This is a genomic window from Duganella hordei, assembly GCF_040369125.1.
Classification (GTDB): Bacteria; Pseudomonadota; Gammaproteobacteria; order Burkholderiales; family Burkholderiaceae_D; genus Rugamonas; species Rugamonas hordei.
In genome coordinates this window covers 112,760-170,005 of sequence record NZ_BPWI01000012.1, presented here as the reverse complement: position 1 = coordinate 170,005, position 57,246 = coordinate 112,760, and the positions used below count along the sequence as shown (strand labels likewise).

Annotated in this window: 51 protein-coding genes (2 of these 51 only partly in view); 19 read left to right on the top strand and 32 right to left on the bottom strand. The window is 64.8% G+C overall.

Annotated elements, in window-relative coordinates; all coding sequences use genetic code 11:
• Both ABWW33_RS24195 and ABWW33_RS24190 read right to left on the bottom strand, forming a co-directional pair.
• Positions 1-108: the 5' portion of a winged helix-turn-helix domain-containing protein gene (locus tag ABWW33_RS24195; protein WP_176654406.1), read on the bottom strand. The gene continues 561 nt to the left of window position 1, outside the view; only the first 108 of its 669 coding nucleotides appear in the window; the start codon lies at positions 106-108; its stop codon lies beyond the left edge, outside the window.
• A 24-nt stretch (positions 109-132) separates the two neighbouring features.
• On the bottom strand, positions 133-867 hold the full coding sequence (locus tag ABWW33_RS24190) for a cytochrome b/b6 domain-containing protein (protein ID WP_353404065.1): 735 nt from the start codon (positions 865-867) through the stop codon (positions 133-135).
• Positions 868-1,042: 175 nt separating this feature from the next.
• Here ABWW33_RS24190 and ABWW33_RS24185 point away from each other — a divergent pair, with 175 nt between their 5' ends.
• Positions 1,043-3,577, top strand: coding sequence for a cation-translocating P-type ATPase (locus tag ABWW33_RS24185; RefSeq protein WP_444551012.1), 2,535 nt, complete (start codon positions 1,043-1,045; stop codon positions 3,575-3,577).
• A gap of 45 nt (positions 3,578-3,622) precedes the next feature.
• Here the strand turns inward: ABWW33_RS24185 and ABWW33_RS24180 are convergent, their stop codons facing one another.
• The 4 genes from ABWW33_RS24180 to ABWW33_RS24165 form a co-directional block, all read right to left on the bottom strand.
• The gene (locus ABWW33_RS24180) at positions 3,623-4,369 is read right to left on the bottom strand and encodes a substrate-binding periplasmic protein (protein WP_176654403.1); all 747 of its coding nucleotides are present in this window, start codon (positions 4,367-4,369) and stop codon (positions 3,623-3,625) included.
• Positions 4,370-4,508: 139 nt separating this feature from the next.
• The gene (locus tag ABWW33_RS24175) at positions 4,509-7,484 is read right to left on the bottom strand and encodes a TonB-dependent receptor (protein ID WP_353404063.1); all 2,976 of its coding nucleotides are present in this window, start codon (positions 7,482-7,484) and stop codon (positions 4,509-4,511) included.
• A gap of 205 nt (positions 7,485-7,689) precedes the next feature.
• Positions 7,690-9,141, bottom strand: coding sequence for a glycoside hydrolase family protein (locus tag ABWW33_RS24170; RefSeq protein WP_353404061.1), 1,452 nt, complete (start codon positions 9,139-9,141; stop codon positions 7,690-7,692).
• A gap of 21 nt (positions 9,142-9,162) precedes the next feature.
• Positions 9,163-10,782 (bottom strand): glycoside hydrolase family 43 protein, encoded by a 1,620-nt coding sequence (locus ABWW33_RS24165; protein ID WP_353404060.1) that lies wholly within the window; start codon positions 10,780-10,782, stop codon positions 9,163-9,165.
• Positions 10,783-10,896: 114 nt separating this feature from the next.
• On the opposite strand from ABWW33_RS24165, the gene kduI reads away from it, so the two are divergent.
• From kduI to ABWW33_RS24120, 9 genes are read left to right on the top strand one after another with little or no spacing between them, the layout of a single operon-like run.
• Positions 10,897-11,745 (top strand): 5-dehydro-4-deoxy-D-glucuronate isomerase, encoded by an 849-nt coding sequence (gene kduI / locus ABWW33_RS24160; protein ID WP_353404059.1) that lies wholly within the window; start codon positions 10,897-10,899, stop codon positions 11,743-11,745.
• A gap of 8 nt (positions 11,746-11,753) precedes the next feature.
• On the top strand, positions 11,754-12,509 hold the full coding sequence (gene kduD / locus ABWW33_RS24155; protein ID WP_353404058.1) for a 2-dehydro-3-deoxy-D-gluconate 5-dehydrogenase KduD: 756 nt from the start codon (positions 11,754-11,756) through the stop codon (positions 12,507-12,509).
• Entirely contained in the window at positions 12,506-13,582 is a 1,077-nt protein-coding gene (locus tag ABWW33_RS24150; RefSeq protein ID WP_353404057.1) for an aldose epimerase family protein, read from the top strand. The genes kduD and ABWW33_RS24150 overlap by 4 nt, the downstream gene beginning before the upstream one ends.
• A 2-nt stretch (positions 13,583-13,584) precedes the next feature.
• Entirely contained in the window at positions 13,585-14,799 is a 1,215-nt protein-coding gene (locus ABWW33_RS24145) for an AGE family epimerase/isomerase (RefSeq protein ID WP_353404056.1), read from the top strand.
• Entirely contained in the window at positions 14,796-15,734 is a 939-nt protein-coding gene (locus ABWW33_RS24140) for a carbohydrate kinase family protein (RefSeq protein ID WP_353404055.1), read from the top strand. The genes ABWW33_RS24145 and ABWW33_RS24140 overlap by 4 nt, the downstream gene beginning before the upstream one ends.
• A gap of 14 nt (positions 15,735-15,748) precedes the next feature.
• Complete coding sequence (locus ABWW33_RS24135) at positions 15,749-17,686, top strand: glycoside hydrolase family 97 protein (protein WP_353404054.1); 1,938 nt, start codon at positions 15,749-15,751, stop codon at positions 17,684-17,686.
• On the top strand, positions 17,683-18,945 hold the full coding sequence (locus ABWW33_RS24130) for an oligosaccharide MFS transporter (RefSeq protein WP_353404053.1): 1,263 nt from the start codon (positions 17,683-17,685) through the stop codon (positions 18,943-18,945). The genes ABWW33_RS24135 and ABWW33_RS24130 overlap by 4 nt, the downstream gene beginning before the upstream one ends.
• Positions 18,929-20,116, top strand: coding sequence for a glycoside hydrolase family 88 protein (locus ABWW33_RS24125; protein WP_176654395.1), 1,188 nt, complete (start codon positions 18,929-18,931; stop codon positions 20,114-20,116). The genes ABWW33_RS24130 and ABWW33_RS24125 overlap by 17 nt, the downstream gene beginning before the upstream one ends.
• Positions 20,117-20,128: 12 nt before the next feature.
• Positions 20,129-20,956, top strand: a complete 828-nt coding sequence (locus ABWW33_RS24120; RefSeq protein ID WP_176654394.1) for a hypothetical protein — start codon at positions 20,129-20,131, stop codon at positions 20,954-20,956.
• Here the strand turns inward: ABWW33_RS24120 and ABWW33_RS24115 are convergent.
• The 12 genes from ABWW33_RS24115 to ABWW33_RS24060 form a co-directional block, all read right to left on the bottom strand.
• Positions 20,946-22,025, bottom strand: a complete 1,080-nt coding sequence (locus tag ABWW33_RS24115) for a LacI family DNA-binding transcriptional regulator (RefSeq protein ID WP_176654393.1) — start codon at positions 22,023-22,025, stop codon at positions 20,946-20,948. The genes ABWW33_RS24120 and ABWW33_RS24115 overlap by 11 nt on opposite strands.
• A gap of 330 nt (positions 22,026-22,355) precedes the next feature.
• Positions 22,356-23,264, bottom strand: a complete 909-nt coding sequence (locus ABWW33_RS24110; RefSeq protein WP_353404052.1) for a hypothetical protein — start codon at positions 23,262-23,264, stop codon at positions 22,356-22,358.
• A 63-nt stretch (positions 23,265-23,327) separates the two neighbouring features.
• The gene (locus ABWW33_RS24105; RefSeq protein WP_353404051.1) at positions 23,328-24,836 is read right to left on the bottom strand and encodes an MFS transporter; all 1,509 of its coding nucleotides are present in this window, start codon (positions 24,834-24,836) and stop codon (positions 23,328-23,330) included.
• Position 24,837: 1 nt separating this feature from the next.
• On the bottom strand, positions 24,838-26,013 hold the full coding sequence (locus tag ABWW33_RS24100) for an HlyD family secretion protein (protein ID WP_353404050.1): 1,176 nt from the start codon (positions 26,011-26,013) through the stop codon (positions 24,838-24,840).
• An 18-nt stretch (positions 26,014-26,031) separates the two neighbouring features.
• A complete protein-coding gene (locus ABWW33_RS24095; RefSeq protein WP_353404049.1) occupies positions 26,032-27,477 on the bottom strand; it encodes an efflux transporter outer membrane subunit in 1,446 nt (481 codons plus the stop codon).
• A 17-nt stretch (positions 27,478-27,494) separates the two neighbouring features.
• The gene (locus tag ABWW33_RS24090; RefSeq protein ID WP_353404048.1) at positions 27,495-28,298 is read right to left on the bottom strand and encodes an Ig-like domain-containing protein; all 804 of its coding nucleotides are present in this window, start codon (positions 28,296-28,298) and stop codon (positions 27,495-27,497) included.
• Between the two features lie 3 nt (positions 28,299-28,301).
• On the bottom strand, positions 28,302-29,465 hold the full coding sequence (locus ABWW33_RS24085) for a hypothetical protein (RefSeq protein WP_353404047.1): 1,164 nt from the start codon (positions 29,463-29,465) through the stop codon (positions 28,302-28,304).
• Between the two features lie 121 nt (positions 29,466-29,586).
• The gene (locus ABWW33_RS24080; RefSeq protein WP_353404096.1) at positions 29,587-29,955 is read right to left on the bottom strand and encodes a cupin domain-containing protein; all 369 of its coding nucleotides are present in this window, start codon (positions 29,953-29,955) and stop codon (positions 29,587-29,589) included.
• A gap of 142 nt (positions 29,956-30,097) precedes the next feature.
• Entirely contained in the window at positions 30,098-30,760 is a 663-nt protein-coding gene (locus tag ABWW33_RS24075; RefSeq protein WP_353404046.1) for a LuxR C-terminal-related transcriptional regulator, read from the bottom strand.
• Positions 30,761-30,774: 14 nt separating this feature from the next.
• Complete coding sequence (locus ABWW33_RS24070; RefSeq protein WP_353404045.1) at positions 30,775-32,091, bottom strand: alpha-hydroxy acid oxidase; 1,317 nt, start codon at positions 32,089-32,091, stop codon at positions 30,775-30,777.
• Between the two features lie 46 nt (positions 32,092-32,137).
• Positions 32,138-32,641 carry an Ohr family peroxiredoxin gene (locus ABWW33_RS24065; RefSeq protein WP_353404044.1) on the bottom strand — a complete coding sequence of 168 codons (504 nt, stop codon included), beginning with the start codon at positions 32,639-32,641 and terminating at the stop codon, positions 32,138-32,140.
• Between the two features lie 73 nt (positions 32,642-32,714).
• Positions 32,715-33,473: an SDR family oxidoreductase gene (locus ABWW33_RS24060; RefSeq protein WP_176654383.1), complete on the bottom strand. Its 759-nt coding sequence runs from the start codon at positions 33,471-33,473 to the stop codon at positions 32,715-32,717.
• A 301-nt stretch (positions 33,474-33,774) separates the two neighbouring features.
• Between ABWW33_RS24060 and ABWW33_RS24055 the strand changes: the two genes are divergently transcribed.
• Positions 33,775-34,791: a LysR family transcriptional regulator gene (locus ABWW33_RS24055; protein ID WP_176654382.1), complete on the top strand. Its 1,017-nt coding sequence runs from the start codon at positions 33,775-33,777 to the stop codon at positions 34,789-34,791.
• Here the strand turns inward: ABWW33_RS24055 and ABWW33_RS24050 are convergent.
• Positions 34,785-35,789 carry a GlxA family transcriptional regulator gene (locus ABWW33_RS24050; protein ID WP_353404043.1) on the bottom strand — a complete coding sequence of 335 codons (1,005 nt, stop codon included), beginning with the start codon at positions 35,787-35,789 and terminating at the stop codon, positions 34,785-34,787. The two genes, ABWW33_RS24055 and ABWW33_RS24050, sit on opposite strands and share 7 nt — an antisense overlap.
• A 340-nt stretch (positions 35,790-36,129) precedes the next feature.
• Between ABWW33_RS24050 and mutS the strand changes: the two genes are divergently transcribed.
• Positions 36,130-38,808, top strand: a complete 2,679-nt coding sequence (gene mutS, locus ABWW33_RS24045) for a DNA mismatch repair protein MutS (protein WP_353404042.1) — start codon at positions 36,130-36,132, stop codon at positions 38,806-38,808.
• Positions 38,808-39,761, top strand: coding sequence for a hypothetical protein (locus tag ABWW33_RS24040; RefSeq protein ID WP_444551014.1), 954 nt, complete (start codon positions 38,808-38,810; stop codon positions 39,759-39,761). The genes mutS and ABWW33_RS24040 overlap by 1 nt, the downstream gene beginning before the upstream one ends.
• A gap of 11 nt (positions 39,762-39,772) precedes the next feature.
• Here ABWW33_RS24040 and ABWW33_RS24035 read toward each other — a convergent pair whose 3' ends face one another.
• On the bottom strand, positions 39,773-40,315 hold the full coding sequence (locus ABWW33_RS24035; protein ID WP_176654336.1) for an FKBP-type peptidyl-prolyl cis-trans isomerase: 543 nt from the start codon (positions 40,313-40,315) through the stop codon (positions 39,773-39,775).
• A 102-nt stretch (positions 40,316-40,417) separates the two neighbouring features.
• Here ABWW33_RS24035 and ABWW33_RS24030 point away from each other — a divergent pair, with 102 nt between their 5' ends.
• From ABWW33_RS24030 to ABWW33_RS24020, 3 genes are all read left to right on the top strand, one after another.
• Entirely contained in the window at positions 40,418-41,539 is a 1,122-nt protein-coding gene (locus ABWW33_RS24030) for a JmjC domain-containing protein (RefSeq protein WP_176654335.1), read from the top strand.
• Between the two features lie 27 nt (positions 41,540-41,566).
• Positions 41,567-42,043 carry a DUF7931 domain-containing protein gene (locus ABWW33_RS24025; protein ID WP_353404040.1) on the top strand — a complete coding sequence of 159 codons (477 nt, stop codon included), beginning with the start codon at positions 41,567-41,569 and terminating at the stop codon, positions 42,041-42,043.
• A gap of 294 nt (positions 42,044-42,337) precedes the next feature.
• Positions 42,338-42,577, top strand: a complete 240-nt coding sequence (locus ABWW33_RS24020) for a hypothetical protein (protein WP_176654333.1) — start codon at positions 42,338-42,340, stop codon at positions 42,575-42,577.
• 119 nt (positions 42,578-42,696) lie between these two features.
• Here ABWW33_RS24020 and bamC read toward each other — a convergent pair whose 3' ends face one another.
• From bamC to ABWW33_RS23970, 10 genes are all read right to left on the bottom strand, one after another.
• A complete protein-coding gene (gene bamC / locus ABWW33_RS24015; protein WP_353404039.1) occupies positions 42,697-43,812 on the bottom strand; it encodes an NlpB/DapX family lipoprotein in 1,116 nt (371 codons plus the stop codon).
• Between the two features lie 128 nt (positions 43,813-43,940).
• On the bottom strand, positions 43,941-44,816 hold the full coding sequence (gene dapA, locus ABWW33_RS24010) for a 4-hydroxy-tetrahydrodipicolinate synthase (RefSeq protein ID WP_353404038.1): 876 nt from the start codon (positions 44,814-44,816) through the stop codon (positions 43,941-43,943).
• An 84-nt stretch (positions 44,817-44,900) separates the two neighbouring features.
• Positions 44,901-45,449, bottom strand: a complete 549-nt coding sequence (locus ABWW33_RS24005; protein WP_353404037.1) for a class I SAM-dependent methyltransferase — start codon at positions 45,447-45,449, stop codon at positions 44,901-44,903.
• Positions 45,450-45,457: 8 nt separating this feature from the next.
• Positions 45,458-46,660, bottom strand: coding sequence for a tryptophan--tRNA ligase (locus tag ABWW33_RS24000; protein ID WP_176654329.1), 1,203 nt, complete (start codon positions 46,658-46,660; stop codon positions 45,458-45,460).
• A 7-nt stretch (positions 46,661-46,667) separates the two neighbouring features.
• The gene (locus tag ABWW33_RS23995) at positions 46,668-47,345 is read right to left on the bottom strand and encodes a site-2 protease family protein (RefSeq protein ID WP_353404095.1); all 678 of its coding nucleotides are present in this window, start codon (positions 47,343-47,345) and stop codon (positions 46,668-46,670) included.
• Positions 47,346-47,452: 107 nt separating this feature from the next.
• Complete coding sequence (locus tag ABWW33_RS23990) at positions 47,453-48,076, bottom strand: L-threonylcarbamoyladenylate synthase (RefSeq protein ID WP_176654327.1); 624 nt, start codon at positions 48,074-48,076, stop codon at positions 47,453-47,455.
• A 46-nt stretch (positions 48,077-48,122) separates the two neighbouring features.
• On the bottom strand, positions 48,123-49,007 hold the full coding sequence (gene htpX, locus ABWW33_RS23985; RefSeq protein WP_353404036.1) for a protease HtpX: 885 nt from the start codon (positions 49,005-49,007) through the stop codon (positions 48,123-48,125).
• Positions 49,008-49,123: 116 nt separating this feature from the next.
• Entirely contained in the window at positions 49,124-49,957 is an 834-nt protein-coding gene (locus ABWW33_RS23980; RefSeq protein ID WP_176654325.1) for a 3',5'-nucleoside bisphosphate phosphatase, read from the bottom strand.
• Positions 49,958-49,986: 29 nt separating this feature from the next.
• On the bottom strand, positions 49,987-51,027 hold the full coding sequence (locus ABWW33_RS23975) for a threonine ammonia-lyase (protein ID WP_353404035.1): 1,041 nt from the start codon (positions 51,025-51,027) through the stop codon (positions 49,987-49,989).
• Between the two features lie 255 nt (positions 51,028-51,282).
• The gene (locus tag ABWW33_RS23970) at positions 51,283-52,167 is read right to left on the bottom strand and encodes an alpha/beta fold hydrolase (RefSeq protein ID WP_353404034.1); all 885 of its coding nucleotides are present in this window, start codon (positions 52,165-52,167) and stop codon (positions 51,283-51,285) included.
• 145 nt (positions 52,168-52,312) lie between these two features.
• Between ABWW33_RS23970 and ABWW33_RS23965 the strand changes: the two genes are divergently transcribed.
• On the top strand, positions 52,313-52,837 hold the full coding sequence (locus ABWW33_RS23965; protein ID WP_353404033.1) for a gamma carbonic anhydrase family protein: 525 nt from the start codon (positions 52,313-52,315) through the stop codon (positions 52,835-52,837).
• A 3-nt stretch (positions 52,838-52,840) separates the two neighbouring features.
• Entirely contained in the window at positions 52,841-53,806 is a 966-nt protein-coding gene (gene hslO, locus ABWW33_RS23960; protein ID WP_176654321.1) for an Hsp33 family molecular chaperone HslO, read from the top strand.
• A gap of 7 nt (positions 53,807-53,813) precedes the next feature.
• Here hslO and ABWW33_RS23955 read toward each other — a convergent pair whose 3' ends face one another.
• Positions 53,814-54,707 (bottom strand): cupin-like domain-containing protein, encoded by an 894-nt coding sequence (locus ABWW33_RS23955; protein ID WP_353404032.1) that lies wholly within the window; start codon positions 54,705-54,707, stop codon positions 53,814-53,816.
• 1 nt (position 54,708) lies between these two features.
• Positions 54,709-55,023, bottom strand: a complete 315-nt coding sequence (locus tag ABWW33_RS23950) for a hypothetical protein (RefSeq protein ID WP_176654318.1) — start codon at positions 55,021-55,023, stop codon at positions 54,709-54,711.
• Positions 55,024-55,142: 119 nt separating this feature from the next.
• Here ABWW33_RS23950 and ABWW33_RS23945 point away from each other — a divergent pair, with 119 nt between their 5' ends.
• Positions 55,143-57,246, top strand: the 5' portion of a protein-coding gene (locus ABWW33_RS23945) for a TonB-dependent receptor (RefSeq protein ID WP_353404031.1). Its footprint extends 299 nt past the window's final position; 2,104 of the gene's 2,403 nt are visible here — the first part of the coding sequence; it begins with the start codon at positions 55,143-55,145; its stop codon lies off the right edge, out of view.

Sequence of the window (57,246 nt, the reverse complement as noted above, 5' to 3'; positions counted from 1 at the left end):
GGCAGCCGCACCGTCCAGCACCCAGTCAACCTGGAAACCGAGCTGGCGCAAGCCCGCCTGCAGGCCGTCACCGAGCAATCTATCGTCTTCCGCGAGTAGTATATGCATCTCAGGATTATCCCACGAAACACCTCAGTCATCCTCGGCTCCGGCATGGCTGCGCTCGCGCGAAGCCGCCACCTTGCCGTCGCCGGGGATATCCGCGCCGCTGCCTTGCCACCACCAGAATCCCAACACCAGCAGTAGCAGCAGGAATGCGATGCCGCCGCGCAGTCCCGGCCCTTGCGCCGGCCCGGCTTGCACGCCGCGCTTGCGTCCGGTGAACATCGCCTTCACCAGATTCTCGCGATGCAGCCGGCTCGCTACCAGGACGCCGGCAACGTGCAGGGCGATCACTGCCAGCATCAGGTTCGCGATCAGCTCGTGCACCTCCTCCATCCATGCGCCGGCCTTTTCGGCATACAGCAGCCAACCGGAGGCGGTCAGCGCCAGGGCGATCGCCAGCATCAGCAGGATGGCGACGGCGCCGGCGGGGTTGTGTCCGGTAAAATGCTGCGGCCGTCCGCTTGGCAGGGAGCGGAGATAGGCCAGGGTCGCCCGCGGTCCCCGCACAAAGCTGGAAAACCGCGCATGATACGTGCCGAAAAATCCCCACCCCAGGCGGAAGCAGACCAATGCCGCCATCGTGTAGCCCAAGGTCACGTGGACCAGGCGCCATGCGTCCATTTCCGCCGTCAGATAAGCCCCGGCAAAGCAGAACACCATCAGCCAGTGCACCAGGCGGACGGGCAAGTCCCACACCTGGATCGTGCCTTGGACTTGGCTGTGGTTTTCGCCCTCCCCGGGCGCGGCTTGAATATCTTTCATCGAATGCTCCTCTGCGTTGGTCAAACAGTGTCGAGGCCAGGCTTGAGGCGGAAACCTCGCCGGCGCAATGACATGGTCGCCGCGCGACATTAAGGAATTCTGAGCGCCATCGGATGGCACCGGCAATTTCCCGCATGCGATGTGCTACGCTTGCACAGAAAATAGGATGGATTCCATGTCGGCACGACTGCAAAATGAAGGCCTGAGCGCTTCGGAGGCCGCGGAGAGGCTGCGTAAAAACGGCCCGAACGAGTTGCCCACCTCACGCCCGCTGAGCGCTGGGCGCCTGCTGCTGGACGTGGTCTCGGAGCCGATGTTTCTGCTGCTGGTGGCCTGCGGCGTCATCTACCTGGCGCTGGGCGACCGCAACGAAGCGCTGATGCTGCTGGGTTTTGTGTGCATCGTCATCTGCATCACATTCTTCCAGCAACGGCGCACCGAGCGTTCGCTGAACGCCTTGCGCGACCTGTCCTGTCCTCGCGCCTTGGTCATGCGGGACGGCAGGCAGGAGCGCATCGCCGGCAGGGAACTGGTGGTGGGAGACCTGGTGCTGCTGGCGGAGGGCGACCGCGTTCCCGCCGATATCGACCTGCTCAACGCGTCGAATCTGACGGTGGACGAGTCGATGCTCACGGGCGAGTCGGTGCCGGTGACCAGGCACGGCGCGTCCGGCGCAGGCGGCGATGTGGAAAGCCGCGTCTATTCCGGCACCCTGATCACGCAAGGAACGGCAAGCGGATTGGTGATCGCCACCGGAGCGCACAGCGCGCTGGGGCGCATAGGCGCATCGCTTGCCGCGCTGGGCGGAGAGCTGACGCCGATTCAGCTGGAAACGCGCGCCGTGGTCAAGGCCGTCGCCATCGGCGGCTTGTGCCTCGCGGCCGGCCTGGCGTTCGCCCATTGGTGGCTGCGCGGGGATTGGCTGCAGGGGCTGCTGGCGGGGTTGACACTGGCCATGGCGATCCTGCCCGAGGAATTGCCGGTGATCCTGACGCTGTTCCTGGGGCTGGGCGCATGGCGGCTCGGACGCGAACAGATCCTGGCGCGCAGCATACCCGCCATTGAATTGCTGGGGGCGACGACGGTGCTGTGCGTCGACAAGACCGGCACGCTCACCGCCAATCGCATGGAGGTGGTGCGGCTTTGGTCGGAACAATCCAGCTACGATTGCCGCACCCCGGTCGCCGCTGTGCTGCAGGAGGCGCTGCATGGCCTGCTCGAATATGCCGTCCTCGCCAGCCACCGGCAAGCGTTCGACCCGATGGAGGCCGCCATCGGCCAGGCCGGCACGCGCCTGCTGGCCAACACGGAACACCTGCATTCCGACTGGGCTCTGATTGACGACTATCCGCTGTCGCGGCAGATGCTGGCCATGTCGCGGGTGTGGCAATCGCCGGACCGCACCGAATACCTGATCGCGGCCAAGGGTGCGCCGGAAGCCATCATCGACCTGTGCCACCTCGATCCCGCGCGGGCGGCGGACATCTCGGCGCAAGTGGCGGCGATGGCGGACCACGGCTTGCGCGTGATCGGCGTCGCCAGCGCCACCTTCCCGGCGGCCGGCCTGCCGGACAATCAGCATGTGTTTGACTTTGTGTTCCTCGGCCTGGTCGCATTGCAAGACCCGGTGCGGCCGGAAGTTCCTCGGGCGGTGGCGCAATGTCACGCCGCGGGGATGCGCGTGGTGATGATCACCGGCGACCATCCGGCCACGGCCTTGGCCATCGCGCAGCAGGCGGGTATCACCGGCGCAGCGGGCGGGGTGCTCTCCGGCGCCGAGCTGGCGCAGATGGACGACACGGCGCTGCAAGCGCGGCTCAAGGATACCGACGTCTTTTGCCGCATCGCCCCGGAACAGAAGCTGCGCCTGGTGCAGGCCTTTCGCCGCCGGGGCGACATCGTCGCCATGACCGGCGACGGCGTCAACGATGCGCCGGCGCTCAAGGCGGCCAGCATCGGCGTGGCCATGGGCGCGCGCGGCACCGACGTCGCCCGCGAGGCGGCGGCGCTGGTCCTGCTCAGGGACGACTTCTCGTCGCTGCTGTTGGCGGTCCAGCACGGCCGCCGCTTGTTCGCCAATCTGCGCAAGGCCATCGTCTTCATCGTCGCGGTGCACGTGCCCATCGTCGGGCTGTCTATCCTGCCGGTGGCGCTGGGCTGGCCAATGCTGCTGATGCCGGTGCACATACTGTTTCTGCAACTGGTGATAGACCCGGCCTGCTCCATCGTGTTCGAGGCGGAGCCGATGGAAGCGGACGCCATGGTGAGCAAGCCCCGCAGGCCGGACATGCATTTGTTCGACCGCGAGATCCTGGTGCGCGGCTTGCTGCAGGGGGGCGGCCTGCTGCTGATGCTGGTGGGCCTTTACCTGCTGGCCCGGGACGTCAGCAAGTCCGACGACATCGCGCGCACCACCACCTTCCTCGCCCTCATCCTGTCCAACCTGGGACTGATCCACGTCAATCGCAGCTGGTCCCTGCCGTCATGGCGGCGGCATGCGTCGAACCGGGCGTTCGCCTGGATCAGCCTTGCAGCCGTGTCGCTGTTGCTGTTGGTGCTCTATCTGGACACCATACGCGAACTGTTTGCGTTTTCACTGCCCGGCCTGCCGCTGCTGCTCGCCAGCGCCATGCTTGCCGCGTTGAGCGTCGCCTGGTTCGAGTCGGTCAAATGGGCACAGTCGCGCGTCGGGAGCCGGCCAGGAACATAGCGGCGCCAAGCCGGGTGGAGCGCGCGATGTTTTTCGCCTTGCGGTCTATTTCTGTGGCAATTCAACATCGAAGCTGGTGTACTTGCCCATGATTTTCTTGATCTCGCCGCTGGCAGTGAGTTTCCTCACCGATCCCTTCAGCGCCCTGATCGTTTCCGGCTTCGCGCTTTTCTTGGAAAGGAACAAGATGAAATCGTTGCTGCCCAGGACCAGGGGAACGCCAAGTTCCTCCGGTTTGACGCCGGCCATATAGGCGCCGTAAAACAAGCCCACGCTGGAGCCGACGCCCGCGTCCAGGCGCCGCATGGCCAGCATTTTCGCCATCGTCACGTAATCGTTGACCGGGTACTTCTGGATCGACCTGTCGCTGTCGAATTGTTCCACATAATTGCTGGTACGCACCACGCCGACGGTCTTGCCGCGCAACTCGGCCAGGTTGTTGTAACGCGTTCCGCTGGGGCCGACCAAAATGACGGGCATGGTGGCAACGCTGGCCACCGGTACGGCGACCCGCGCCATATGCTCATTGCTGAACCGCAAGATACAGTCGGCGCCGCCGGTTTCGATTTCGAGGGCGGTGCGGGCGTAGGGAACCAGCGCGTTTGTGTAAGAGAACCCAGCCTCCTCCGCAATGCGATTTCCGATTTCATACATCATGCCGGTGGGCTTGCCGTCGCTGCCGACAAATCCCCATGGTGGCCCCTGGATCGTTTGAATCCGGAGCGGTTCGCTCATGGCGGACCAGGAAAGCAACAACCCTGCCGTCATCGCACACACTTGGAATAGTTTCATTTCCTCACATAACTTAAGCTGTCCCAAAATTCATTAGACGCCAAAGGGTCGAAAATGTCTATCGCCGGGGGCGAGCCGCCCGCCAAACGCGCATGGCGAGCCGAAGCTCGCCATGCGGTACCGCTGTCAACCGATTACATTACTTGCCGAACTTGTAGCGCAGCGCCAGGCTGAAGGTGCGGCCGTTGGCATAGTGCTGGCGCTCGATCCCGGTCTGGTAGGCGCCAGGCTCGCCGACGAAGCGGTTGAGCGCCTTGTCGAGGATGTTGGAGGCGTTGAACGACAAGGTGAAGTTTTCGTCGATGTTGTAGTTGACCGAGCCATCCAGGATGCCGGTGGCGGAAATGCCGCGCGCATCGATAGGATTGGCCGACGCGCCGAACAGGATGGAATCCGAACGCCAGGTGTAGACCAGGCGTGCCGACCACTTGGTGTCCTCGTACATGCCGGAGACGCTGTAGCTGTTCTTGGACTGGAACGGCTGGATCGAATCGACGATGCGCGGCGCGGCGGCGGTGCCGAAGTTGACCGGGTTCGACGTCTTAACATAAGTGTACGAACCTGCCACGCCGAAGTTCTTCAGCGGCGCGGCAAAGCTGTCGAAGAAGTACTGGCCCGCCAGTTCCATCCCGCGCGCATTGCCCTTCTCCGAGTTCACCGACTTGGTGATCTGGTACTGGCCGTTGCTGCAGCTGTTGTTCTGGCTGCCGCTGTAGGCAGGCACGCCGGCCACGGTCTGGCATTCGACGATGCCGTTGAAGAAGCCATCGATCTCCTTGTCGAAGACCGCCGCCGACACGTAGTTGGTCTTGCTGAAGTAGCGTTCCAGCGACAGGTCGAAGCTGTTGGCGGTTTGCGGACGCAGTGCCGGGTTGCCGGCGTTGCCGGTGCCGGTCACGGTGTTGACCGACAGGGTCGGGTTCAACTGGTCCAGCGGCGCGCGCGTCAGACCCTTGGCGTAGCCGAAGCGGGCCAGGAAGTCCTGCGTGATAAAGCCGGTCAGGTTCAACGACGGCAAGGTGTTGGTGTAGCTCGTCTTGGTGGAAGTCGGCGTGAACACGCCGGCCGTCAGGCTGTTCATGGCCACCGCCTTGCTGTCGGTGCGCACCACGCGCACACCGACGTTACCGGTGATACGGTCGTCCAGCGCCGAGAATTCGCCCATCACGTAGCCTGCCAGCGTGTTCTCGCGCAGGAAGCGGCGCGCGCCGATGTTTTCGACGTAGGCGTTATCCTGCGGGATGCCCGCCTTCGGGAACAGGTTGGCGACCTGGTTGCCCAGCAGCGCTCCCGGCGTGTACACCACGTAGCCGCCCGAGTAGCCGGCGTCGCCGTCCATGAAGTTGGTCGGCGACTGCTGCGTCACGCCCAGCGTATCGGCCGAAATGCCGTTGCTGCGGGCCGCGTTCAGCGGCAGGCCGTCCACCGTCAGCGGCTTGCCGGAGAAGTTGTAGCTGTTGAACCGGCTTTCCTGGTTCGCGTAGCGGGTGCCGAATTTCACGGTGCGCAGCAAGCCCTCGCCCACCGTGTATTTGCCGCTGATGGCGCTGGCGCTGCCCTTGTCGTCCGTGATCTGGTTGGTGCCGTTGGCGTAGTCGCGGAACACGAAGTTCGAGGCATCGCCCAGGTTCGGGCCCGTGAAGTTCAGCTGGTGCGGCGTGCCGTCGGCCAGGCGCGTGGTGTTCCAGTACAGGCCGGCCTTCGAGTCCATGTTGACCGAGCGGTTGTCCTGGGTCTTCTTCGACTTGATGTAGTTGAATTCGGCCTTGATCGCCAGCTCGGGGGTCGGGTTCCAGTCGGCGCCGCCGGCGGCGATCCAGGTGGTGTAAGGCGTATGCTCGTCGCCGCCGACGGTGTTGACGGTGGAGTTGAGGAAGGTGCCGCCCAGCAGGCGCTGGTTGGCCAGCACATCGTTGCTGCCGCCGTTGATGTTACGGTTGGCCAGGCCTTCGGTGAAGGCGAACGGCGTGGTGGTCAGGTTCTGCACGTTGGCGCCGTCGACCGAGTTCAGGCCGCGGTAGTTCTGGTGGTACAGGTAGTAGGTGTAATTGAACTCGGTGAAGAAGCGCAGCGTGTTGTCATGGCGGTAGTCGGCGGCCAGGTTCAGGCCGCGGCGCACGCGCATGATGGTTTCCTGGAACGCGTTGTTGGTGATGGCGGGCGCCGTCATGATGTTGCCGATCTGCTCGGCCGACAGACCCGTCAGGTTCGGCGTGTTGGCGCCGACGGTGGCCGAAGTCGGCAGCGTCGGCACGCCGGCCAGATAGCTGACGTCGGAACGGCCGACATAGCTCGACAGCGGCTGATTCGGGCTGTTGGCGGTGTTGGCAGCGGCCAGCGTCTTGTACTCGGCGCTGTCGGCGCGCACCGCGCGCTTGAAGTTGGCGCCGCCGTTGGCCGGGTTGTTGTCGGAGCGGCCGGTGCTGCTCTGGTAGACGGCGGCGGCCATCACGCCCAGCTTGCCGCCACCTTCCAGCGTCCATTTGTTGGCGACCAGACCGAACAGCTCCGGATCCTTTTCCTTGGCCAGGTCGTTGTAGCGGCCGGACACGCCCAGCGACACGGTCGGTCCCTTGAAGTCGCTCGGATTGCGGGTGCGGATATTCACCAGGCCGCCGATGCCGCCTTCGATATGCTCGGCCGTCGGATTCTTGTACACGTCGACGCCGGCAATCATGGCCGGGATCGCGCCTTCGATATTGTATTCGCGGCCGCCGGCGGTAAAGTAGGCGCGGCCATTGACCTGCGACGCCGTCTGGCCGGACAGGCCGCGGATGGTCAGGCCGGAACCGACGCCGACCGGCGAGGCGCCCTCGCCGCCATAACGGTAGCCCTGCACGCCGGGGATCCGGGTCAGGGTCTCGGCAACGTTGGGATCGGGCAGCTTGCCGATGTCTTCGGCGGTGATGGAATCGACGATTTCAATCGAGTCCTTCTTGATCGCCAGCGCGTTGCGGGCGCTGGCACGTATGCCGGTCACCACCACGGTCACGTCCTGCGCATCCGCTCCCTGCGCCCGGGCTTGGGCCAGCGCGCACGGCGCCACGAACAAGCCCTGCGCCACGGTCAACGCCAGCGCGGAAACCGGCAGCGTGTGTTTGATCTTCATCTTCATTTTATGTCTCCGTTGTTGTGCGATCCGCGCTTTGTGCGCGTGATGGAGCAGTGCCGCCCCTTTTCTTGTTGCGTATCGGATAATTCGCCTAAGCAAGTTATCGATAACAGGATTGATGGTATCACATCCTTTTCAGATGTCCACGGTTTTCTCTGTTATCGATATCTCGTCGGTAAATTGTAGCTTGGAAGCCACAACATAAAAACTACTTGAAACTGACGCCTTCGACAAACTGGCCGATATCGAGCACGTTGATTTCGGGCGCCGTCAGCTTGCGCCCGCCCACGGTGACATTGTCGATGACGATGTTCCTGACCTTGTGCTGCGCATCGTAGCCGTACATGACCGAGGCGCTGGGCGCGCCCTCTCCCGTGAAGCTGATATTCTTCAGCAGGATGTTCTCGATGCCGCGACCGGGACTGGTGTTGTACTTGGGCGTGTAGGCGATGTGCAGGTTGAACAGCTTGCCCTCCTCGATGCGGTCGACGCGGATATCCTCGAACGTCACGTCCCGCACCAGGTTGTCGTCGCCGGCCATGATGCCGATCGCGCCCTCGTATTCCGGATCGTCCTCGTCGTGGTCGAGGATGTCGATGTTGCTGAAGCGGATGCGCTCCAGCGCTTCCGGCTCCGGATGGGCCGGCGTCGGCGTGTTGCCATGTATGCCGATCATGACCGCGTGCGCCACGTCGGCCCACAAGGTGCTGTCCTTGACCACGATGTCGCGCGTATTGCCCCAGATATCCCAGCGGTGGTTGTACAGCGTCACGCTGTCGTCGGAGGTGCGGATAAAGCTGTCGGCCACGGTCACCCGCTCGCAGGCGAAGTGACCCAGGCCGTCCGACCACTTGCCTCCGCCGATGGTGCGGATGCTGCGCTCCTCGATATCCTGCGAGGTGATGCAGCGCATGGTGCCGTGCGGCTGGTTGAAGAAGATCGGTCCGTCGATCAGCACATGGCGTGAATTCTTGATGGTCAGCATATCGACACTGTCGAACAGGCCGTCGCTGAAGATCTTGACGTTTTCCACGCCGTTGACGATCAGCGGCCGTTTCAGCAGCGCCGAGCCGTCGATGTAGACGGTGGAATTGGAGCGCACATTGAACTCGCCGTCATGCACGCCGGGGCCGAAGTACACCACCGGCTGCGTGAAGTCCGGCGGCGTGCCGTTGCCGATCGGCGCGTTGGCCGCGCGCGGCGGCGCGGCCGGCATGTCCTTGCGGATCGCATGCGTGAACAGGTGCAGATTGTGCAGGTGGTCGTCGTCGAACTCAATGCTCAGGTTCTCCGGGCGCGTCAGCGTGAAGTACGCGGTGCGGCCGCGCACCACAGGCTTGATGCCCTTGCCGGATGGCCGTATCTTCACTTCGCTGAAGCGGCCGTTGTTCTTCTGCACCGCCACCTCGACCGGGCCGTCGAAATTAAAATAGACCATCGAGGCATCGCTGGGATTGTCCAGGTCGACCTTGACCTTGTACTCGTACAGATCCTGCCAGACGCCGCCCGGCGTGCGCACCCGCACCGTATAGTCGTCGTTGTGATGCGAGTAGCGTACCGCTTCCACGAACGGAAACACCTGCAACTGCGAGGCTGCGGCGGCCGCCGGACCGGCACCCAGGAACAGCGCGGCAACGGCGCTGGCGATTCGAATATTCATGCATTGTCTCCTTATTGTGTTTTATTGGCCGACACGGAAGTAGTCGACATCGATAAACGACTGGCGGTCTTGCACGCCCTCGGCGGCAAGGCTCATCAAACCGATCTGCGCGCCCACCCAGCGGCCTGCAACCGCCTGGAAGGGCTTGCCCGCCGGCGTGTAGGCCACGCCATCCAGGCTGTATGAAAACTGCACCAGCGCGCCCTCCTCCACCCGCGCGCGCAGGTAGACCGGGCCCTTGACCGTCACCGGCAACGGCTCGACCTGCTCCACGCAGGCCAGCGCCGGCGCCTCGCAGCGCGACAGCGCCAGTTGCGTGACGCCGCCGCTCTGGCGCAGGCCAAGCCAGGCATACTGCACACCCAGCACCACCAGGCCGGCGCGTTGCAGCTGCGCGCCGTGCGGCTCCAGCTTCGTCTCCACGGTGAAGGCGGGCGCCGGGAATTTCTGCGTCAGCACCGACGGCGCCATGCGCAAGCTGCCGGCGGCCGGCTGCGCGTACAGCCGCAGGTGGCCGCGCCGCGCATCGAGCGCGTACCAGCCCTTCGCCTGATTGGCGTTCCATTGCCATTGCAGGCCGAGACGCGGCGACGCGAACTCGTCGCCGGTCGGCGGCACCAGCACGCCGCGGTCCTTGCCGGCTGGCTTGTCGTAATTCTCCACCGGCTCGCCGACGCCGGACTGGCCGGCCTCGGCGCCGATCACCGGCCAGCCGTCGCGCCAGCGCATCGGCTGCAGGTGCACCACGCGGCCGTAGGCGCCCTTGTCCTGGAAGTGCAGGAACCAGTCCTTGCCGTCCACGCCATCCACCCAGGCGCCCTGGTGCGGCCCGTTGATGGGCGAGGTGCCGCGCGCCATCACGATCCTGTCCTCATACGGCCCCTCGATGCGGCGCGAACGGAACACCGACTGCCAGCCCTGCTCGACGCCGCCGGCCGGCGCGAACACGTAGTAATAGCCGTTGGCCTTGTACAGCTTGGGCCCTTCGATGGTGTGGTAGCCAGGCAGCAGGTCGCCGTTGATGATGTCCTTGCCGCGCGCGTCGAGCAGCGCCGCGGCATCGGGGCTCATGCTGCGCAGCGTCAGGATGTTGTTGATGCCGGAGCGGCTCTTGGCCCAGCCATGGACCAGCCATGCCTTGCCGTCGTCGTCCCACAGCGGCGCCGGGTCGATGATGCCTTTACCCGCCAGCAGCAGGTGCAGCTCGCTCCACGGTCCGGCGAACCGGTCCGCCGTCATCACGTACACGCCGAAGTCGGGGTCGGGATAGAAAATCCAGAATTTCCCCGCATGGTGGCGCAGCGCCGGCGCCCACACGCCCTTGCCCGGCTGCGGCACGGCGAACACGGATGCCGGCGGCAAGGCCGGCAGCGCATGGCCGACCAGTTCCCAGTTGACCAGGTCCGACGACTGCAGCAGCGGCAGTCCCGGCGCGTTGTTGAAGCTCGACGACACCATGTAATACATATCGCCGACGCGGATGGCGTCCGGATCCGCATAGTCGGCGTGCAGCACCGGGTTCTGATAGCGGCCGTCGCCCAGGTCGGCCACCCAGGGCGCGCGCGTGGCGGCCCCCCCCGTCTGCGCGCCGGCAAGCATGGGCAACAGGGCCAGAATCAAACTACACGTCGTCGATCTCAATGCTGTCTCCTTGATAGTTTTTCTTGTTATCGATAACAGCTTACTGTAATATTTGATGAAAAGATAGTCCGGCATCGACATCGGCGCCGGACAGACACCATCAGGAGACCATCCATGTACGATAAAATCTTTCACGCCACCCACCCCGATATGATGTCCGGCGTCAGCAACGACCAATTGCGCGATCGTTATCTGATCAGCCAGCTGTTTTCCGCCGACCAGGTCAAACTCAATTACTGCCACCATGAGCGCTTCGTGGTCGGCGGCGCAGCGCCTGTGACGCAGGCTATCATGTTGCCGCGCCATACGGAACCTGCCTCGGCGGCCGGCCAGCCCTTCCTCGCGCGGCGGGAACTGGGCATCATCAACGTCGCCGACGGCGACGGCGTCGTCACCGTCGATGGCGAGCGCTTCGAGCTGGCGCCGCTGGACGGCATGTACATCCCCATGGGCTGCGCCGACGTCACGTTCGAATCGGTGGACGGCGGCCGCCCGGCGCGCTTCTACCTGGTCTCGACGCCGGCGCACGCGCGCTTCGAGCTGAAGAAAATCACCCATGCGCAGGCGGTGCCGCTGCAACGCGGCAGCGCCGAAACCTCGAACGCGCGCACCATCTACCAATACGTGATCCCGGGTGTCTGCCAGTCCGCCCAGCTGCTGCTGGGACTGACGGTGCTGCAAACGGGCAGCGTCTGGAATACCATGCCGCCGCACCTGCACGAACGCCGCTCCGAGGTGTATTTCTACTTCAAGCTGAGCGAGACCGAGCGGGTGTTCCATTTCATGGGCGAGCCGGATTCGGCGCGCCACATCATCGTCGCCAATGAAGAAGCGGTCATGTCGCCGCCGTGGTCCATCCACATGGGATCGGGCACCGCCAACTACACCTTCATCTGGGCCATGGGCGGCGAAAACCTCGACTACACCGACATGAACGTGCTCGATATCTGCCAGCTGAAATAGGAGCCGCCATGTCCGATCTATTTAATCTGAACGGCAAGACCGCGCTGGTCACCGGCGCCAATACGGGGCTGGGGCAGGCGATCGCCGTGGCCCTGGCCGAAGCCGGCGCGGACATCGTCGCCGCCGGCCGCAGCGCGGCGGACGACACCGGCCATCAGGTGCGGGCGCTGGGCCGGCGCTTCCTGTTCGTGCAGGCCGACTTCGGCTCGACCGAACCGCTGCAAAGGGTGGCCGACGCCTCCATCGCCTTCAACGGCGGCGTCGACATCCTGGTCAACAACGCCGGCACCATCCGCCGCGCCGACAGCCTCGACGTCACGGAGGAAGACTGGGACGCCGTCGTCAACACCAACCTGCGCTCGGTGTTCTTCCTGTCGCAGGCGCTGGCCCGGCACATGGCCGGACGCTGCGGCGGCAAGATCATCAACGTCGCCTCGCTGCTGTCGTTCCAGGGCGGCATACGGGTGCCGGCCTACACCGCCAGCAAAAGCGCGCTGGCCGGCATGACGCGCGCGCTGGCCAATGAATGGGCGGCGCTGGGCATCAACGTCAACGCCATCGCGCCCGGCTACTTCGAGACCAGCAACACCACGGCGCTGCGCGAGGACGCCGACCGTTCGGCGGCGATCCTGGCCCGCATTCCGGCCGGCCGCTGGGGCCGTCCCGACGACCTGGCCGGCGTCGCCGTGTTCCTCGCCAGCCGCGCCAGCGACTATGTCCACGGCGCGGTCATGCCGGTGGACGGCGGATGGCTGGCCCGATGAAGCATCCGACGATGCATGCCGTCCCCGGCGCCGACACTGCCGCACCGGGCAACGGCGGCCGCGGCTGGCGTTTGAACTGGGACCACGGCAGCGCCGAAGTGCAGCCACTGGGCGGCATGCTGGGGCCGGTGAGCCTGCGCCTGGACGACGAGCGCGAACTGGACCTGATGCACGTGGCGCCATGGGCCGGCACCACCGGCGCCGCCGGCCTGCCCGGCGTGCTGCGCCGCCTGCGCGGCGAATGGCCGTGCGTGCCCTTCGGCCGCGCCGACATCCCGGCCATCCTGCCGCCCGGCTGGCACACGCGCGCCAGCGACGACGCCTGGATGCACGGCTACGCCGCCAACCAGCGCTGGACCTGCATCGAAGCCAGCGCGCTGCGCGTACACCTGGCGATCGAGTACCCGGCCGACAGCGCCATCGCCCGCATCGAACGCGTGATCGCCGCCGATCCGGACGCGCCCGCGCTCGACATCTCCCTCAGCATCTGGGCGCGCCGCGCGGCGCGCGTGCCGGTCGGCCTGCATCCGACCTTCCGCATTCCGCCGGCCCCGGGCCGGGTGCAGGTGGCGCTGGGCCCCCATGCCGGCATCCACAGCTATCCGGCCTGCCCGCCCGGCGCCGTCTCGCGGCTGCTGCCGGACACCCGATCGGCCACGCTGTCGGCCCTGGCCGGCGTCGACGGACCGCTCGACCTGACAATGCTGCCCCTGGCCATGCCCACCGAGGAACTGGTTCAGGTGCGCGACCTGAGCGGAACCGGCGGCCAGCCGCCGTTCGCCCTGCACTACCTCGACTACGACGCCAGCGTCGGCATGTGGTGGGACACGGAACAGCTGCCGGACCTGATGCTATGGATTAGCAACGGCGGCCGCATCAACTATCCGTGGATGAGCCGCCACCTGGCGATCGGCGCCGAACCGCTCAACAGCCTGTTCGACCTGGGCCGCGTGGCGCAGGCGCCGGCCGGCCATCCGCTGGCCGACCGCCTCGGCCTGGCGCTGCATCCCGACCAACCGTGGCACACGCGCTACCGCATCGCGGCGTGGCCGAACGCCCGCCAAGGAGATTGACCATGCTTCCAGATTTTCGCTCGCGCGAGATGCTGCTGTCGCACATCGCCCACACCATGCGCTTCTACCATCCGCGCTGCATCGATCCCAGCGGCGGCTTCTTCCACTTCTTCCGCGACGACGGCACGGTCTACGACAGCCACACGCGCCACCTGGTCAGCAGCACGCGCTTCATCTTCAACTACGCCAAGGCCTGGCGCCAGTTCGGCGACCCGGCCTACCTGGAGGCGCTGCATCACGGCCTGGCCTTCCTGCGCCAGGCGCACCGCAATCCGCGCACCGGAGGCTATGCCTGGCAGCTGTCCTGGAAGGACGGCAGGAAGCAGGTCATCGACGCCGACAACCACTGCTACGGCCTGGCCTTCGTGCTGCTGGCCTATGCGCAGGCGCTGGCGGCCGGCGTCGGCGAGGCGCGCGCCTACATGACGGAAACCTTCGAGCTAATGGAACGCCGCTTCTGGCAGCCGGAGCACGGCCTGTATGCCGACCAGGCCAGCGCCGACTGGAGCGTGCTGGATCCCTATCGCGGCCAGAACGCCAACATGCACGCCTGCGAGGCGCTGATCGCGGCCTTCGAGGCCAGCGGCGAAACCCACTACCTGCAACGCGCCGCCCTGCTGGCCCACAACATCACCGGGCGCCAGGCGGCGCTGGCCGGCGGCATGATCTGGGAACACTATCATCCCGACTGGTCGGTGGACTGGGACTACAACCGCCACGACAAGAGCAACATCTTCCGTCCGTGGGGCTACCAGCCGGGCCACCTGACCGAATGGGCCAAGCTGTTGCTGCAGCTGGAGCGCCATCCGGTGGCGCTCGACGGCGAGACGGCATGGCTGGCGCCGCGCGCCGCCGATCTGTTCAACCTCGCCGTCGCCAAGGCCTGGGATGCGGAACACGGCGGCATCCACTACGGCTTCGGGCCCGACGACGAGATCTGCGACGCCGACAAATACTTCTGGGTGCAGGCCGAAAGCCTGGCGGCGGCCGCCGTGCTGGCGCAGCGCACCGGCGACGAAGGCTACTGGGTCTGGTACGACCAGCTGTGGGCCTATAGCTGGCGCCATTTCGTCGACCACCGGCATGGCGCCTGGTATCGCATACTGGGCCCCGCCAACGAAAAACTCGGCGACGAGAAAAGCCCGGCCGGCAAGGTCGACTACCACACCATGGGCGCGTGCTACGAAGTGCTGCACGTGCTGGGGAGCGAGGCATGAGCGGCCTGCCCGTCTTCGTGTCGGCCGGCGAGGCGCTGACCGACATGCTGCGCGACGGCGCCGACAACTGGACCAGCCAGGTCGGCGGCTCGACCTGGAACGTGGCCCGCGTGATGGCCCGCCTTGGCGTGCCGAGCGCCTTTGCCGGCGCGGTCAGCGACGACGTGTTTGGCGACGCGCTGCTGCGGGCCACCGCTGAAGCGGGACTCGATTCGCGTTTCCTGCAACGGCTGGGCCATTCGCCGCTGCTGGCCATCGTGTACGAGCGCAATCCGCCGCGGTACTTCTTTGTCGGTGACGACAGCGCCGACCTGTACTTTGATCCGGACCGGCTGCCCGCAGGCTGGCACGGCGCGGCGTCGTGGGTGCATTTCGGCGGCATCAGCCTGGCGCGGCCGCCGCTGCGCGACACGCTGCTGGCGCTGGCCGTGCGGCTCAAAGAACAGGGCGTGGCGATCAGCTACGACCCGAACTACCGGGCGCTGATGGACGAACGCTACGATCCGGTGCTGCGGCAGATGACGGCGCTGGCCGACGTGATCAAGGTGTCGGACGAGGACTTGTGCGGCCTGTTCCGCTGCCAGGATCCGGAACCGGCGCTGGCCGCGCTGCGCGCCCTCAATCCGGGGGCGCTTTACCTTTACACATTGGGCGCCGCCGGCGCCCGCCTGCTGCACGGCGGGCATACCTGGAGCGCGCCTGCGCCGGAAGTGCGGGTGGCGGACACCGTCGGCGCCGGCGACGCCAGCATCGCCGCCCTGCTCTACAGTTTGATGCGGCAGCCGGAGGTCGGCATGGCGCAGCACCTGCGCTATGCGGTTGCCGGCGGCGCGGCGGCCTGCCTGGCGCCGGGCGCCGCACCGCCTACGCTGGAACAGCTGCAGCTGCTGCTGCCGGCCGTGTCGGTCTACAATCACCAGGCAGTACAATCATAATAATCGAGACAACAATGAAAATCCTTGCCAGTTTGCTGGGACTGCTGCTGACGGCGCTGATGCCGCCGGCAGCGCATGCCCAGTCAACGCAGCAGCACCACCTTGCCAGCGTCTCCTCGCCCGACAACAACCTGCAGTACATCTTCTATCAAAAGGTGCTGGCCGGCGGCGAGCGGCGGCTGTACTACCGTGTCAACTACAAGCACAAGCCGGTGATCCTGGATTCGCTGCTCGAGCTGCGGCTGGACAACCACCTGTCCGAAAGCGCGATGGCGCTGAAGGTGGACCGTCGCGCCAGATGGTTCGACAACCTGGCCATCACCGGCAGCAGCGTCACGACCCACGACAGCAGCTGGACGCCGGGCTACGGCGAGCAAGCCGCGATCCCGGACCGCTACAACCTGCTGACCATCGCCATGGTCAAGGACGACAACCCGGACTACAAGCTGCAGCTGGAAGTGCGCGCCTGCGACGAAGGGGTGGCCTTCCGCTTCAGCTTCCCCGAGCACCCGAAAGGCAGCTACTACCGCATCACGGCCGACAACACCGAGTTCGCGCTGCCGGTGGGCGCCAAGGCCTGGTACCACGGCTGGGCGCAGGCGCCTTACAAGCAGATGGAGCTGGTCGACTGGCCCGACGAATCCGAGCGTCCGCTGACGCTGGAACTGCTGGGCGGCATCCATGTCAGCCTGCTGGAAGCACAGATGGTCGACTACTCGCGCACCAAGTTCAAGTTGAGCAAGGAGCGGCCGAATACGCTGGTCACGTCGATGCACGACGCGGCCGACCTGATCTCACCGTTTTCCACGCCTTGGCGTGGCATCATGGTCGCCGGATCGGCCGCCGCGCTGGCCGAGCATAGTTATTTCATCCTCAACCTGAATCCGCCCTCGCGCATCGCGCAACCCGACTGGATCAAGCCCGGCAAGATCATGCGCGTGATGACACAGACCACCGCCAGCGCCAGGGCCAACATCGACTTCGCCGCGCGCCGCGGCCTGCAGTACATCCTGTTCGACTGGAAGTGGTACGGCCCCGCCTTCAGCTTCGATTCGGACGCCGGCAAGGTGGCGATACCGGACTTCGACCTGCCGGCCATCATCGCCTACGGCAAGAGCAAGGGCATCGGCGTCTGGCTGTACGTGAACCAGCAAGCCTTGCTGACGCAATCGGACACGCTGTTCAAGACCTACCGCGACTGGGGCGTCAAGGGCGTCAAGTTCGGTTTCGTGCAGGTCGGCTCGCACCGCTGGTCCACCTGGATCAACCAGGCGATACGCCAGGCGGCCGACGCCCACATCATGGTCAACGTCCACGACGACTGGCGTCCGACCGGCGAGCAGCGCACCTGGCCGAACCTGATGACCGCCGAGGGCGTGCGCGGCAACGAGGAAATGCCCAGCGCCACCGACAACACGATACTGCCCTTCACCCGCTACCTGGCCGGTGCCGCCGACTACACGATCTGCTACTTCGACCCGCGCATCAAGACCACCCACGCGCACCAGCTGGCGCTGGCGGCGATCTATTACAGCCCGCTGCAGACGCTGTACTGGTACGACAAGCCGGAGATGGAGCACAACGAGCCGGAACTGGAATTCTGGGACCGCATTCCGACCACCTGGGACCAGACCAGGATCGTGCAAGGCATGCCCGGCCAGTTCATCACCACCGCGCGCCGCAAGGGCGAGGACTGGTTCATCGGCAGCATCACCAACAACGACGCCCGCGCGCTGTCGGTCAAGCTGGACTTCCTCACGCCGGGCAAGCAGTACCAGGCCAGCATTTACTCGGACGACGCCGGCGCGCCCGCAACGGCCAAAGGGACCCACGTGACGATCGAGCGCCGCTTGGTCGACGCCTCCAGCGTCATCGAAGCGCGCCTGTCGCCGTCCGGCGGCCAGGCGATCTGGATCACGCCCGTCGCGGCCACCGCGGGGAGCCGGCCATGACCGACAAGCAAAACCATTTCCGCTTCCTCGCCAGCTTCGTCTTCATCTACTTCTTCGCGCAGGCGATGAGCGTGTCGCTGCTGACGCTGTGGCTGCGCAGCACGCTGCAGCTGAGCGGCGCCGAGGCCGGCGTGGTGTTCTCCGCTAACTTCATCGCCGCCATGTGCTCGCAGCCGGTGTATGGCTTCATCTCCGACAAGGTCGGCACGCGCAAGCACATCCTGTGGGCGGTCGGCGCGCTGTGCAGCCTGTGCGGCCTGTTCTTCGTCTACGTCTACGCGCCGCTGCTGAAGGCCAACCTGCTGCTGGGCGCGGCCGTCGGCGGCGTCTATCTCGGCGTCACCTTCATCGCCGGCAGCTATGCGATCGAATCGTACGTCGACCGCATCGGCCGGCGCCACGGTTTCGAGTACAGCCGCGTGAGACTGTGCGGCTCGCTGGGCTTCGCCAGCGCCGCCATGCTGACCGGCCGTCTGTACAACATCAATCCCGGCATCAACTTCTTCATCGCCTCCGGTGCCGGCCTGCTGCTGATCGCCATGCTGGCGCTGTGGAAGACCGGCGGCGGCGCCGACGACGAGGCCACGTCCGCCGCCGGCAAAGTCAAGCTGGCCGACGCGCTGGGATTGCTGGGCGATCCGAAGTTCTGGCGCTTCATGGTGTTCATCCTCGGCGTGACCAATCTATACCTGGTGTTCGACCAGCAGTTCCCCAGCTACTTCGCATCGCTGTTCCCGACACCGCAACAGGGCGCCGCCATGTTCGGCTACCTGAACTCGGCGCAGATCTTCATCGAGGCCGGCGGCCTGTTCCTGTCGCCGCTGCTGGTGCGCCGCATCGGCGCCAAGCGCGGACTGATGCTGGCCGGTACCATCATGCTGCTGCGCATAGGCGGCTCCAGCTTCGCGGTCGGTCCGCTGTCGATCTCCGTGCTCAAGATGCTGCACTCGCTGGAGCTGCCGATCCTGGTGGTGTCGGTGTTCCGCTACATCGCCCATCACTTCGACAACCGGCTGGCCTCCACGCTGTACATGGTCGGCGTCAGCTTCGGCCATTCGCTGGGACTGGCGATCCTGTCGCCGCTGGTCGGCAAGAGCTACGACCTGCTCGGATTCCCGTCCACCTACCTGCTGCTGGCCGGCCTGGGCGCCGTGTTCCTCGCGCTGTCCGCCTGGGCGCTGGAAGCCACGCCGCCCGAAATCAAACGCATGAACTCACCTGCCCCGCTTGCAAAGGAATCCAATGCCTCCCTCTCTTAACCCCGCCGTCATGGAACAACTGAAGAACGGCAGCGCGCCGCAGCGCGACGACCAGCGCATGGTCGAACAGGCGCTGGCCAGCGCGCTGGCCGCCGTCGACCGCAACCTTGCCCACTTCGGCGACCAGTTCCCGGCGCCGTCCAGCGTCGGCGGCGTGTATCCGGCGATGGGCAACGACGAATGGACCAACGGCTTCTGGACCGGCATGCTGTGGCTGGCCTACGAGGCCAGCGGCGCGCCGCGCTACCGAGAAGCCGCCGAGCGCCACGTGCTCAGCTTCCACCGGCGCCAGGCCGAGCGCCACAACGTCAACCACCACGACCTCGGATTCCTGTACAGCCTGTCCTGCGTGTCGGCCTACAAACTGACCGGCAGCGCCGTCGCGGCCGAGGCGGCGATGGGCGCGGCGCGCCTGCTGCTGGAACGCTACCAGCCGCGCGCCGGCATCATCCAGGCCTGGGGCGACTTGAACGATCCCGAACAGGCCGGCCGCATGATCATCGACTGCAACCTGAACCTGCCGTTGCTGTACTGGGCCAGCGACTACAGCGGCGACCCGGCCTTCCGCGACGCCGCCAACCGCCATATCGAAGCGGCCGCGCGCCACATCGTGCGCGCCGACGGCTCGACCTTCCACACCTTCTACTTCGATCCGGCCAGCGGCGCGCCGCGCCACGGCAAGACCCACCAGGGCCATGCCGACGATTCGTGCTGGGCGCGCGGCCAGGCGTGGGGCATCTCCGGCTTCCCGCTGGTGTACCGCCACAACGGCGATACGCGGCTGCTGGCGCTGTCCAAGGTACTGGCCAACTACTACCTGAACCGGCTGCCGGAGGACGGCATCTGCTACTGGGACCTGATCTTCACCTCGGGCACGGAAGAACGCGACAGCTCGGCCGCCGCCATCGCCGCCTGCGGCCTGCTGGAGCTGTCGAATAACCTGCCGCTGCTCGATCCGCTGCGCGCCGACTACCAGCGCGCCGCGCTGCGCACGGTGCGTCAGCTGTCCGAGCGCTATCAGGGCGACGACGTCCCCGGCGGCGGCCTGCTGCGGCACGCGGTCTACCACAAGCCGCACGGCGTCGGCATCGACGAGAGCTGCATCTGGGGCGACTACTTCTATCTCGAAGCCCTGCTGCGCCTGAGCCGCAGCTGGACATCCTACTGGTAACACGGAGCACACATGACATTGAACCACCGATTGCTGGCCATCGACGAAGGCCGCCAGCGGCTGTCGCTGATCGACACCACCCGCCCCGGCGCAGGCTGGAGCCGCGACCTGGCCGACTTCCCCCTGGCGCGCGACATGCAGCGGCTGGACGCCAACCGCGCGCTGATCGGCTTCGAGCGCGGTTACTTCGAGATCGACATCGGCAGCGGCGAGGTGCTGGCGGCCTGCGACCGCTGGGCCGACGTGACCTCGGCCCGGCGCATGGACGACGGCACAACGCTGGTGACCGGCTTTAACCTCGACGGCGAAGGCGGCATCAACGTACTGACGCTGGACGGCGGCGGCCAGCTGCTGCGCACCGCGCGCCGCGACGGCGACTACGTGCGGCTGATGCGCCCCACGCCCAGCGGCAGCTACCTGCTGTGCATGAACGATCATATTCTGGAAACCGACAGCGCGCTGAACGCGCTGCGTGAACTGCGCGCGCCGGGTTTCGAACATGCGTGGAAGGCGGAGCGCTGCGCCGACGGCTCGACGCTGGTGGCGGCCGGCTATGGCGGCTTCATGGCGCGCTTCGATGCCGAGGGTCGGCTGGCCCGCACATTCGGCGGCGCCGGCGACAGCGACGGCAACATGGCGCCGGAGATCGCGCCGTTCTTCTATGCCAGCTTCCAGCAGCTCGATAACGGCCACCTGGCGGTGGCCAACTGGCAGGGGCATGGACCGGACAACGGCGCCAAGGGCCGTCAGCTGCTGGAGTTCGATGCGGCCGGCCGCCTGCTGGGAGGCTGGTCCGATCCGCAGCGCATCTCTTCGCTGCAGGGCATCCTTATCCTGTAAGCGCGTCGCCGTCCTGGATGCCGGCGGCGGCCGGGTCCGACGACTCGCGGACGATCAGCGTGAACGGCATCAGCTTGTGCTGCACCGCCGCGGGCCCGCCGGCGCGGCGGCGGCGTATCTGCTCGATCAGCAGGTCGACGGCGGCGCGCGCCATATCGCCGATCGGCTGGTGGATGGTGGTCAGCTCCGGCCAGACCGTGGTGGCGACCGGCGTATCGTCGAAGCCGCACACCACCAGGTCTTCCGGCACCTGCAGGTGCAGGCCATGGGCGACCGCGATCACGGCGGCCGCCATGTCGTCGTTGGCGGCGAAGATGGCGCTGGGGCGGCTCTTGCGGCCCAGCAGCTGGCGCGCCGCGCTCAGGCCGGAACGGTAGGTGAACAGGCCCGGTGCGACGCGTTCCCGCGCCACCGTCAGGCCGGCTTGCGCCATCGCGTCCAGGTAGGCCTGGTAGCGCAGCTGCGCCGGCGTGTGCAGAGGATCGCCCTGCACAAAGGCGATGTCGGTATGGCCCCGCTCCAGCAGGTAGCGCATCATCGCCATCGCGCCTTCATAGTCGTCGATGCGCACGGCCGAGACGCCGGCCAGCGGCCGGCCGGTGGCGATGGCGACGGTCGGCATGCCGATCTGGTCGAGCTGCTTGAGCGCGGATTTGGAATCGCACAGCGGCGGCGGCACCAGGATGCCGTCGGCGCCGTTGGCGATCAGCCGGGCGATGGCGCTGCGCTGGCTGCGCATGTCGTCGCAGCGCTCCAGGATCAGCTGTCCGCCGCTCTGGCTGCACTGCTCCATCGCGCCGACCAGGAAGGCGCTCAGGTAGGCCGAGCTGGGATTGCTGTACAACAGGCCGACGCCCAGCGTACCGATGCGGGCCGCGCGCGCGGCAAAATTGACCTGGTAGTTGAGCGATGCGGCCGCCGCCACCACCTTGTCGCGCGTGGCTTCGGAGACGTGCGTATTGCCGTTCATGACGCGCGACACGGTCATCGCCGAGACGCCGGCTATCCGGGCGACGTCGTAGATGGTTGCGCCGCTCTGGCTACGGTCGGTTTGTTTTACAGGCACCATTGATTCCGGTTGTTCAGGCAAGTGTCGATTATATGCGGTCAGGTTGAGAAAACCCAGCAAAGTCAGGCGCAAAGCCCGAGTTTAGCGGCCCGGACGCGGTGTTGCACCGCCACTCAGCAAGTGTACGGACGAAAAAAGGCCGGCGGCTGAAAATGCCGCCGGATCAAAGCGGCCGGGACGGCCGCCTAAACACTGGCGAGTGACGGTGAAACAACCGCTACCGAAAACCGCTGAACCTAAAGTTATCGATAACAGAACCGATCTTATCACAGCTTTTGCGCGGCGCGGAGCTTTATTTATTGGTGCTCCGAGCCATGACGCGCCTGCAATTTAATCAGGGAGATTGACGGGCGCGACGGAGCCCAGCCGTCCGGCCAGCCACAGCGCGACGTTGCTGACGTAACGGTGCACTGAACGCAGTGCGTGGGGAGTCGTCGCCAGACTGTTCCCCGGCGCCTCGCTCACGAAGTCGGGGCTGCCCAGCTGCGGATTCCAGTTGTAGTCGGCAAAATGGTGAAAAGTGGATTGCGCGATCACCGGCCCGTTGCCGGCAGCCGGTTCGATCGCGACGGCTATATTGAACGGGTTGCCGGTGGCCTTGCTGATGCCAGTGGCGATCACGCGCGCCTGCGCCACGCCGGCGGGAGCATCGACCGCCCCTTCATGCGGATGTGCCGGCAGATAATGTACCAAGCCGTCGTCCGTCTCCGCATCGCACAACACCGGATGCGCGGGCTTGACGACTGTGATGCGCTGCGCGTCGCCGTTTGCCCCCGAATGAAAATTGGGCCACAGGATCTGCGGCGTGCCGCGATCGTCGGGCGCCGGCAGCGGGCTGCCCGCTGCGCGATTGTGGGTATGGAAAAGATGCGTCGCGCCGATCAAGTCTATCGAGCAGATTGAACAACCCAAATCCATATGGTCGCGCGTAACCATCAAGCCCCCGCCTCTGCGGTGGAACGCCGATAGCCCCGCGCTGTCGTCGGCATGCAAGCCGTCGCCGGTGTCGACCGCGAACAGCCACACTTGCCCATAGTCCGACTCCGCCAATGTCGACAGTACCGGATCGGCGTTGCCGACGCTGACGCGATCGCGCGCGGTCACGTCAAATAGCGGCTTGCCGTCGGCGCCGGTCAAGCCGGCCAGCAAGTCGCGCAGCAAAGAGAAACGGCCGATATGCCAGTCGTTGTCGGTGGTTACGATGGTGGTCTGCAAAAGGATTTTGATGGGCTTATTCATAGCTGCGTCCTTACAATTTGTAGTGAATAGCGGGGCCGGAGACGTTCCTGGAAAGGCATTGCGCTATTTGAACACACGTTGAACCATCACGATCCCGACCAGGACGACCGCCACGACCATGAGCAGCGAATAATACTCGAGTCCGGCCAACAGGTTCGCCTGCTGGGTGAGCATCTGACTGAGCTGTACGACCGCCTGTGGCGCATCCATGCCGGCGTTTAGCTGGTCGCGCGGGCCAACGAACAGCGCGCTACCGCCATGGAATCGCTCCACCAGCGTTGTAGTGTGCTCGCTGATGCGCCACTGCATCAACAGCGTCGATCCGGCCACACCAAGGGCAACGCCAAACTGGGAGCCCATATTCTTGACCATCTGGCCGTGGTTGAAGCCGATTGGATCGTTCTGCAAATCGGCGAAGCTGTGGATTGCCGTGGTCACCATCGCCAGGATCAGGAAAGCGCCAAAGGCAGCGATGGCCGGCAGCACATCTTCCCATAGACTGGCCTCCGGCGTCAGGCGCGACAGCTGCCAGGCGAAAAAGAACAGGAAGGCGAAGCCGGCGACGTAAAACTTGCGCGCCGACGGCCATCGCTTGAGGAGCATCACCATGGCGACGAACGCAAGCAGGGACGACATCAGACCGATAGTCTGCATCGTGCCGACAGCCCGCCAGGGCGCGCCCAGGGAACGCTGCAGCAGCAGCGGCAGCATCGCATTGTTTGCGCCGAGAATAACGTAGCATAAGGAAAATACGGCAAGCCCGGTCAGATAGCGCGGATGCATGAGACGGAGAAATGCGATCATCGGACGAGCGTGCCGGCGCTGCTGGCGTATGACCAGCCAACCGCCCGCAAGGCCGGCAACCAGGCAAACGAGCAGAGGCACCGCGTCGCTGTAGAAGTCGTAGACCGCTCGCTGTACCGCGTAGAGCGAAAGCAGGCTCACACAAAAGATGGACGCGGCAAGCCATGGGCTGGACTGGCTCCTGTCCTTGTCGAGTGTCAGCCCGCGCGGAAGGCAAGCGTTCGCAAAGAGGACGGCCAACGCGGCAATCGCCGAAGGGATGGCGAAAATGGCGCTCCAGTTGTCGGTGTCGAAAGCCGTGACCGCGACCCAGGGCGCCAGTGCATTGCCAAGCGCCAGCGCGGTGCCGAAGGCGCCAATCCCTTTCAAGCGCTCGGGGCTGGGCGGAATCAGGTTGATCAGCAGGCGCGCGGTGGTCATGAAGCCGCCCCCTCCGCAGGCCATGATCGCACGGCCGAGCAGGAAGGGAGCGAGCGAACCGCTCGTCGCGCAGATCGCGCCGCCGACGACAAATAGCGCCACCGACAACTGAACGAAGGCGCGCCAGCCGAGACGCTCGACCATCCAGTGTTGCGTTGCAATCGCTGTGATGGCGATCGCCGCATACAGCACCGTCGCGAAGACGAATTCATCCGGCGATACGTTAATTCTCCCCATGATGGCGCTGGCGCTGAAGGCGATCATCCCCGTCTGCAAAAACTCCACGCTGTTCAGCATGAATATGGTTGCGAGCAGCGCCGGCTGCCGCGGATGGCGGGCGGCGTCCATGTCAGCGCGCCGCAGCGGCGCCCAGATTGGCCGCGATGGTTCGCGCAGCCAGTTCGTCCGCTTTCGCCAGCTCGCCGTTGAACACATCGGTCCGATAGTTACTGCGCTTGCCAGGCTGCGTCATCGCGACGGCGCCGTCGCGGCGGCGGGTGTCGACTGCCACCTGCATCGACAAGCCGAGCTTGAGCGGATGCGCCGCCAGCTCCTGCGGCGCGATGGCAACCCGTACCGGCACGCGCTGGACGACCTTGATCCAGTTGCCGCTGGCGTTTTGCGCAGGCAGCAGCGAAAACGCGCTGCCGGTTCCCGCATCCTGTCCGACGATGGTGCCGTGATAAAGCACCGCGCTGCCATACAGGTCGGCTTGCAGGGTCACCGTTTGTCCGATGCGCAGGTGGCGCAGCTGCGACTCCTTGAAGTTGGCGTTGACCCACATCTGCTCGGCAGGAACGATGGACATCAACGGCGTGCCGGCGTTGACGCGCTGGCCCAGCTGCACGCCGCGCTTGCTGACGATGCCGCTCACCGGCGCGAGCACGCGGGTGCGCGCATTCGCCAGATAGGCGTCGCGCAATTGCAGCACGGCGGCCTGAACGTCCGGATGCGTGGCGATGCTGGTGCGGTCCACCAGCGACCTGGCGCTGCTCTGCTGTTCACGCGCGACCGACAAGGCGGCGCGGGATGCCAGCACGGCATCTTGCGCGTGGGTGAGTTCCTCCCCGGAAATCGCGCCGTTGTCCACCAGTTGGCGCCGGCGCGCCAGGTCCGCTTCTGCCCGGGCCAGGTCGCTTGCGCGCAGCGCCACATTGGCGCCGGTTTGCGTGGCGTTGGCGAACTGCGCGCGCACTTGCCTGACCGCACGCGCCAGCTGGGCCTGCGAGCGCTCCAGCGCCAGCCTGGCATCCACATCGTTGAACTGCACAAGTATCTGGCCGGCTGCGACAAATTCCGTGTTGTCGGCGGCGATCATGGTCACCGTGCCGCCCAGTTGCGGCGTCACCTGGACCACGTTGCCATCGACGTAGGCGTCTTCCGTGGTCTCGCTGCCGCCGTCGGCGTAGTGCATCCAGAGGGCAGCCCCGACGGCGGAGGCAATCAATGCGGCCGCGCCGATGCGGAGGGCCTTGCCGGCGCCGCCGCTGGCGGCATCGGTTGGAGAAGTGTCTGGTGTAGTCATGGCGCACCTTGTGCAAAGTTAGTTTAAAGCGGGCGCCGCAGCGTCCATCGCATAGCCGCCACCGAGCGCGCGGACCAGGCCGATCTCAAGGTCGAACGCGCGCGTGTCGAGGTCGATGCTGGCGCGCGACTGCGCGAGGACCTGGACTTCCGTCGCCAGCACCTGCAGATAGTTGCCCACGCCGGCCCGATAACGCTGCATGGCCAGGTCGTTTGCCTGCTGCGCGGCGGCCAATGCGTCGGCCTGGAGCGCGGCCCGCTCTGCGAGCGCGGCAATCGAGGTCAGCTGGCTGGCCACGTCGCGCACAGCCTCAAGCAAGGTCAGGTTGTACTGCTCCACGGCGGCGTCGTATTCGGCATCCCGCGCGGCCAGGTTGCCGCGCAGCCGGCCCCCATCGAAAATCGGCAGGCTGAGGACCGAGCCCGCGCCGGTCGTGCGGCTGCTGCCGTTGAGGAAGCGGTCAAATCCCAGGCTCTGCAAACCGATCAGGGCGCCGAGATTGAACGATGGCAGAAACTGGGCTTGGGCAAGCTTGATGTCCTGCGCAGCCGCTTCGACACGCCACCGTTGGGCAACCAGGTCCGGGCGCCTTGCGATCAGGTCGCTGGGCAGGTACGCCGGTACCGCGACCGGGGCCGATTTCGGCAAGCGTGGCCGGGTAATGGCGTCGCCACGATCCGGCCCCGCGCCCAGCAAGGCCGCCAGCTGATAACGTGCCAGCGCCAGCGCTTCGCGGGTGGCGGCCAGCTGTTCGCGCTGCACCGGGAGCGCCATTTCCGCTTGCTTGAGGTCGACGCGGGAGTCTATGTGCGCATGCACGCGCTGCGCCGTTAATGCGAGTACCTGTTCGCGTTGCCGCAATGTCGCCTCGGCCAGGTCCAGTTGCGCCCAGGTTTGCGACAGCCGCAAATAAGCTTGCGTGATGGTGACGGCGAGCATCAGGCGCGCCGCCCGGGATTCCACTTCGTTGGCGCGCAGGCGGCCGATGGCAGCTGCCAGGCCAGCCTCGTTCTTGCCCCAGAAATCCAGCTCGTAGGACAGGTTGACGCCGGCGTCATTGCTCCAAGCCCAGTTGCCGGCAAGCGGCTTGGGAACGGTGCTGTTTGCGCTGAACAGCTGCCGGCTGGTCCGGGCGCCGGCCGACAGTTGCGGTGATTGTGCCGATGCTGCGACGCCTGCGGCCGCGGCCGCCTGTCGTACCCGGGCATCGACCACCCGGATACCGGGATTGTTGGCCAGCGCCTCCTTGATCATGGCATCGAGTTGCGCGTCACCGTAACGCATATACCAATCCTGCCGGGGCCACGCAGCCGGCGACAGCTGCACCGTGCGCAGGGCATTCTCGGCCGTCAAGCCGTCCGCGGCCGCGATCCTCGATTGCGGCCGGGATCCGCCATCGCTCGCGCACCCCGCAAGGACGGCGATGGCGCCGGCGCAGACGGCTGTTAGTAGAAAGCTGTTCATGACTTATTCCTGTATCGTCATTGCCGGTCCGATTGTGCCGGGTGCATGCCTGCGCCTGGTCTCCCGCCCGGCCCCACAGCGAAGTCGATCACCGCATCCACCGGAGAGCTGGGCGGCGTATCAATTGCCGTTTCGAACTGCCCCCCCAAACGATTGCCGGCGGGATCCTCCAAAGTGCCACGGGCGACCAGCTTGTACGCGCCGGCCCGCCATGGCCCCCTCGGCGTGAAGGTCCAGACCCTTTCACCGTCCTTCAATTGGGCGCGTCCGTCGATCCGCCGGTTGTGGCTGTCCGCAATCGCCAGGTAGTCGGCCTCCCGGCCATCGATGGGCCTATCCAGCGCCACGACGAGGGCTCGCTTCGACCCGGCCTCTACGGTCGACAGTTTCCACGCCGTCGATCGCGGGCCGTTCTCCTCCGCTGGCCTGACACGCCAGCGCCGGATGGGATGCCCGTCCAGCGCCAGGACGACGTCATCCCCGGCCGCCAGGATGGGTCCCATTTCCTCCCTCGCCTGCAGGCCGGTCTTGACGCGCCCCGGATGCATCAGGATGGTCAGGATCTTGCCGTCCGGGGACCACAGCTCCTGCTGAAGAAACGGTTGCTGGACCGGCCTGCCATCGGTGTGCGACATGGCAAGCCTGGGCAGGACCGGACCTTCGGCGGGCGCTGCAAACTCGATGGAGATGCGCAGCAGGTTGGCAGGCACTTCGGCCGCCGATGGCTGAACCAGCACCACGCGCGGCGCTTGCTGCGCGGCGCAAGTGCTGCTCAGCACAACGGCCAGCGCGGCGGCGGCAATCGATGGACGCGGATGCATGGACTACTCCGATGCCTTGATGAAGTCAGGGAAGCCCTCTTCCTTCAGCAGGATGTCCAGCCGCGGCTTGACGTATTGCATCTGGAAGGCGTTGCCCTTGAAGCTGTATTCCGGGAACGCATACTCCGAGACGTGGTCGGACAGGCGGAAGCTCAAGTCCTTCCCCATGGAGACCAGTTGCAGCGCATCTTGCTCAAGCTCCCGGCGCACGACGATGAAGGACTTCTCGTCCAGGTTGTCGAGCCTGAGCGTGCCGGCCAGCGGAACTTGCGCCACGTTCACGCCGGTGACCTGTCCGAACGGCACGATCTTTTCGATGCCCGGGCCGGCGTCCGCGCTTTCCAGTTGCGACACGGGGATGACGTTCGCCACGCGGCTGAAATTGACCAGCAAAAGAAAATCTTCAGCCTTGCCCTGCTCGGTCTTGGTGTACGAGATCATGTCGGCGGGCGTGTTGCCGTAGCCGAGTTCGGCGACCGTCTTGCCGCGGACGTGGGCGCCATCCTTCAGGTCGTCGAGCGGAATGGTCACCAGCGGCGTGCAGGTATAGGCGGCCACGAGGTAGGGCTTGCCGCCCCAGGTCGCAAAGCTCATCGCCCGTATCGGCGCCCGTGTCTCGATCAGGTTGTGACCGGCATGATAGATTTCCACCGAGGTGGCCGACTGCTGCGCCCCAAACGGATACGGGATGCGCCGCAGGGTCGACGCGAAATCCTGATTGGACAGGCCGGCGACGAACAGCTCGCCGTTGCGCCACTTCATGTCGGTGACAGTGAAACTGCGCTCGGGTGTCTCCTTCCAAAAACTGTAGTTCGTGGTAGGTGCGTTGCGCAGCGCCACCGAGGTCGACGGCGCCGCCTTCAGGTCGATGCGGCGGGTCTTTTTGTCGCTGGTCACCGCAATCAGCGCCGGCGTTTTCGCGGCGCCGTAGCTGATCGCGACATACACCTCGGCGGTGCCGGGCCGGACCACCATGTCCTCGACGGTGACTTTGGCGCCGTCGACCTGGCGGGACAGGCGCTCCTCCAGGTCCAGTATGTTGAATACCGTTCCGGCCGGTTTTTGCGGCGCCGCCGGAAGCGTGATGGCGTGCACGCGCGCCGCTTTCCAGTCGGCGACGAACAGGATGTTATCCGGCCCGGCGGCCAGGCGGGAGATGGATTTCACGTCCGCCGCGTAAGCGCTGGCGGAGACAAGCAACAAGCAAGATGTTGCGATGAAAGGAATACGCATGAGCAGCTCCTATTGAAGATGAAAAAGATGAAAACAATCCTTGGTACCGCAGCGTTCACTTCACCGGTATCAACACCGGCTTTTTCTCGTCCTTGACCAGGAAAACCAGAAACTTCGCAGGCTTGGTGGCGCTCGCGTTGCGGCCCACCGTGTGGATGTCCCCGGGGCCTTCGTAGAACGTCTGGCCGGGCGTCAGCGTCTGTTCCTTCCCGCCTTTTACGGCCATCACGATGGAGCCCTCCAGCACATAGATGAAGCCATGCGCGTCATGGCGATGGACCGGGTCGACGGCGCCCGGCGGATATTCAACCAGCAGCATCAGCCCCTCTTTGCCGGGCAGGTTTTTGAATGGCTTCTCGATCAGTGGCGCAACCAATGCATCCGGGGCGGCGCTCGCGTGCTGCGTGGCGATCACACTAGCCATGGTGCAAAACACGGCGGCGAATTTCTTAATATTGAACATGTGTTTCTCCTGTTGTTGGCCATCTAGTCTAGTGGCGGAAGCCCGTGCTTCGGTAGTGCCATGCCAGGCTTCACAGTGGTTCCCTATCAGCATCAATCGATCGCTACATATTCCAGCCCCCCATGTTTTCTAGCGGCTCATGCAGCCCAAGATCCATGGCTTTGATGACGGCCTGGGTCCGGGTGGACACGCCCAGTTTCTGGAATAATTGCTTCATATGGCTCTTCACGGTTCCGACCCCGATCCCGAGTCCTCGCGCAATCACCTTGTCGGAACTTCCGCGCACCAGCACCTGCAAGACCTCCGCCTCGCGCTGGGTCAATGGCGTTCGTCGCAGCCACTCGGCTTCCAGGCGGCCGGCCATCGGGCTGAGGTAGCAATCGCCGCGGCTCAGCATGCGTACGCCCTCGACCACCTCGCTGGCATCGCAACCCTGGATGACATAGCCGCGTACGCCGCTCTCCATCGCATGCCTGATCGCGCTGGCCTTCACCTGATAGGTCAATGCGAGCACCGGTTGGACGGAATACCCGCTGGCATGACGCCAACCTTCACGCGCCACGGCGATGCCGGATTCGTAGTCGGCGATGACGACGCAGGCGCCCACGCGCAACAACGCACTGCACGGACCAGTGCTGACGCGGAAGTCGGGCTGCATGGACAGGATGGCGCTCAAGCCCGCGCTGACGATAGGACACTTGTGCATCACATGTACCTGGATCGTCCGCATGCTGATCAGTTCAGCAGAGAAGGCAAGGGTTTGCATAGGGCTTCCCGGAATCAGCGCGACGCTTGATTAAAGTCGCTGATGACAGACGCCGCCGTAATCTGCTTCAGCGTGGTCGCTCCGGCTTGCCGCATGATGGTTTCGAATTCGCGCTGGAGGATGGCCAGCACCGCATCGACGCCCGGCTGGCCGAAGGCCGCCAGGCCCCAGCAATAGGGCCGGCCGATGCCCACGGCGGTCGCGCCCAGCGCGAGAGCCTTGTAGACGTCGGTGCCGCGCCGTACCCCGCCGTCGACCAGCACCGGAATGCTGCCGCCGACCGCCTTCACCACATCCGGCAGCGCGCGTATCGTCGACTGCAGGCTCTCCTCCGCCCTTCCGCCGTGGTTGGAAACGATGATGCCGTCGACGCCGGCCTTGACCGCTCTTGTCGCGTCCTCGGCCGTCATGATGCCCTTCAGTATCACCTTCATTTTGGTGGCCATGCGCAGCTTCGCCACGAAGTCCCAGGTCATGCCGGTGCCGTACAGGTTGGTGACTTTCGACACGTCGATCCCCTGGAAATTCGGCTTGCGCGACACCTCATTGGCGAAGCCGCCGCCATGGCAGGCAATGCAAGTCCGGTCGTCCTGGCGGCGGTAACGGAACAGCGTCTGCGTATTGCGCCCGCCCTGGCGGTCGACGGTCAGCACGATCGCGGGCGTGCCGGCCGCTTCCGCCTTCCTGATCAACGCCATCGTCACGTTCCAGTCATCGGTCGGATATACCTGCAGCCAGACGGGGGAGCCATGCTCCTTGCTCGCATCGGCAATCGACGTGTTGCCCACCGAGGACAAGATCATGTGCATGCCCCTGGCGCGCGCGGCGCGTGCCACGGCCCCTTCCGCGTCTGAATGAAAGGCGCCTTGACTGCTGATGGGAGAGATATAGATCGGACTGGCAAAGGTGGCGCCCAGCAATTGAAGACGGGTGTCTATCTTGCGGGCGTCGACCAGGCGTTGCGCCTTGATGCGGATCCTGGCGTAGTCTTCGCTGTTCGCGCGCAGTGTGGCGTCACCGTCGACGCCGGTGGCGAGATAACCGTAATGGGCGGGCGGCAAAGCCTTGCGCGCCGCCGGCTCGAAGTCAAACACATCGAGCGCATCTTCCGGAGCATCAATAATGTCGCCGATTTTTTTGGTCTGGGCGCGCAACACATCGTAGCTCTGCGCCTGGGCAGCCTCCGGCAAGGCCGCCAGCAGCGACGTCAAGGTGGCAAGGCCAGCACCGCTGCCGAGCAGTGGGCTGGACATCATGTAACGCAGGAATTGGCGTCGCGCGTTGAGCTCCCCCGGGCCTGCGTTGTCGGGACCGCCGTCAAAAATATTCATGATTTTCTCTTTCGAAAAATATTGCCTGGGAGTGCCACTGCCGGCGCTACCGCGCCGGCTTGGCCAAGGCGACGATGCAAATGATGCCGTGCCTCGCCATCTTGGTGTACGGGCACACGCGTTCCGCATTTCGAACCAGTTCTTCCGCCACCGGGACGGGGACGCCAGGGATTTCAATGGTGACCTCGGCAACCAGCATATAAAGTCCGTCCACCGGGTCTCGTCCAAAAGAGACGGAGACGTTGACCTGGCAACCTTCGAACTTGATGTTGGCCTTGGTTGCCAGCAAGTTCAGCGCGCCGTGGAAGCAGGCGCCCAAGGCAGCGGCAAACAATTGCTCGGGATTGGTGCCGCCACCGGGGCCGCCAAGCGCCTTCGGCAGTCGCAGCTCGACGTCGAGACTGCCGTCGTCCGAGCGGGCTACGCCCGAAGCCCGTCCGTGCGATGCGATCCCGCCGGTCACGCTGACACTGCTCGAGTACAGGGGTTTAAAGTTCTCACCGACGTATTTATCCAGCATGGAAGTCGGTGGCGGGGACAGTTCTTTCATTGGGGGGAAGCTCCTACGTCTGGGCCACACCATGGGCCAACATTCATCCCGGCAGACCTGCTGCCGGACCGACTTATTTGTGCACGGCGCCGGCGGTCTTCAGCCAGTGCCCGAGCGTGATCGTGCCCAAACGCGCCTGACCGATAGGCACCAGGCTAAGCTCGGCCAGCTCTGCGCCGAAGTACCGTGCGTGCGCGTCGGCCACGACAGGACGGGCGTCATTGGTGCTTTTCAGATAGCGCTGCACCAGGCCGGCCATGCTCTCGCGCTCGGGGCCGGCAATTTCAGCAATGCCATTGATGGGACCACCCAGGGTAAAGTCGGCCACGGCGGCGGCGACATCGTCCGAAGCGATCGGCTGCATCAAGCCGGACGACAGGCGTATCACCTGGCCATCGAAGCCTGCCGTGGCTATGCCGCCGAGGAATTCGAGGAACTGGGTCGCACGGACGATGGTGTAAGGCAGGCCCGATTTTCGGATCAGCTCTTCCTGCGCGATTTTCGCGCGCAGGTAGCCGCTGTCGGGCAGGCGGTCGGCGCCGACGACAGACAGCGCGACGTGATGCCGGACACCCGCCGCTGCGGCCGCAGCCAGCAGGTTGCGGCCGGAAGTCTGGAAGAATTCCATCACCGCCTGGTCTTCGAACGAAGGAGAGTTGGCGACGTCCACCACCACGTCGGCCCCGGCCAGCGCCCGGGCAAGTCCCTCGCCGGTGATGGTGTTGACGCCGGATGCAGGCGAAGCAGGAAGCACCTCATGGCCGCGTGCGCGGAGAATGTTGACCAGCTTGCTTCCGATGAGGCCGGAGCCTCCGATAACGACGATTTTCATATTATCCTGCCTTTCGAGATGGATGTGATAGCGCGGTATTGCTGAAGAAATTCTAGGCTCGCCCCCGGCAGTGCGGTAGGCCTGCGGCGGGCCGCACGATGGTTCATGGGAGGCAACAATCGCGTGGGCGCTTGTCATAATTAAAGGGATATTTGTCATTTACGTCGGGTAAGTTCGAACCTAACATCCCATTCAGGAAACAAGGATCGCGCTGAGCAGGCACTCCGCCCTGACTACCGACCTTGCGCAGACGCTGCCCCATATAGTTGGGTCGTATGTGACAACGTGATTAGGCGTATATATGGCACTTCATCAACTCCAACCGAACCACGAGATCGACCCGCTGGCGTCGAGTTTCGCCACCACCTACGCGGGCGTGGTCGCCTTCATCGCAGTGGTCCATGAGGGGAGCTTCGCCAAGGCGGCGGAGCGACTCGGCATCGGCCGCTCGGCGATCAGTCGTAGCGTGCAAAAACTGGAGGGGCAACTCGATACCCGTTTGTTTCTACGCACCACCCGCAGCACCTCGCTGACGGGCGAAGGCGAGCTGTTTTACGAGAACTGCAAACCGGGGGTGGAACGCATCGTCCGATCGATTGAAGAAATGCGCGAACTGCGCAGCGGGGCGCCGAGGGGCTTGCTGCGTCTCGGCGCAACGGTGGGCTTCGGGCGCAAGATAGTGGCACCGCTGTTGCGCGGTTTCCGCGAGAGCTATCCGGAGATCAGGGTCGAGCTGCTGCTCGACGACAGCCAGGCCGACTTGATCTCCGACCGGATCGATGTGACATTCCGCAATGGCCGCATGGATGACAGCCAGGTGGTGGCGAAGCAGCTGATACCCATGCAAATGCTGGTTTGCGCATCCCCCGAATACGTTCGGAAGCACGGCATCCCACACACCGTCGGCGAACTGGCGCAGCACCGATGCATCAACCTGCTGCTGGCCTCCGGCCGGACTTGCGACTGGCAGTTCAAGGTGGGCGGGGTTGAGAAAAAATTCCTGCCCCAGGCCAGCAGCAGTTACAACGACGCCGACCTGGTGTTGCAGGCCGTGCTCGATGGCGAGGGATTGGCGCAGATGGCGGGCTATCAGATATGCGATCACCTGCGCGCCGGCCGGCTGGTGGCCTGCCTCGCCTCCTACGCGCCCGACGATCGCGGCCACTATGTGTGTTACCTGAGCCGCCACCACCTGCCGCAACGGATACGGGTCTTCATCGACTACATGACCCTGCATATCCGCGCGCTGGACCTGCATTGCATTACGCATTTCACGCCAGGAGGCGGACAAGCCGCCGTCGAACCCCTTGCCTATTGAGCTTCGGCAGGGCGCGAATAGCGCTTCCGATAATCCGACGGCGAAATCCCCAGATTGCGGTGGAAAGTCACCCGCATGCGCTCCTCGTCGGCAAAGCCGCACTGGCGGGCGATCTGGTCCAGATTCCGCTCCGAGTTTTCAAGCAGGCGCCGTGCCGCCTCCAGGCGAAACAACTCCAGCGCCTTGAAGGGAGCATTGCCGGTCTTTTGTTTGTACACGCGGGAGAAGTTGCGCGGGCTCATGCACGCACGCTCGGCCAGCACGCTCACCGAAAGATCGGCCATGCCGAGGTTCTCCGACAGCCACAGGTGCAGTTCGTCAAAGACCGCAGTATCCTTCGACTGCGCCCGAAGCAACTCGCTATGCTGCGCCTGGTCCCCTGAGCGCTTCAGGAAAACCACCAGCTCCTTGGCAACCTGCATGGCCATGTCCCGGCCACAATCCGCTTCGATCAGGGCCAGTGCAAGGTCGATGCCGGCGGTAACGCCGGCTGAAGTCCAGGTGGCGCCCTGCTGCACGAAGATGGCCTCCGGATCCACGCTCAGCGCGGGAAAGCGCCGTTGCAACTCGTCGCACATGGCCCAGTGCGTTGCGACCCGCTTCCCTTGCAGCAAACCCGCCTGGGCCAGCAGGAAAGCACCCGTGCAAACCGAGGTCGTGCGGCGCGCCGATTGGGAATTGACATGTATCCAGTCCACGGTTTCCTGGACTTCCTCCAGTGCCGCCAAGACATACGGTGCCCCCGGAACCACTATCGTGTCGATCTCGCTGCCCTCGAAATCGCTGAACGGCCGGGTGTCTATGCCCACCCCTTCCGCTGTTTGAATCAGTCCGCCGTGCAAGCTGACGGTATGCCGGTCGTAACCGGGCGCGCCACGCTTCACCATATTCTTCGATGCGACCCAAAATGCCGACTGGGGGCCGGTCAGGTCCAGCAGCCCCATTTGGGGGAATGCGACAAATAACACCAGCGGTGATTGGCGATGGCGCAATGTCATATCAAGTCATCCTATAAAATTGGTTACGAAGTGTTTTCTACTGCAAATATCACCCGTCCAAAACGTTCCTACAATAATAATACGCTCTGCCGGATCGCACTATCGGCCGCCGCTTTGCGAGCCCGGGCAATTTTGCGCCGCGAAGCATGGCCGCGCAGGACCGGCGACGGTAGTGCCCGACAGGGATACATGCTGGTGCATCGCAGGCACCAATCCAGATCCGCACCCGCCCTTTGCAAATTCTCCAGTGGCACAGCCGAACGCGGTAAAATGACGGGTTCAGCGCGGTGGCCGGTTGAGCCGCCGCAAAACCGACTCATGCATCGCCGAAAAAGAACCAATGACCACCGTCCCGAACGAAATCAACGCCGCAGCCGTCAAGAACAGTCCTACCGAAAAAGTCACGCCGATGATGCAGCAGTACCTCGCCATCAAGGCGGAGTACCCGGACATGCTGGTGTTCTACCGCATGGGCGACTTCTATGAGCTGTTCCATTCGGATGCGGAAAAAGCGGCGCGCGTGTTGAACATCACGCTGACGGCGCGCGGCAGCTCGAACGGCCAGCCGATCAAGATGTGCGGCGTGCCTTTCCATTCGCTCGAGGGCTACCTGGCCAAGCTGGTCAAGATCGGCGAGTCCTGCGCGATCTGCGAGCAGATCGGCGATCCGGCCACCAGCAAGGGCCCGGTCGAACGCAAGGTGATGCGCGTGGTCACGCCGGGCACGCTGACCGACGCCGACCTGCTGCCGGAGAAGGCCGAACGTCCGCTGCTGGCGATGTGCATCATCAGCCAGCGCAAGGTCGCCACCGCCGGCCTGGCGTGGCTGTCGCTGGCCAGCGGCGCGCTGAAGCTGATGGAGTTCTCCGGCGACAGCCGCACCGTGCAGGCGCGCATGCAGCAGGAGCTGGAGCGCATCGCGCCGGCCGAGGTGCTGCGCGGCGATAACGCCGACCTGTTCGAGGAAACCATTCCCTGCCACGTCAACCGGGTGCCCGACTGGCACTTCGACGTCGTCAGCGGCCACAAGGCGCTGCTCGATCAGCTGAGCGTGGCCACCCTGACCGGCTTCGGCGCCGACGGCCTGGGCGCCGCGTTCGGCGCGGCCGGCGCGCTGCTGCGCTACGCCCAGTCCACGCAGGGACGCGGCCTGCAGCACGTGCGCACGCTGGCCACCGAAACCGAGAACGAATTCATCGGCCTCGACGCCGCCACCCGCCGCAACCTGGAACTGACCGAGACCATCCGCGGCCAGGAATCGCCGACATTGTTTTCGCTGCTGGACCACTGCCGCACGGCGATGGGTTCGCGCCTGCTGCGCCACTGGCTGCACCATGCGCGCCGCGACCAGGGCATCGCCCGCTCGCGCCACCAGGCCATCGCCGCGCTGGGCCAGGCCGACGCCACCGGCTCGCTGTCGCACACGCTGGCCCAGGTGCCGGATATCGAACGCATCACCACCCGCATCGCGCTGCTGTCGGCGCGTCCACGCGACCTGGCCAGCCTGCGCGACGGCGTGCAGCAGTTGCCGGCGCTGCGCCGCGGCCTGCAGCCCGCGCTGACCGATGCGGACGGCCTGCTGAACACCATCCACGCCGATATCGCCACGCCTGAAGCCTGCCTTGACCTGCTGCAGCGCGCCGTGATGCAGGAACCGGCCGCGATGGTGCGCGACGGCGGCGTGTTCGCGCGCGGCTTCGACGCGGAGCTCGACGAGCTGCGCGCGCTGTCGGAGAACGCCGGCCAGTTCCTGGTCGACCTGGAGACACGCGAACGGGCCCGCACCGGCATCGCCAACCTGCGCGTGGAGTACAACAAGGTGCACGGCTTCTACATCGAAGTCACGCACGGCCAGACCACCAAGGTGCCGGACGACTACCGCCGCCGCCAGACGCTGAAGAACGCCGAGCGTTACATCACGCCGGAGCTGAAGGCCTTCGAGGACAAGGCGCTGTCGGCGCAGGACAAGGCGCTGGCGCGCGAGAAGATGCTGTACGACCAGCTGCTGGGCGACCTGGCGCCGTTCATCGGCTGCCTGCAGACCATCTCGAAAGCGCTGGCGCAGCTGGACGCGCTGGTCTCGCTGACCGACCACGCGCTGCGCCACAACTGGTGCGCGCCGCAGCTGGTCGATACGCCCTGCATCAACATCGCCGAGGGCCGCCATCCGGTGGTGGAAAACCAGATCGAGCGCTTCATCGCCAACGACTGCCGCTTCGTCGACGAGCGCCGGCTGCTGCTGATCACCGGTCCGAACATGGGCGGTAAATCGACCTTCATGCGCCAGGTGGCGTTGATCACGCTGCTGGCCTACATGGGCAGCTACGTGCCGGCGACGAACGCGGTGATCGGTCCTATCGACCGCATCTTCACCCGCATCGGCGCGACCGACGACCTGGCCGGCGGCCGTTCCACCTTCATGGTCGAGATGACCGAGGCGGCGGCCATCCTCAACGGCGCCACCGAGCATTCGCTGGTGCTGATGGATGAAATCGGCCGCGGCACGTCGACCTTCGACGGCCTGGCGCTGGCGTGGGCGATCGCGCGCCACCTGATCGACACCAGCCGCAGCTTCTCGCTGTTCGCCACCCACTACTTCGAATTGACGCAGCTGCCGGACAGCCATCCGACCGCCCACAACGTGCACCTGTCGGCGGTGGAGCACAAGGACAGCATCGTGTTCCTGCACGCGGTGCAGGACGGCCCCGCCTCGCAGAGCTACGGCTTGCAGGTGGCGCAGCTGGCCGGCGTGCCGCAGCCGGTGATCAAGGCCGCGCGCAAGCATCTGGCGCGGCTGGAATCGCAGGCGCTGGACGCCCGTCCGCAGCTGGACCTGTTCGCCGCGCCGGTGGCCGATGCCGACGACGAGGAGATCGCCGCCGCGCCGGCCGCCGCCAGCCCCGCCATGCGCGAGCTGCTCGATGCGCTGGACGAGCTGGATCCCGATGCGCTGACGCCGCGCGAAGCGCTGGAGCGTCTGTATCAGCTCAAACGCCTGACGGAGACGGCGCAGGCATGATGCGCCTGCGCTGCACCCGCCACATGCTGCTCGGCGCCATCGTCGCGTCGGCGGCGCTGTTTGCGCAGGCGGCACCGCCGACGGCCGGCTTCCGCTTCGGCGTGATCGGCCACTCGTTCAAGAACGCTCCGGACGAAGCGGTGCTCAAGCGCGCCATCGCCGACGCGGCACTGGTCAATCCCGCCTTCATCGTCGCCACCGGCATCAAGTCCGCCAGCGAGCCTTGCAGCGACAAGCTGTACGCCCAGCGCCGCGCGCTGCTGGACGAGTCGCCGCCGCCGATGATCGTGTCGCTGGCCGGCAGCGACTGGAGCGGCTGCCTCAATTCCGCCGGCCGCTCGAACGCCATCGAACGCCTGAACCGTCTGCGCGAACTGTTCTACGCCGACGCCGAATCGCTGGGCGCGAAGCGCATGCCGCTCACGCGGCTGTCGTCCACCGCCAAGTTCCGCAGCTACGCCGAGAACGCGCACTGGGAACATGGCAAGGTGCTGTTCGCCACCATCAACCTGCCGGCGAATAACAACCACTTCCGCCCCGAGGCCGGCCGCAACAGCGAGTACGAGGACCGACTGGTGGCCAACCGCGCCTGGCTGCACCGCCTGTTCACGCTGGCCGAGCGGCAGAAGCTGCAAGGGCTGGTGCTGTTCTCGGACGGCGACGTCGGCGTGCAGGCGGAGGAAGGCTTTTCGCTGCTGCCGAGTTTTCAATCGAAGCAGGATGGCTTCGCCGAACCGCGCCGGCAGATACGGGCGATGGCGGAAAAATTCAAAGGGAAGGTGCTGCTGATCGATACCCAGGGCGGCGCGTCCGCCGGGACCGAGGCCGCCATCAACTGGCGCGGCAATGTGGGACATCTGAGCCTGGCCGCCGAATGGGCCGAGGTGCGCGTCGCTCCGGGCACCGCCACCCTCTTTGCATTGAAGGGCGGCGGCGCCGAAACGACGCCTTGACGCACTAGGACTTAGTGAATCGGGTGGATGGCGACGTGGTCGCCGTCTTCGCCTTCGTCGTCCTCGTCACCGTGGTGGTGGCCGTGGGCGCCGTGCACGTGGCCGTGGGCGATTTCCTCATCCGACGCTTCGCGCACTTCGGCAACGCTCAGCGAGAAGCGCAGCGCCATGCCGGCCAGCGGATGGTTGCCGTCCAGGACGACCTTGTCGTCGGCGATATCGGTGACGGTGAAGATCATCGCCTCTTCGCCATCGTCGCCGTCCGGCATGCCTTCGAACTGCATGCCGACTTCCAGCGGTTCCGGCAGGCGGTTGCGCGGCTCGACCTTGACCAGCGCGGCGTCGTAGTCGCCGAACGCGTCTTCCGGTTCGATCTGGATGATGGACGAATAGCCGACTTCCTTGCCGTCCAGTTCTTCTTCGATTTTTGGCAGGGTGTTCTCGTAGCCACCGTGCAGGTAGACCATGGGCTGACGGCCGTCTTCGATCAGATTGTCCTGGGCATCGGACAGCTTGTAATTCACAGTCACGACCGTGTTCTTGGCAATCTTCATTTCTAATTCCTTTCTGTATATAAGCCCCGCGATTATACCTTGGATCGCCGCCCGGGCCGCCGCCGGCCCGGCAATTGCTGCGGCGGATGGTTATAATGCGGTATGAAAAAATTACCTCTCCTCGGCGACATCACGCCGGCGCAGTTCCTGCGCGACTACTGGCACAAGAAGCCACTGCTGATCCGTAACGCCATCCCCGGCTTCAAACCGCTGCTGAGCATGGAGGCGCTGACCAAGCTGGCCTCCACCAACCACGCCGAATCGCGCCTGATCACCTCGGTCGACGGCGAATGGAACATGCAGCACGGCCCGCTGGAAAGCCTGCCGCCGATGACGCAGAAGGGCTGGACCATGCTGGTCCAGGGCGTCAACCTGTTCGACGCCAAGGCCGACGCGCTGCTGCGCCAGTTCCGCTTCATCCCCGATGCCCGCCTGGACGACCTGATGGTCAGCTTCGCCACCGACGGCGGCGGCGTCGGTCCGCACTTCGATTCCTACGACGTGTTCCTGCTGCAGGCGCAGGGACAGCGCCGCTGGAAGATCGGCCCGCAAAAGGACCTGAGCCTGGTCGAGGGCCTGCCGCTGAAGATCCTGGCCAACTTCAAGCCGAACGAGGAGTTCGTGCTCAATCCGGGCGACATGCTGTACCTGCCGCCGCACTACGCGCACGACGGCGTCGCCATCGGCGATTGCCAGACCTATTCGATCGGCTTCCGTTCGCCGTCGTACCAGGAGCTGGGCGAAGCCTTCCTGCAGTTCATGGCCGACTCGATCGACCTGCCGGGCCGCTACGCCGATCCGGAGCTGGAGGCGACCGCCAAGCCGGCGGAGATCCCGCGTCACATGCTCAGCTCGCTGGCCGAGGAATTGAACAAGGTGCGCTTCACCGAGGAAGACATCACCATCTTCTTCGGCGAGTACATGTCCGAGCCCAAGCACAATGTGTTCTTCACCGGTCCGGCCAAGCCGCTGACGGTCGGCAAGTTTGCCGAAGCGGCCGCGAAAAAAGGCCTGGTGCTGTCGCGCAAGACGCAGATGCTGTACCGCGGCAAAAATGTCTTCATCAACGGCGAATCGTTCGGCGTCAGCCGCGCCGACAAGATCACCCTGGAACTGCTGGCCAACAACCGCGCGCTGGCCGGCGCGGAGATGGCGCAGGCGTCGGACGACGTCATGGACGCGCTCTATACCTGGTATCAGGACGGCTGGATCGAACTGGGCTAAAGGGTTTGGACTAAACAAGGAGGCAATATGGACAGGCAGGCATTTCCCTTCACGACGCGGGCGGAGTTTGCCCAGCACCTGTCCAACTGCCTCGGCCGGGTCGAGCATACGCTGGAGATGTTCGATCCGGACTTCGCCATCTGGGAACTGGGCAGCAGCGCCACCGACGCCCTGCTGCGCCGCTTCTTCCAGAACGGCGGGCGCCTGCAGCTGGTGGCGCACGACGGCCGCCACATGGAGCGCGACGCGCCCCGCTTCCTGCGCCTGCTGAAGGACTACGGCCATTTGCTGGAAGTGCGCCGCACCAGCCAGAACCTGCGGCAATTGACGGATTCGTTCTGCATCGCCGACCAGCGCGATATCGTGCGCCGCTTTCATGCTGAACATTTCCGTGGTGAAGCGGTTTTCGACTCGCCGGCCGATGTCCAGACCAGTTCGGAACGTTTTATTACAATTTGGTTAGAATCCAGCCCCGGTTTGTATGCAAACTCAACTGGATTGTGAGCCAGTTCCGGGTAAAATGCGTGTGTTCGATGCGAACGCTGGTAATTAGGCACGATTTCCCTAAAAGGAAGTCGAAAGTTAAATGTTGCGATATCGCAAAATAGTTGTGGGAACGACTGTTTGTCCTATTGCGACGCACTAAAAATCGCTATAATATTCGGTTAGGAAGTTTCCGTTGTCTGGCTGGCACCATTTCCAGGTACGAAAGCCTTCGAAGACGACCTAATGAGCGATAATTACCGGTAATTATTAATCGCAACAATTGTGTTTAATTTTGAATTTTAAGGAAAACCCATGAAAAAATCCCTGCTGATCGTTTCCCTGCTGGCTGTTGCTCTGGCTGCTTGCTCCAAAAAAGAAGAAGCTCCTGCTGCTCCAGCTCCAGTAGCTGCTCCAGAAGCTGCTCCAGCTGCTGCTCCAGCACCAGCACCAGCTGCTGACGCTGCTGCTCCTGCCGCTGCTGCTCCTGCTGCTTCGGACGCTGCCGCTGCTCCAGCCGCTTCGGCTGCTGCTGCTCCAGCTGCTTCGAAGTAATCAGCTAGCGGAAAAAAGCCGGCCTTCGGGCCGGTTTTTTTTCGCCTGAAGATTTGTCTGCGATTAAATACAGGCATAAAAAAACCGGCTTAAAGCCGGTTTTTTTTATACTTCTACGATTACTTCAATTGCTCGTGCAGCAGGGTCAGGATCTTATCGCTGACCGGCGTCGCTTCCTGTTTGCCGGCATTGCTCAATACGGTCACGGTGCTGCTATTGCCCGCACCGGCTTTCACCGAGATACGATAGCGCTGCGCTTCCTTATCGGCTTCCGACGACGAGCCCCAGCTGAACAGCTTGCTGAAGAAGCCCTTGGTCTCGGTCACGTCGTCGACATAGCGAACGAAGTAAGTACCCTGGGTGCGGTCGCGGTCTTCCACGGTGAAGCCGGCGCGGTCCAGCGCCAGGCCGACACGGCGCCAGGCGCGGTCGAAGCCTTCGTCGACCTGCACGGCACGCTCGGCGCCCGAGCCGACCAGCGACGCGTGCTGCGGCTGCACGATGGCCGATTCGACGGCGGTCTTGGCTTGCGCCACTTCCGCGCCATTGCCCAGTTTGGTCATCAGGCGTGCCAGGAACTCGGCCTCCAGGCCCGGATCGTTGGGACGCGGGGTCCAGACGGTGCTTTCCTTCTGGGCGCCGGTGACGACTTCCTGCGCGCCGCGATGGCTGATGTAGATTTCGCTGGCGCCGTCGCCGCGACGCTCGATGCGGGTGCGGAACTTGTCGCGTTCGCCGCTCGAATAGACGGAATCAAAGACCTTGCCGATGGTGTTGCGGATGAAGTCTTGCGGGATCTTCGCGCGGTTTTCATTCCACTCGGTTTCCATGGTGCCTGCGGTCGGATTGTCCTGCGCCAGCACGAAGCCCGAATCTTCCCAGAACTGCTTCAGCTGCGGCCACAGTTGCTCAGGCGTCTGCTTGATGACCAGCCAGCGCTGGTTGCCGTCGCGCTCGACCTTGATGTCGCTCAGCGAGGTCGGTGCGACCGTGCCTGCTGCCGGCGTGCCTGGCATGATGGCGGCGGGACCGGTGGCGATGCCCTTGGAAGCGTTGTAGCCGGAAGCGGTGGCGACACCGTTGTTCGAGTCCGGCAGCGAATAGCGGTTATCTTTCTGCAACTGCGTCAGATCCGGCGGCACGTCCAGCGTGCTGGCCTTCTTGGCGGACTTGTAGTCCACCTTGTCGTTACCGACTACCGAGCCGATCATGCCGCAACCGGTCAAACTGGCCATCAATGCGCCAACTACCAGGGCGCGTTGCGAGGAAATAGAAGCTGTCTTGCGAATAGTCATGTCGTTACTGTTTAAGAAGCGCAAATCAGGAATGAACCGAACCGAAGTCGGGGCTTGTTGCTAAGGTTTTACAGTACGCCGGCTTCTCGCAGGGCCGCGCGTACCGCTTCGTGGCATTCGGCCGCCAGCGGCACCAGCGGCAAGCGTATGCCAGCCGGCATTTTGCCCATTTCCGCCAGCGCCCATTTGACCGGCACCGGATTCGGCTCGACGAACAGTTTCTGGTGCAGCGGGAACATCTTGTTATTCAATTCCACCGCCTTGGCGATATCGCCGGCGATCGCCGCGCGGCACATGTCGGCCATGTCGCGCGGGGCGACGTTGGCGGTGACGGAGATGTTGCCGGCGCCGCCGCCCAGCATCAATGCCATCGCGGTCGGATCGTCGCCGGAATACACGGCGAACGACTTGGGCGCCAGGCGCAGCAGGTCGTAGCCGCGGCCGATGTTGCCGGTCGCATCCTTGACGCCGATGATGTTGGGGATCGCGGCCAGGCGCAGGATGGTCTCGTTGCTCATGTCGGCAACGGTACGGCCCGGCACGTTGTACAGGATCACCGGCAGGTCCACCGCTTCAGCGATGGCCTTGAAGTGCTGGTACATGCCTTCCTGGGTAGGACGGTTGTAGTAAGGAACCACTTGCAGCGTGGCGTCCGCGCCCGCTTCCTTGGCGAAACGGGTCAGCTTGATCGCCTCGGCGGTCGAGTTGGCGCCGGCGCCGGCGATGATCGGGATGCGGCCCTTGGCGTGGGCAACGGTCGCCTTGATCAGCGCGCAGTGCTCTTCCACGCTCACGGTGGCCGATTCGCCGGTGGTGCCGGCGATGACGATGCTGTCCGTACCTTCGGCGATGTGCCAGTCGATCAGCTGGTTCAAGCCCTCGAAGTCCAGACTACCGTCTGCGTTCATCGGGGTGACGATTGCTACTATGCTGCCCTTAATCATAGGAAACCACTGCATAAAGTATTAAAACAACGATTGTAGACGATAGGCTGCGGATATGGTGCATTCCGGATGACATATCGGCCATCAAAATGGCGGCAAAAGGGCCGCCACACGGGGAAAATCGGGCTTCACGGCGCATAGACGTTGCACCATGGCAGCTTTTGGCATGTCGGTGACGCCATCCTCGAAGGCCACCACCCGCAAGCCGTGGGTGCGCGCCCATTCCAGCAGTTCGCCGGGCTGCAGCAAAAATGCCGGATTCGACGGTTTGCCGAACTGCGCGTTGCCGTCCGCGAAGGTTTCGTACAGCAGCACGCCGTTCGGCGCCAGGCTGGCCAGCATGTCCGCAATTAGCGGACGATGCAGATAGTTTGTGACCACGATGCCGGCAAATCGCTCAGGCCCGAATGGCCAGGCGGCGCCCTCCTGCTCCAGATCAATTTCGGTGGTGGTGATTTCCGGCCCGGCCGCGGCGGCCAGCGCCTCGTTGTCGCGGTCGACCGCGACCACGGCATGGCCCAGCGCGGCCAGGTGGCGCGAATGACGGCCGCTGCCGCACGCCAGGTCCAGCACCTCGCCGCCCGGGATCAGCGGGGCGTAGCGTCGCACCCAGGGGGAGACGGTGTCACTCATGCCGCCGCTCATGTGTATGCCAGGCCCATGGCTTCGCGCACGTCGCGCATGGTCTCCAGCGCCAGCTTGCGGGCCGCGTCATTGCCGTCGGCAACGATGGCGCGCACCAGCGACGGATCGTCCAGGTACTGCTGGGCGCGCTCGTGCATCGGCTCCTGTTCCTTGATGATGGCGTCGATCACCGGCTGCTTGCATTCGATGCAGCCGATGCCGGCGGATTTACATCCTTTTACCACCCATTCCTGGGTGGCGTTGTCGGAATACACCTGATGGAACTGCCAGACCGGGCACCGGGCCGGGTCGCCGGCATCGGTGCGGCGCACGCGGGCCGGGTCGGTCGGCATGGTCTTGACCTTCTTGCTGACGGATTCCTTGTCCTCGCGCAGCGCGATGGCGTTGCCGTAGCTCTTGGACATCTTGCGGCCATCGAGGCCCGGCAGGCGTGACGCGACGGTCAGGCGGGCCTGCGGCTCGACCAGGATCAGCTTGCGGCTGCCTTCCAGATAGCCGAACAGGCGCTCGCGGTCGCCCATCGACAGGCTCTGGGCGTCGTCCAGCATGGCCTTGGCCTGCTCCAGCGCCTCTTCCTTGCCGTCCTGCTGGTATTCGGTGCGCAGTTCGTTGTAGAGCTTGGCGCGCTTGCTGCCCAGCTTCTTGACCGCTTCCTGCGCCTTTTCCTCGAAGCCTTTTTCCTTGCCGTACAAGTGATTAAACCGCCGCGCAATTTCGCGCATCATCTCGATATGCGGCACCTGATCGTCGCCCACCGGCACCTGGCTGGCGCGGTAGATCAGCACGTCGGCCGCCTGCAGCAGCGGGTAGCCGAGGAAGCCGTAGGTGGCCAGGTCCTTGCTGGCCAGGTTCTCGATCTGGTCCTTGTAGGTCGGCACGCGCTCCAGCCAGCCCAGCGGCGTGGCCATCGACAGCAGCAGGTGCAGTTCGGCATGCTCGGGCACGCGCGACTGGATGAACAGGGTCGATTGCGACGGATCGATGCCGGCGGCCAGCCAGTCGATCAACATTTCCCAGGTGCTGCGCTCGATCACGCTGGGGTCGTCGTAATGCGTGGTCAGCGCGTGCCAGTCGGCCACGAAGAACAGGCACGGCAGCTCGGACTGCATCTTGATCCAGTTCTTCAAGGCACCGTGGTAATGACCCAGGTGCATGGAACCAGTCGGACGCATGCCGGATACAACACGATCGGGATACATAGTCGGCTCAGTTAAAAAGATAAATAAGGGGGAACAGCAGCACGTGGAAAATGCTCTGCAGAATATGCATGCCACCGATCAGGAAGCCGGTCAACATGCCCTGCTGCATCATAATGATCAAGCCAATGAACACGAATATGCCGTAACGTTCGATCTGCGCGTACTTGCGCGCCAGCGCCATCGGCAGGATGCCGGTGACGATGCGGCCGCCGTCCAGCGGCGGCAATGGAATCAGGTTGAACACGCACATCGCCGAGTTGACGCCGATACCGGCCTTGGACATTTCGATGAAGAAATCATCCTGCGGCACGCCCAGCGCATAGGTCAGCACCACCCACAGCGCCATCCAGGCCAGGCCCATGAGGAAGTTGGCCGCCGGACCTGCCGCGGCCACCAGCGCCATCTGCTTCTTCGGATTGCGCAGGCGGCCGTAATCGACCGGCACCGGCTTGGCGTAGCCCAGCGCCGGCAGATGCAGCAGGCTCAGGATCAACGGCAGGATCACCGTGCCGAAGGGGTCGATATGGCGCAGCGGATTCAGGCTCAGGCGGCCTTCGTTGGCTGCGGTGGGGTCGCCGAAATAGCGGGCGACGTATCCGTGTGCGGCTTCATGCAGGGAAATTGCAAAAAGAACAGGGATCACATAGACCGTGATGGTCTGGATAATGCTGTCGGTGTCGTTCATGAAGGGGATTTTACCAGAGGCCACAAAGTGCTCTTGCTACGCCGTCAAGGGCCGGCGCACTTGCCCGATTGCCAGACCGACATTGACAGCTCGGTCTTAGGCCTGGCTTACAGACCGAACATGGCGGCGTCGCCCCTGCCCTGCCGCACCAGTTCGGCGCCGGCACCGCTGAGGTCGATCACCGTGGTCGGCTCCATGCTGCAGGCGCCGCCGTCGATGATCAGCTCGATCTGCTTGCCCAGCCGCTCGCAGATGGCGTCGGCGTCGTTCAGCGCGTCTTCCTCGCCCGGCATGATCAGGGTCGTGCCCAGTAGCGGCTGCTGCAGCTCTTCCAGCAAGGCATGCACGATGGCGTCTTCCGGCACCCGCAGGCCGATGGTCTTGCGTGACGGGTGGCTGAGCCGGCGCGGCACGCACTTGGTCGCTTCGAGGATAAAAGTGAACGGGCCCGGCGTGGCCGCCTTGAGCAGGCGGAACTGGCGATTGTCGACCCGCGCATACACGCCGATCTCGCTGAGATCGCGGCACAGCAGGGTCAGGTGGTGTTTTTCGTCGATGCCGCGTATCCGCCGCAGCCGTTCGACCGCGCTCTTGTCGTCCAGGTGGCAGACCAGCGCGTAGCAGGAATCCGTCGGCACGGCGACGATGCCGCCGTCATGCACGATCTGCGCCGCCTGCTTGATCAGGCGCGACTGCGGATTGACGGGATGGACCTGAAAAAATTGACTCATATATTGCTGGCGGGGCCACTGCTGCCCTCGCCGCTGTTATTAATGATCAGGATTGTACGCTACGCAAGGCGGCAATACGCTGCTCGAACGGCGGGTGGGTGGAAAACAGCGCGCCCCAGCCGCCGCCGCTGGTGATGCCCGAGGCCGCGATCGATTGCGGCAAGGCGCCTGGCTCCATGCCGTTCAGGCGCGCCAGCGCGTGCTGCATCGGCACCGAGCTGCCCAGCAGCTTGGCGGAACCGGCGTCGGCGCGGAATTCGCGCTGGCGCGAGAACCAGGCCACGATCAGCGACGCGGCCACGCCGAAGATGATTTCACAGACGAACACCGTCACCATGTAGCCGATGCCGGGACCGCGGCGCTCGCTGTCGTTATTCTTCAGCAGCACGTTGTCGACAAAGAAGCCGACCACGCGCGCCAGGAACACGACGAAGGTATTCATCACGCCCTGGATCAGCGTCATGGTCACCATGTCGCCGTTGGCGATGTGGGCGACCTCGTGGCCCAGCACGGCCTCCACTTCGTCGCGGTTCATGTTTTGCAGCAGGCCGGTCGAGACGGCGACCAGCGCGGAGTTCTTGAAGGCGCCGGTGGCGAAGGCGTTCGGTTCGCCGTCGTACACGGCCACTTCCGGCGTGGCGATGCCGGCGCGCTCGGACAGCGCCTTGACGGTATTGACCAGCCACAACTCGGTCGACGACGACGGCGACGCGATCACGCGCGCGCCGGTCGACCACTTGGCCATGGGCTTGCTGATCAGCAGCGAAAAGATCGCACCGGTAAAACCGACCACCAGCGAGAACGCCAGCAGGCTGCCCAGCTGCAGTGTGCTGCCCGAGCCGGGACGGCCGCTGCCCAGCAGCGACAAGACGATCGACAACACCAGCATCACAGCGAGGTTGGTGGCGATAAACAGGATGATGCGTTTCATTGTTGGTTCTCCGGGTGCGGACAAATTGCCCAAATCATAAGGTATGACCACGGGAACACAAAATCAAGATACAAGATATTACTTGCGGACGGTAATCGATACAGCAATTTACCGTGTCAGAACCAGTCGTGCCACACCGGTTTGACGTTGGCCGGCAGCGGCGGCAGCAACGCGAAGTCCACCCGCGACTCGCCCGGCGCATGGAAGTCGGTGCCGCGCGAGGCCAGGAAGCCGTAGCTGTTGGCCAGCTGCGCGTACTCGGCATACTGGTCCGGCGTATGGCTGCCGGTGACCACTTCGATCGCCGTGCCGCCCAGCTGCTTGAACTCGTCGAACAGCGCGCCCTGCGCGGTCGGGCTGAATTTGTAGCGGCCCGGATGGGCGATCACGGCGATGCCGCCGGCGCCGCGTATCCAGTTGACGGAATCGGCCAGCGAGGCCCAGCAATGCGGCACATAGCCAGGCTTGCCTTCGGACAGGTATTTCTTGAACACTTCGGGAATATTGGCGCAGGCGCCGATTTCCACCAGGTAGCGCGCGAAGTGCGTGCGCGACATCAGGTCGGGATTGCCGACATATTTCAGCGCGCCCTCGTAGGCGCCGTCGATGCCGACCTTGGCCAGCTGTGTGGCGATCTCGTGGCCGCGGTTGTCGCGGCCGGAGCGGGTGCGGGCCAGGCCGCCGACCAGGCCGGCATTGTTTTCGTCGATCTGCAAGCCGACGATGTGCACCGTCTCGTTGGCCCAGGTGATCGAGATCTCGACCCCGGTCACGAAGCGCATGCCCTGCTCCTCCGCGGCGGCGCGGGCGGCGGCAATGCCGCCCACTTCGTCGTGGTCGGTCAACGCCCAGACGTCCACGCCGGCCTTGCGCGCATGCTGCGCGACCGAGGCCGGCGCGAGGACGCCGTCGGAAACGTTGGAGTGGCAGTGCAGATCGACTTTCAACATATGGCTCAATGATTACAGCAATGAAGGCCTCATTGTACGCTGCCTGCGCAAAATCCATCCACGGCTGCATCAAGGCCGTCGCCGCGCACCCGCGCGCCGCGCGCCAGCAGCTCGGCAAAGCGCAACGGATCGATGTTCGAACCGCACACCAGCAGCGCCACGCGCTTGCCCGCCAGCCGCTCGCGCAGCGGCCCGAGCAGGGCGGCCGTCGCCACGGCGGCGGCCGGCTCGGCCACCAGCTTGGCGTCGCGGAACAGATGCAACATCGCCAGGCAGATCTCGTCGTCCGTAACCCGCACCACTTCGTTGACGAAGCGGCGGCACACGCCGAAGCTGTAGGCCATCGCGTACGGCGCGCCGAGGCTGTCGGCCACGGTGTCGACCCGTTCCAGCGTTTCCGGCACGCCCGAGGCGAAGCTGCGATACAGCGCGTCCGCGCCGAACGGCTCGACGCCGTACACCGCGCAGGCCGGGTTGATCTGTTTGACGGCGGCGGCGATGCCCGCGCACATGCCGCCGCCGCCCACCGGTACCACCACCGCGTCCAGCTGCGGCACCTGGGCCATCAGCTCCAGCCCTATCGTGCCGGTGCCCTGCGCGGTACGCGGACCGTCGTAGGGATGCAGCATGGTGCGCGCCTCGTCGCGCTCGATCTCGCGGCCGCGCGCAAACGCCTGGTGCACGTCCGGCATCAGCAGCACCTCGGCCACCAGCTCGCGGCAGGCCGCGATGCGGGCCGGACTGGCGTGGCGCGGCATGACGACCTTGGCGCTACACCCCGCCAGCCGGGCGGCGTAGGCGGCGGCGATCGCGTGGTTGCCGGCGCTGACGGCGACGATGCCGCGACGCAGCTCCTCGGCGTCCAGCGCTTCGACGCAATTGAGGGCGCCGCGCAGCTTGAAGGTGCCGGTCTTCTGGAACAATTCCAGCTTGAGCCACACCTCGCCTGCGGCAAACTGCTGCTCGATGACGCCGGTCTGCCAGCGCCACACGGGCGTCTCGAGGATCTTGCCTTGCAGGCGGTGGGCGGTGGCGCGGATTTCGGCCAGCGAGGGATACGATAGGGTCATGATGCTGCTCCATAAAATATTCGAGGGAATGCGGGCTGAGCCGCGTGGAGGCTGGGGGCGCCGAGCACCGGCGCAGCCGCAGCTCAGCGACCCTGAATAATTCGAATAATGGAGACGGCGCGGAAAGGCAGGCTCCGACCGGCAAACGCGGCAACACCAGCGTCGTGGGCGACGTGGCGGCGGGTTGTCATGGTCGGATGGGAAGTCATGGGATCAATCATGCCAAATAAGCAAAGTCTTGGCAAGTCCTTCCTGTCAGCCCGCGAGGAAATCCTCGATCAGGTGCGCCAGCTGCTCAGGCTGGTCGTGGTGCAGCATGTGGCCGGCGTCGGCCAGCACCTCGCGGCGCACGTCGCGCAAATGCGCCAGCCGGCGCGTCAACTCGGCGCGCCCGCCCTGCTCGTCGCCCATCCAGGTCCACATATTGGTCTGCTCAGCCTCCACCCACAGCACCGGCGCCGCGATCGCCTTCCAGCAAGCCATCACATCCTCGACGTGATACGGCAGCGGTCCGGTCTGCTTGTGCACCGGATCGCCCAGGATTTCCCATTCACCGGCGTCGTTCTGCGCCGACCAGTGCTGCGCGAGGAAGGCGGCGCGCTCGTCGCCCAGGCGCGGATTGGTCTTTTGCAGCCGCGCGGCAACGGCCGCCTGGCTCGGATAGCTGCGCAGTTCCGGCTGTTCCAGCAAACCGTCCATCCACTTGGCGAAACGACCGGGCGCCTGCTCCGGCTTGCTGGCGCGCAAGCCGGCCCCTTCCAGGTTGATCAGCTTGCGGATGCGCTCCGGCCGCGCGCCGGCATACAGCGCGACCGCGTTGCCGCCCATGCTGTGCCCCAGCAGATTGACCGCTTGCTCCGGCGAGTAGTGGCGCAGGATCGCGTCCAGGTCGGCCAGGTAGTCGGGGAACCAGTAAGTGTCGGCGCCGCTGCGCTCGGACAGCCCGAAGCCGCGCCAGTCCGGCGCGATCACATGCCAGTCGCCGCGCAGCGCGTCGACGACGAACTGGAACGAGGCGCCCACGTCCATCCAGCCGTGCAGCATGAAGATCTTGGGCGCGCCCTCGCGCCCCCAATGACGCACATGGCAGCGCAGGCCGCGGATGGCCAGGAATTCGGAACGGGAAGGCGTGTAGCTCATGTTTGGTCCTTGAAAATGCGCAGGCCGGCGCAATATCGGTTGCTTGCCAGCGATAAGGCAAAATAATAGCACGACCGTTCGCTAGCCACGCAAGCGTAAAATAGCGCCATCCCGCCGCTCATCAGCACTCAACCTAAGGTTTCCAATGTCTATATATCAACTGGGCGAACACGCGCCCGAGATAGATGCATCGTCGTTTGTTGCCGACTCCGCCAACGTTGTCGGCAAGGTCAGCCTGCGCGCCAACACCACGGTATGGTTCGGTGCGACGCTGCGCGGCGACAACGAACGCATCACCATCGGTGAAAACAGCAATGTACAGGAAGGCACGGTAATGCACACGGACATGGGCTACCCGCTGACCGTGGGCAAGAACGTGACCATCGGCCACCAGGCCATGCTGCACGGCTGCAGCATCGGCGATGGCGCGCTGATCGGCATCCAGGCGGTGATCCTGAACGGCGCGAAGATCGGCAAGGGCTGCCTGGTCGGCGCCGGCGCGCTGGTCACCGAAGGCAAGGAATTCCCGGACAACTCGCTGATCATCGGCTCGCCGGCCAAGGCCGTGCGCACGCTGACCGATGAAGACGCGGCGCGCCTGCTGGTCATCGCCGACGGCTACGTGCAGCGCGGCCAACTGTTCAAGACGCAACTCAAAAAGATCGGATAAGAAATGAGCATTACCCCCATCATCGGCCAGGATACCCTGCAGAAATTCATCTTCGACAACGCCGCCGTGCGCGGCGAGTTCATCGACATCTCCGCCACCTGGCGCGAGGTGCTGTCGCGCCACGCCTATCCTGCCCCGGTGAAAAAACTGCTGGGCGAGATGGTGGCCGCCGCCGCGCTGCTGTCGGCCAACCTGAAATTCAACGGCTCCATCATCATGCAGATCCACGGCGACGGTCCGGTGCGGCTGCTGGTGGTCGAATGCGACGCCGACCTGCACCTGCGCGCCACCGCCAAGATCGATCCGGACGCCGCGATCGCCGACGACGCCAGGCTGCCGACGCTGCTGAACGCGCACGGCAAGGGCCGCTTCATCATCACGCTCGACCCGGCCGACAAGATGCCCGGCCAGCAGCCCTACCAGGGCATCGTGCCGCTGGACGGCGACGACGTTGGCACCGTCATCGAGAACTACATGCTGCGCTCGGAACAGCTGGACACCAAGCTGTGGCTGGCGGCGGACGACAACGTCTCGCGCGGCCTGCTGCTGCAAAAGCTGCCCTACAACGGCGGCAAGACCGCCGTCGAGACCGCGCCGCTGACCGAGGACGAGGCGCTGGAAACGTGGAACCGCGCCGTCATCCTCGGCTCGACCTTGAAGCAGGAGGAACTGCTGTCGACCACCATCGACGTGCTGATGCAGCGCCTGTTCTGGGAAGAGACGATACGCGTGTTCGAACCGCTGCATCCGTCCTTCCACTGCACCTGTACCCGCGAAAAGGTCGGCAACATGCTGAAGATGCTGGGCCGCGCCGAAGTGGACAGCGTGCTGGAAGAGCAAGGCCACGTCGGCGTCAACTGCGACTTCTGCGGCCAGCACTACGACTACGACAAAGTCGACTGCGCCCAGCTGTTCGCCACCGACGCGCCGGTGGAAGCGCTGATCCCGGCCAGCGAAGCCAAGCACTAAGCTGGCATCAAGCTCCGGGCGCCCTCAGCGCGAACGGCACGGCCCTGGCCCAGCGGTTGGACGACAGCGAAAACGTCAGCGCGCGCACCTGGTGGTACCAGCCGGCGGGCACATACAGCATGTCGCCCGGGTTGACGATGACCTCGATCATCGTCGCCTGGCGCGCCAGCGGGAACCGGTCGAAATCCGGCGCCTCGGGGTCGAACGGCGATCCGAACAGGATGGCGTTCGCCTCCCTCGGGTAGAGGAATTCGTCGTGATGCGGCGGCGACAGGAAGATGCGCTTGGTGCCCCAGATCTGCGCGAAGATGTTGTCGTCGTAGTCGCAATGCAGCGGCGTCACCGTGCCGGCCGGGCCTACCCAGAAACGCGGCGGTCCCATCTTGTCGAAATACGTGGGCCAGTGGCACAGGCTGTTCAACTCGCGCAGTTCCAGGTTGCCCAGGTACGGCGGCAGTGCGTGCACGCCAGAGTCGACCAGATCCAGATACTCCCCCATGGACATATCCTGCATCGCGCGGTCGGCCGCGAAGGCGGTGTTGATATAGTCGCCCACCCGCGCCCGCACCGGCACGTGGCTGTAGCGTTCGCGCAGGATCTCCGGCGGCAGGGCCGACAGCGGCCAGCGCTTGACCAGCCCGGTCGTCAGGAACGGCAGGCCTTGCGCGGCGCGCGCGCGGAAGGCCGCCGCGCTGAGCACGCCCAAACGCGGCACTTCCGCAATCGCCGGCAAGGCGCGCGCGGCGTCCTTGATCGCTTCCCGCATGTCGTGGATCGATGCGACGCCGCGCACCTCCGCGTCTCTTTGCTCCTGTGCCCGCTTCTTGGCCTCGGCGTCCTCGGGCGACTTCAACACCGCCCTGCGGGGCGGCAAGCGTAACGAATTTCTTTCTGTTGTCATATCAAATTTTTGCGCAGCGGGTTTCCATCACATCGATGGCGCCGACGGTTTGTGTAGAGGTCGCGCTGCGCACCATGTCGACGCGCTCCAGGCACGAGCCGCGCAGGAAGCGGTCCTGGTTGCGGGTGCAGATCGTCACCGTGCCGGCGCTGCTGGTGTTGCAGAAGAATCCTTCGGCGCGCATGCGCACCAGCGCCTGGTCCAGCGGCATGCCGGGCTGCACCGTCTGCGTGACGAAGTTCCCCAGGGCCGATTGATTCACCGTGTAGCAACCGGCCAGTTGCAGCGCCATCGCCAGCATCAAAAGTCTGCGCATCGTGTCGTCTCCTTAATTTCCAGCCAGCAGTGTAGCGCACCAGCGTCATGATCCGGTAACACTCGGTCCCTATCATTCGCGACGTTGCTATTCCCTCAAACTGCTCCTCAAGGCAAAACATGAACAAGAAATTATCCGCGGTGTGCTTCGCCGCGCTGAGCTTCCCTATGCTGGCCATGGCCGCCAACGTTGCCGCCGCCGTCGCCGACATGGCCGCCGCGCCGGCCGCGGCAGCCGACTACGCCACGGAAGCGGAAGCGGAAGCGGCGGCGGCAGCCGCGCCGGTCGCCACCGTTGAAATCGCCACCCGCAAGACCCGTTCCTCGGTCGCCATGACCAAGAGCGACATGCAGAAAATCCTGCCGGGCATTAATCCATTGAAAGCGCTGGAAACCTTACCAGGCGTCAGCTTCCAGACCGCCGACCCTTGGGGCAACAACGAGCAAAACCTGTCGCTGTTCGTGCATGGCTTCAGCGGCCAGCAGCTGGGCTACACCATGGACGGCGCGCCGCTGGGCGACCAGCAATACGGCAACTACAATGGCCTGTCGCCGCAGCGCGCCGTCATCAGCGAAAACGTCGGCAGCGTGATCCTGTCGTCGGGCGCCGGCGACCTGTCGACCGCCTCGACCAGCAACCTCGGCGGCACCATCGAGACCTTCTCCAGCGATCCGCAACAGAGCCGCAACCTGGCCGTGCAGCAGACCGTCGGCAGCTACAACACCTCGCGCACCTTCGTGCGCTACGATACCGGCAACTTCGGCAACGGCAACAGCGCCTACATCTCCGGCGTGCACCACGAGCAAAAGGCCTGGGACTTCAACGGCCGCCAGGGCGGCGACCAGGTCAACGCCAAGTACGTCAACCAGAGCAGCCTGGGCAAGCTGACGCTGTTCGTCGATTACTCGGACAAGATCGAACCGAACGAAGACAGCACGGTGCACTCGGCCACCGAGAAGTACCAGCCATACACCCGTCCGTTCCTGTACCCGAACTTCCAGCAGGCGCTGTCCTACCTGTCGGCCGCCGGCGGCACGCCCGCGGCCGAGGGCAACAACTACCGCAACTACTACAGCGACGCCCAGCGCACCGACTACCTGACCTACGCCAGGTTCGACATGAACATCGGCGAAGCGACCACCTGGTCCAACCAGGTCTACTACCACAACGACGACGGCGTCGGCGTGGTGGCAGGTCCCATCGGCGTGGCCGGCCTGCCGGCGCTGTTCGCGGTGTACTTCCCGGGCCAGAACCTGAAGCAGGTGTTCGGCAACTCCGGCTACGCCACCCGCACCACCGAGTACGCGATCAACCGCAACGGCTGGCTGTCCACCGTGAACACCGAATTCGGCAATCACAAGCTGCAGGGCGGCCTGTGGCTGGAGCACAACCGCTCGTCGGCGTATCGCCGCTGGTATGCGCTGGACGTGAACAACCCGAGCTCGCCATACGACCGTCCGGCCAATCCGCTGATCACGCAATACGGCAGCCAGATCGACAACAAGGTGGCCCAGATCCACCTGCAGGACGAATGGCGCATGCGCGACGACCTGGCGCTGCAGGCCGGCTTCAAGTCGAGCCTGCAGTTCGCCGACGGCCAGTTCCCGGTGCAACCGGCCAAGGGCGCGATCGCCAACGGTTCGCTGGCGCTGCCGGTGGGCGAGATCATCACCAAGAAATGGTTCCTGCCGCAGCTGGGCGCGCGCTGGGACATCACGCCGCAGGACCAGATGTTCGTCAACGTGCAAAAGAACATGCGCCAGTTCGTCACCTACGGCGGTGGTGGCGCCTCGCCGTGGAGCCTGGCGAGCCAGTCGGCGTTCGACCTGTTCAAGACCACCGCCAAGCCTGAAACCTCGATCACCTACGAGCTGGGCATGCGCACCAGCCACCAGCTGGACTTGGGTGCGCTGAGCGCAGTCGACGGCCAGGTCAACCTCTACCACGTCGACTTCAAGGACCGCCTGCTGACGATCAGCCCGACCCCGGTGATCTCGTCCATCATCGGCGGCAATCCGGTGCTGGCCAACGTCGGCAGCGTCAAGACCGACGGCATCGACATCTCCGGCACGCTGCACTTCGGCCGCATGTTCTCGTTCTATGACGCGCTGTCGTTCAACCGCTCGACCTACTCGGACAACTACAGCAACGGCAAGGACATCGTGGCCACGGCCGGCAAGGCCGTGCCGGGCAGCCCGGAATGGATGAACAAGTTCGTCGCCA

Bases quoted from the DNA above. Each gene is read 5' to 3' on its own strand.
- ABWW33_RS24190 (WP_353404065.1), bottom strand. From the start codon at position 867: ATGAAAGATATTCAAGCCGCGCCCGGGGAGGGCGAAAACCACAGCCAA.
- ABWW33_RS24185 (WP_444551012.1), top strand. From the start codon at position 1,043: ATGTCGGCACGACTGCAAAATGAAGGCCTGAGCGCTTCGGAGGCCGCG.
- ABWW33_RS24180 (WP_176654403.1), bottom strand. From the start codon at position 4,369: ATGAAACTATTCCAAGTGTGTGCGATGACGGCAGGGTTGTTGCTTTCC.
- ABWW33_RS24175 (WP_353404063.1), bottom strand. From the start codon at position 7,484: ATGAAGATGAAGATCAAACACACGCTGCCGGTTTCCGCGCTGGCGTTG.
- ABWW33_RS24170 (WP_353404061.1), bottom strand. From the start codon at position 9,141: ATGAATATTCGAATCGCCAGCGCCGTTGCCGCGCTGTTCCTGGGTGCC.
- kduI (WP_353404059.1), top strand. From the start codon at position 10,897: ATGTACGATAAAATCTTTCACGCCACCCACCCCGATATGATGTCCGGC.
- kduD (WP_353404058.1), top strand. From the start codon at position 11,754: ATGTCCGATCTATTTAATCTGAACGGCAAGACCGCGCTGGTCACCGGC.
- ABWW33_RS24150 (WP_353404057.1), top strand. From the start codon at position 12,506: ATGAAGCATCCGACGATGCATGCCGTCCCCGGCGCCGACACTGCCGCA.
- ABWW33_RS24145 (WP_353404056.1), top strand. From the start codon at position 13,585: ATGCTTCCAGATTTTCGCTCGCGCGAGATGCTGCTGTCGCACATCGCC.
- ABWW33_RS24140 (WP_353404055.1), top strand. From the start codon at position 14,796: ATGAGCGGCCTGCCCGTCTTCGTGTCGGCCGGCGAGGCGCTGACCGAC.
- ABWW33_RS24135 (WP_353404054.1), top strand. From the start codon at position 15,749: ATGAAAATCCTTGCCAGTTTGCTGGGACTGCTGCTGACGGCGCTGATG.
- ABWW33_RS24130 (WP_353404053.1), top strand. From the start codon at position 17,683: ATGACCGACAAGCAAAACCATTTCCGCTTCCTCGCCAGCTTCGTCTTC.
- ABWW33_RS24125 (WP_176654395.1), top strand. From the start codon at position 18,929: ATGCCTCCCTCTCTTAACCCCGCCGTCATGGAACAACTGAAGAACGGC.
- ABWW33_RS24120 (WP_176654394.1), top strand. From the start codon at position 20,129: ATGACATTGAACCACCGATTGCTGGCCATCGACGAAGGCCGCCAGCGG.
- ABWW33_RS24115 (WP_176654393.1), bottom strand. From the start codon at position 22,025: ATGGTGCCTGTAAAACAAACCGACCGTAGCCAGAGCGGCGCAACCATC.
- ABWW33_RS24110 (WP_353404052.1), bottom strand. From the start codon at position 23,264: ATGAATAAGCCCATCAAAATCCTTTTGCAGACCACCATCGTAACCACC.
- ABWW33_RS24105 (WP_353404051.1), bottom strand. From the start codon at position 24,836: ATGGACGCCGCCCGCCATCCGCGGCAGCCGGCGCTGCTCGCAACCATA.
- ABWW33_RS24100 (WP_353404050.1), bottom strand. From the start codon at position 26,013: ATGACTACACCAGACACTTCTCCAACCGATGCCGCCAGCGGCGGCGCC.
- ABWW33_RS24095 (WP_353404049.1), bottom strand. From the start codon at position 27,477: ATGAACAGCTTTCTACTAACAGCCGTCTGCGCCGGCGCCATCGCCGTC.
- ABWW33_RS24090 (WP_353404048.1), bottom strand. From the start codon at position 28,298: ATGCATCCGCGTCCATCGATTGCCGCCGCCGCGCTGGCCGTTGTGCTG.
- ABWW33_RS24080 (WP_353404096.1), bottom strand. From the start codon at position 29,955: ATGGCTAGTGTGATCGCCACGCAGCACGCGAGCGCCGCCCCGGATGCA.
- ABWW33_RS24075 (WP_353404046.1), bottom strand. From the start codon at position 30,760: ATGCAAACCCTTGCCTTCTCTGCTGAACTGATCAGCATGCGGACGATC.
- ABWW33_RS24070 (WP_353404045.1), bottom strand. From the start codon at position 32,091: ATGAATATTTTTGACGGCGGTCCCGACAACGCAGGCCCGGGGGAGCTC.
- ABWW33_RS24065 (WP_353404044.1), bottom strand. From the start codon at position 32,641: ATGAAAGAACTGTCCCCGCCACCGACTTCCATGCTGGATAAATACGTC.
- ABWW33_RS24060 (WP_176654383.1), bottom strand. From the start codon at position 33,473: ATGAAAATCGTCGTTATCGGAGGCTCCGGCCTCATCGGAAGCAAGCTG.
- ABWW33_RS24055 (WP_176654382.1), top strand. From the start codon at position 33,775: ATGGCACTTCATCAACTCCAACCGAACCACGAGATCGACCCGCTGGCG.
- ABWW33_RS24050 (WP_353404043.1), bottom strand. From the start codon at position 35,789: ATGACATTGCGCCATCGCCAATCACCGCTGGTGTTATTTGTCGCATTC.
- mutS (WP_353404042.1), top strand. From the start codon at position 36,130: ATGACCACCGTCCCGAACGAAATCAACGCCGCAGCCGTCAAGAACAGT.
- ABWW33_RS24040 (WP_444551014.1), top strand. From the start codon at position 38,808: ATGCGCCTGCGCTGCACCCGCCACATGCTGCTCGGCGCCATCGTCGCG.
- ABWW33_RS24035 (WP_176654336.1), bottom strand. From the start codon at position 40,315: ATGAAGATTGCCAAGAACACGGTCGTGACTGTGAATTACAAGCTGTCC.
- ABWW33_RS24030 (WP_176654335.1), top strand. From the start codon at position 40,418: ATGAAAAAATTACCTCTCCTCGGCGACATCACGCCGGCGCAGTTCCTG.
- ABWW33_RS24025 (WP_353404040.1), top strand. From the start codon at position 41,567: ATGGACAGGCAGGCATTTCCCTTCACGACGCGGGCGGAGTTTGCCCAG.
- ABWW33_RS24020 (WP_176654333.1), top strand. From the start codon at position 42,338: ATGAAAAAATCCCTGCTGATCGTTTCCCTGCTGGCTGTTGCTCTGGCT.
- bamC (WP_353404039.1), bottom strand. From the start codon at position 43,812: ATGGCCAGTTTGACCGGTTGCGGCATGATCGGCTCGGTAGTCGGTAAC.
- dapA (WP_353404038.1), bottom strand. From the start codon at position 44,816: ATGATTAAGGGCAGCATAGTAGCAATCGTCACCCCGATGAACGCAGAC.
- ABWW33_RS24005 (WP_353404037.1), bottom strand. From the start codon at position 45,449: ATGAGTGACACCGTCTCCCCCTGGGTGCGACGCTACGCCCCGCTGATC.
- ABWW33_RS24000 (WP_176654329.1), bottom strand. From the start codon at position 46,660: ATGTATCCCGATCGTGTTGTATCCGGCATGCGTCCGACTGGTTCCATG.
- ABWW33_RS23995 (WP_353404095.1), bottom strand. From the start codon at position 47,345: ATGAACGACACCGACAGCATTATCCAGACCATCACGGTCTATGTGATC.
- ABWW33_RS23990 (WP_176654327.1), bottom strand. From the start codon at position 48,076: ATGAGTCAATTTTTTCAGGTCCATCCCGTCAATCCGCAGTCGCGCCTG.
- htpX (WP_353404036.1), bottom strand. From the start codon at position 49,007: ATGAAACGCATCATCCTGTTTATCGCCACCAACCTCGCTGTGATGCTG.
- ABWW33_RS23980 (WP_176654325.1), bottom strand. From the start codon at position 49,957: ATGTTGAAAGTCGATCTGCACTGCCACTCCAACGTTTCCGACGGCGTC.
- ABWW33_RS23975 (WP_353404035.1), bottom strand. From the start codon at position 51,027: ATGACCCTATCGTATCCCTCGCTGGCCGAAATCCGCGCCACCGCCCAC.
- ABWW33_RS23970 (WP_353404034.1), bottom strand. From the start codon at position 52,167: ATGAGCTACACGCCTTCCCGTTCCGAATTCCTGGCCATCCGCGGCCTG.
- ABWW33_RS23965 (WP_353404033.1), top strand. From the start codon at position 52,313: ATGTCTATATATCAACTGGGCGAACACGCGCCCGAGATAGATGCATCG.
- hslO (WP_176654321.1), top strand. From the start codon at position 52,841: ATGAGCATTACCCCCATCATCGGCCAGGATACCCTGCAGAAATTCATC.
- ABWW33_RS23955 (WP_353404032.1), bottom strand. From the start codon at position 54,707: ATGACAACAGAAAGAAATTCGTTACGCTTGCCGCCCCGCAGGGCGGTG.
- ABWW33_RS23950 (WP_176654318.1), bottom strand. From the start codon at position 55,023: ATGCGCAGACTTTTGATGCTGGCGATGGCGCTGCAACTGGCCGGTTGC.